Annotated in this window: 49 protein-coding genes (2 of these 49 only partly in view); 25 read left to right on the forward strand and 24 right to left on the reverse strand. The window is 71.2% G+C overall.

Annotated elements, in window-relative coordinates:
- Together H4W80_RS26310 and H4W80_RS26315 are read left to right on the forward strand one after the other, a co-directional pair.
- Window positions 1-335 carry the 3' portion of a phage holin family protein gene (locus H4W80_RS26310; RefSeq protein WP_192787531.1) on the forward strand. The gene continues 46 nt to the left of window position 1, outside the view, so only the last 335 of its 381 coding nucleotides appear in the window; its start codon lies beyond the left edge, outside the window; it ends in the stop codon at window positions 333-335.
- Between the two features lie 7 nt (window positions 336-342).
- Complete coding sequence (locus H4W80_RS26315; RefSeq protein WP_192787532.1) at window positions 343-1716, forward strand: aromatic amino acid lyase; 1374 nt, start codon at window positions 343-345, stop codon at window positions 1714-1716.
- Window positions 1717-1865: 149 nt separating this feature from the next.
- On the opposite strand, the gene H4W80_RS26320 is transcribed toward H4W80_RS26315, so the two are convergent.
- Complete coding sequence (locus tag H4W80_RS26320) at window positions 1866-2825, reverse strand: LacI family DNA-binding transcriptional regulator (RefSeq protein ID WP_318787067.1); 960 nt, start codon at window positions 2823-2825, stop codon at window positions 1866-1868.
- A 274-nt stretch (window positions 2826-3099) separates the two neighbouring features.
- Here H4W80_RS26320 and H4W80_RS26325 point away from each other — a divergent pair, with 274 nt between their 5' ends.
- Together H4W80_RS26325 and H4W80_RS26330 are read left to right on the forward strand one after the other, a co-directional pair.
- Entirely contained in the window at window positions 3100-3960 is an 861-nt protein-coding gene (locus H4W80_RS26325; protein ID WP_192787534.1) for an amidohydrolase family protein, read from the forward strand.
- Window positions 3957-4490 carry a cysteine dioxygenase gene (locus H4W80_RS26330; protein WP_192787535.1) on the forward strand — a complete coding sequence of 178 codons (534 nt, stop codon included), beginning with the start codon at window positions 3957-3959 and terminating at the stop codon, window positions 4488-4490. Before H4W80_RS26325 ends, H4W80_RS26330 begins: the two co-directional genes overlap by 4 nt.
- Here H4W80_RS26330 and H4W80_RS26335 read toward each other — a convergent pair.
- Window positions 4459-5127 (reverse strand): (2Fe-2S)-binding protein, encoded by a 669-nt coding sequence (locus H4W80_RS26335; RefSeq protein WP_192787536.1) that lies wholly within the window; start codon window positions 5125-5127, stop codon window positions 4459-4461. The genes H4W80_RS26330 and H4W80_RS26335 overlap by 32 nt on opposite strands.
- Before the next feature lie 10 nt (window positions 5128-5137).
- Entirely contained in the window at window positions 5138-6310 is a 1173-nt protein-coding gene (locus H4W80_RS26340; RefSeq protein ID WP_192787537.1) for a CynX/NimT family MFS transporter, read from the reverse strand.
- Window positions 6311-6377: 67 nt separating this feature from the next.
- Between H4W80_RS26340 and H4W80_RS26345 the strand changes: the two genes are divergently transcribed.
- Complete coding sequence (locus H4W80_RS26345) at window positions 6378-7364, forward strand: LacI family DNA-binding transcriptional regulator (RefSeq protein ID WP_378525613.1); 987 nt, start codon at window positions 6378-6380, stop codon at window positions 7362-7364.
- Between the two features lie 37 nt (window positions 7365-7401).
- Here H4W80_RS26345 and H4W80_RS26350 read toward each other — a convergent pair whose 3' ends face one another.
- Window positions 7402-7722 (reverse strand): hypothetical protein, encoded by a 321-nt coding sequence (locus H4W80_RS26350; RefSeq protein WP_192787538.1) that lies wholly within the window; start codon window positions 7720-7722, stop codon window positions 7402-7404.
- A gap of 185 nt (window positions 7723-7907) precedes the next feature.
- Between H4W80_RS26350 and H4W80_RS26355 the strand changes: the two genes are divergently transcribed.
- From H4W80_RS26355 to H4W80_RS26390, 8 genes are all read left to right on the forward strand, one after another.
- On the forward strand, window positions 7908-8873 hold the full coding sequence (locus tag H4W80_RS26355; protein ID WP_192787539.1) for a sugar-binding transcriptional regulator: 966 nt from the start codon (window positions 7908-7910) through the stop codon (window positions 8871-8873).
- 135 nt (window positions 8874-9008) lie between these two features.
- Entirely contained in the window at window positions 9009-10103 is a 1095-nt protein-coding gene (locus H4W80_RS26360) for an ABC transporter substrate-binding protein (RefSeq protein ID WP_318787068.1), read from the forward strand.
- A complete protein-coding gene (locus H4W80_RS26365; protein ID WP_192787540.1) occupies window positions 10103-10864 on the forward strand; it encodes an ATP-binding cassette domain-containing protein in 762 nt (253 codons plus the stop codon). The genes H4W80_RS26360 and H4W80_RS26365 overlap by 1 nt, the downstream gene beginning before the upstream one ends.
- Window positions 10861-12093, forward strand: a complete 1233-nt coding sequence (locus H4W80_RS26370; RefSeq protein ID WP_192787541.1) for a sugar ABC transporter permease — start codon at window positions 10861-10863, stop codon at window positions 12091-12093. Before H4W80_RS26365 ends, H4W80_RS26370 begins: the two co-directional genes overlap by 4 nt.
- Window positions 12093-13568, forward strand: coding sequence for an FGGY-family carbohydrate kinase (locus H4W80_RS26375; protein WP_192787542.1), 1476 nt, complete (start codon window positions 12093-12095; stop codon window positions 13566-13568). The genes H4W80_RS26370 and H4W80_RS26375 overlap by 1 nt, the downstream gene beginning before the upstream one ends.
- A complete protein-coding gene (locus H4W80_RS26380; protein ID WP_192787543.1) occupies window positions 13565-14989 on the forward strand; it encodes an FGGY-family carbohydrate kinase in 1425 nt (474 codons plus the stop codon). The genes H4W80_RS26375 and H4W80_RS26380 overlap by 4 nt, the downstream gene beginning before the upstream one ends.
- Complete coding sequence (locus H4W80_RS26385; RefSeq protein WP_192787544.1) at window positions 14986-15603, forward strand: histidine phosphatase family protein; 618 nt, start codon at window positions 14986-14988, stop codon at window positions 15601-15603. Before H4W80_RS26380 ends, H4W80_RS26385 begins: the two co-directional genes overlap by 4 nt.
- On the forward strand, window positions 15600-16604 hold the full coding sequence (locus tag H4W80_RS26390) for a 2-hydroxyacid dehydrogenase (RefSeq protein WP_192787545.1): 1005 nt from the start codon (window positions 15600-15602) through the stop codon (window positions 16602-16604). Before H4W80_RS26385 ends, H4W80_RS26390 begins: the two co-directional genes overlap by 4 nt.
- On the opposite strand, the gene H4W80_RS26395 is transcribed toward H4W80_RS26390, so the two are convergent.
- From H4W80_RS26395 to H4W80_RS26425, 7 genes are all read right to left on the reverse strand, one after another.
- Window positions 16594-17451 carry a carbohydrate ABC transporter permease gene (locus H4W80_RS26395; protein ID WP_192787546.1) on the reverse strand — a complete coding sequence of 286 codons (858 nt, stop codon included), beginning with the start codon at window positions 17449-17451 and terminating at the stop codon, window positions 16594-16596. The genes H4W80_RS26390 and H4W80_RS26395 overlap by 11 nt on opposite strands.
- On the reverse strand, window positions 17448-18335 hold the full coding sequence (locus H4W80_RS26400) for a carbohydrate ABC transporter permease (protein ID WP_192787547.1): 888 nt from the start codon (window positions 18333-18335) through the stop codon (window positions 17448-17450). The genes H4W80_RS26395 and H4W80_RS26400 overlap by 4 nt, the downstream gene beginning before the upstream one ends.
- A gap of 43 nt (window positions 18336-18378) precedes the next feature.
- Window positions 18379-19680 carry an ABC transporter substrate-binding protein gene (locus H4W80_RS26405; protein WP_192787548.1) on the reverse strand — a complete coding sequence of 434 codons (1302 nt, stop codon included), beginning with the start codon at window positions 19678-19680 and terminating at the stop codon, window positions 18379-18381.
- Window positions 19681-19800: 120 nt separating this feature from the next.
- Entirely contained in the window at window positions 19801-20574 is a 774-nt protein-coding gene (locus H4W80_RS26410) for an AMP-binding protein (RefSeq protein ID WP_192787549.1), read from the reverse strand.
- Between the two features lie 329 nt (window positions 20575-20903).
- Window positions 20904-23342 (reverse strand): ATP-binding protein, encoded by a 2439-nt coding sequence (locus tag H4W80_RS26415; protein ID WP_192787550.1) that lies wholly within the window; start codon window positions 23340-23342, stop codon window positions 20904-20906.
- A gap of 135 nt (window positions 23343-23477) precedes the next feature.
- Window positions 23478-24923, reverse strand: coding sequence for a penicillin-binding transpeptidase domain-containing protein (locus tag H4W80_RS26420; protein WP_192787551.1), 1446 nt, complete (start codon window positions 24921-24923; stop codon window positions 23478-23480).
- A gap of 36 nt (window positions 24924-24959) precedes the next feature.
- Window positions 24960-25319, reverse strand: a complete 360-nt coding sequence (locus tag H4W80_RS26425) for a MerR family transcriptional regulator (RefSeq protein ID WP_192787552.1) — start codon at window positions 25317-25319, stop codon at window positions 24960-24962.
- A gap of 152 nt (window positions 25320-25471) precedes the next feature.
- On the opposite strand from H4W80_RS26425, the gene H4W80_RS26430 reads away from it, so the two are divergent.
- Complete coding sequence (locus tag H4W80_RS26430) at window positions 25472-26395, forward strand: aldo/keto reductase (RefSeq protein ID WP_192787553.1); 924 nt, start codon at window positions 25472-25474, stop codon at window positions 26393-26395.
- Window positions 26396-26791: 396 nt separating this feature from the next.
- Here H4W80_RS26430 and H4W80_RS26435 read toward each other — a convergent pair whose 3' ends face one another.
- Window positions 26792-27430, reverse strand: coding sequence for a TetR/AcrR family transcriptional regulator (locus H4W80_RS26435; RefSeq protein WP_192787554.1), 639 nt, complete (start codon window positions 27428-27430; stop codon window positions 26792-26794).
- Between the two features lie 57 nt (window positions 27431-27487).
- Between H4W80_RS26435 and H4W80_RS26440 the strand changes: the two genes are divergently transcribed.
- A complete protein-coding gene (locus H4W80_RS26440; RefSeq protein WP_192787555.1) occupies window positions 27488-28783 on the forward strand; it encodes a GH1 family beta-glucosidase in 1296 nt (431 codons plus the stop codon).
- Here H4W80_RS26440 and H4W80_RS26445 read toward each other — a convergent pair.
- A complete protein-coding gene (locus H4W80_RS26445) occupies window positions 28765-29661 on the reverse strand; it encodes a VldE C-terminal domain-containing protein (protein WP_192787556.1) in 897 nt (298 codons plus the stop codon). The genes H4W80_RS26440 and H4W80_RS26445 overlap by 19 nt on opposite strands.
- A gap of 202 nt (window positions 29662-29863) precedes the next feature.
- Here H4W80_RS26445 and H4W80_RS26450 point away from each other — a divergent pair, with 202 nt between their 5' ends.
- Together H4W80_RS26450 and H4W80_RS26455 are read left to right on the forward strand one after the other, a co-directional pair.
- Window positions 29864-32881: a M14 family metallopeptidase gene (locus H4W80_RS26450; protein ID WP_318787069.1), complete on the forward strand. Its 3018-nt coding sequence runs from the start codon at window positions 29864-29866 to the stop codon at window positions 32879-32881.
- A 123-nt stretch (window positions 32882-33004) separates the two neighbouring features.
- Complete coding sequence (locus tag H4W80_RS26455; RefSeq protein ID WP_192787558.1) at window positions 33005-34438, forward strand: aldehyde dehydrogenase; 1434 nt, start codon at window positions 33005-33007, stop codon at window positions 34436-34438.
- 198 nt (window positions 34439-34636) lie between these two features.
- On the opposite strand, the gene H4W80_RS26460 is transcribed toward H4W80_RS26455, so the two are convergent.
- The 5 genes from H4W80_RS26460 to H4W80_RS26480 form a co-directional block, all read right to left on the reverse strand.
- Window positions 34637-35407 (reverse strand): alpha/beta hydrolase, encoded by a 771-nt coding sequence (locus H4W80_RS26460; protein WP_192793747.1) that lies wholly within the window; start codon window positions 35405-35407, stop codon window positions 34637-34639.
- Window positions 35408-35444: 37 nt separating this feature from the next.
- Entirely contained in the window at window positions 35445-37871 is a 2427-nt protein-coding gene (locus tag H4W80_RS26465; RefSeq protein ID WP_192787559.1) for an ATP-binding protein, read from the reverse strand.
- A 54-nt stretch (window positions 37872-37925) separates the two neighbouring features.
- A complete protein-coding gene (locus H4W80_RS26470; RefSeq protein WP_192787560.1) occupies window positions 37926-38339 on the reverse strand; it encodes an AMP-binding protein in 414 nt (137 codons plus the stop codon).
- Window positions 38340-38416: 77 nt separating this feature from the next.
- Window positions 38417-40846 (reverse strand): LuxR C-terminal-related transcriptional regulator, encoded by a 2430-nt coding sequence (locus H4W80_RS62860; RefSeq protein WP_192787561.1) that lies wholly within the window; start codon window positions 40844-40846, stop codon window positions 38417-38419.
- 52 nt (window positions 40847-40898) lie between these two features.
- Window positions 40899-41642 carry an AMP-binding protein gene (locus H4W80_RS26480; RefSeq protein ID WP_192787562.1) on the reverse strand — a complete coding sequence of 248 codons (744 nt, stop codon included), beginning with the start codon at window positions 41640-41642 and terminating at the stop codon, window positions 40899-40901.
- 188 nt (window positions 41643-41830) lie between these two features.
- On the opposite strand from H4W80_RS26480, the gene typA reads away from it, so the two are divergent.
- Window positions 41831-43681 (forward strand): translational GTPase TypA, encoded by a 1851-nt coding sequence (gene typA / locus H4W80_RS26485; protein WP_192787563.1) that lies wholly within the window; start codon window positions 41831-41833, stop codon window positions 43679-43681.
- A 184-nt stretch (window positions 43682-43865) separates the two neighbouring features.
- Window positions 43866-46379 (forward strand): hypothetical protein, encoded by a 2514-nt coding sequence (locus H4W80_RS26490; protein WP_192787564.1) that lies wholly within the window; start codon window positions 43866-43868, stop codon window positions 46377-46379.
- 51 nt (window positions 46380-46430) lie between these two features.
- Here the strand turns inward: H4W80_RS26490 and H4W80_RS26495 are convergent, their stop codons facing one another.
- The 3 genes from H4W80_RS26495 to H4W80_RS26505 form a co-directional block, all read right to left on the reverse strand.
- Entirely contained in the window at window positions 46431-47081 is a 651-nt protein-coding gene (locus H4W80_RS26495) for a DUF2461 domain-containing protein (protein ID WP_192787565.1), read from the reverse strand.
- A 36-nt stretch (window positions 47082-47117) separates the two neighbouring features.
- Window positions 47118-47915 (reverse strand): polysaccharide deacetylase family protein, encoded by a 798-nt coding sequence (locus H4W80_RS26500; RefSeq protein WP_192787566.1) that lies wholly within the window; start codon window positions 47913-47915, stop codon window positions 47118-47120.
- Between the two features lie 592 nt (window positions 47916-48507).
- Window positions 48508-49083: a helix-turn-helix domain-containing protein gene (locus H4W80_RS26505; protein ID WP_192787567.1), complete on the reverse strand. Its 576-nt coding sequence runs from the start codon at window positions 49081-49083 to the stop codon at window positions 48508-48510.
- Window positions 49084-49174: 91 nt separating this feature from the next.
- On the opposite strand from H4W80_RS26505, the gene H4W80_RS26510 reads away from it, so the two are divergent.
- Together H4W80_RS26510 and H4W80_RS26515 are read left to right on the forward strand one after the other, a co-directional pair.
- The gene (locus H4W80_RS26510) at window positions 49175-50014 is read left to right on the forward strand and encodes an EamA family transporter (RefSeq protein ID WP_192787568.1); all 840 of its coding nucleotides are present in this window, start codon (window positions 49175-49177) and stop codon (window positions 50012-50014) included.
- Between the two features lie 19 nt (window positions 50015-50033).
- Window positions 50034-50978: an anti-sigma factor RsbA family regulatory protein gene (locus H4W80_RS26515; RefSeq protein WP_192787569.1), complete on the forward strand. Its 945-nt coding sequence runs from the start codon at window positions 50034-50036 to the stop codon at window positions 50976-50978.
- 6 nt (window positions 50979-50984) lie between these two features.
- Here the strand turns inward: H4W80_RS26515 and H4W80_RS26520 are convergent, their stop codons facing one another.
- Window positions 50985-51569, reverse strand: coding sequence for a sigma-70 family RNA polymerase sigma factor (locus tag H4W80_RS26520; protein WP_185068057.1), 585 nt, complete (start codon window positions 51567-51569; stop codon window positions 50985-50987).
- Between the two features lie 247 nt (window positions 51570-51816).
- Here H4W80_RS26520 and H4W80_RS26525 point away from each other — a divergent pair, with 247 nt between their 5' ends.
- Complete coding sequence (locus H4W80_RS26525; RefSeq protein ID WP_192787570.1) at window positions 51817-52890, forward strand: PLP-dependent cysteine synthase family protein; 1074 nt, start codon at window positions 51817-51819, stop codon at window positions 52888-52890.
- Between the two features lie 6 nt (window positions 52891-52896).
- Here H4W80_RS26525 and H4W80_RS26530 read toward each other — a convergent pair whose 3' ends face one another.
- Entirely contained in the window at window positions 52897-53739 is an 843-nt protein-coding gene (locus H4W80_RS26530) for an ABC transporter substrate-binding protein (protein ID WP_225963675.1), read from the reverse strand.
- 225 nt (window positions 53740-53964) lie between these two features.
- Between H4W80_RS26530 and H4W80_RS26535 the strand changes: the two genes are divergently transcribed.
- From H4W80_RS26535 to H4W80_RS26545, 3 genes are read left to right on the forward strand one after another with little or no spacing between them, the layout of a single operon-like run.
- Window positions 53965-54999: a FecCD family ABC transporter permease gene (locus H4W80_RS26535; RefSeq protein WP_318787070.1), complete on the forward strand. Its 1035-nt coding sequence runs from the start codon at window positions 53965-53967 to the stop codon at window positions 54997-54999.
- On the forward strand, window positions 54999-56042 hold the full coding sequence (locus tag H4W80_RS26540; protein ID WP_192787573.1) for a FecCD family ABC transporter permease: 1044 nt from the start codon (window positions 54999-55001) through the stop codon (window positions 56040-56042). Before H4W80_RS26535 ends, H4W80_RS26540 begins: the two co-directional genes overlap by 1 nt.
- Window positions 56039-56842, forward strand: a complete 804-nt coding sequence (locus H4W80_RS26545; RefSeq protein WP_192787574.1) for an ABC transporter ATP-binding protein — start codon at window positions 56039-56041, stop codon at window positions 56840-56842. Before H4W80_RS26540 ends, H4W80_RS26545 begins: the two co-directional genes overlap by 4 nt.
- Window positions 56843-56858: 16 nt before the next feature.
- Here H4W80_RS26545 and H4W80_RS63795 read toward each other — a convergent pair whose 3' ends face one another.
- Window positions 56859-57437, reverse strand: partial view of a tetratricopeptide repeat protein gene (locus H4W80_RS63795; RefSeq protein WP_192787575.1) — the 3' end only. It continues 1098 nt past the right edge of the window; only the last 579 of its 1677 coding nucleotides appear in the window; its start codon lies off the right edge, out of view — the gene reads right to left on this strand; its stop codon occupies window positions 56859-56861.

The raw sequence follows: 57437 nt of genomic DNA on the forward strand, positions 1-57437 counted from the left end.
TGGCCATCCAACTGGTCCCCGGCATCGAGGTCAGCACCTCCACCAACTCCGCCAAATACTGGGGCGTGCTGCTGATCGTGGCGTTGATCTTCGGCATCGTGAACGCGATCGTCAAGCCCATCGTCAAGGCCCTCGGATGCGCCATCATCGTTCTGACGCTGGGCCTGTTCCTCCTCGTGATCAACGCGGCCATGCTGCTGCTGACGAGCTGGATCTCGACTCAGCTCGACATCCCCTTCCACGTCGACAACTTCTACCCGGCCGCCTTCTGGGGCGCGATCATCATCAGCGTGGTGAGCTGGCTGCTGGGCCTGTTCATTCCCGACGGCGACTGACCCGCCGGTGGAGCTCGACGGCGCCGGCCTGACCTGCGCGCAGGTCCACGAGGCCGCGTACGGCGGTGCCCGGGTCACGATCGCCTCCCTGGATCGGGCCCGGGCCGCGTGGGCCACCGCTCAGGAGCTCACGGGCCCCGTGTACGGCCGGAGCACCGGCGTGGGCGCCAACAGAGGCGTCATCCTCGACAAGCCCGGCCTCGACCTGCTCCGCAGCCACGTGTGCGGCGCCGGCCCACCGATCCCGCCGGCCCGCGCGCGGGCCATGCTCGTGGTCCGGCTCAACCAGCTCCTCGCCGGCGGCTCCGGCATCGACCCGGCCGTCCTGCCGGCGCTGGCCGAGGCGATCAACGGCGGCTTCACCCCGCCGATCCAGACGTACGGCGCCATCGGCACCGGCGACCTCGCCGCCCTCGCCACCACGGCCCTGTGCCTGCTCGGCGAGCTCCCCTGGCACCACGAACCCCCACCCCCGCTCCCTTCGGGGACACCGCCGATCGACGCCACCGCCACCGCTACCGCCGACCCCCGCTTCCCCTTCGCCCCTGAGGACGCGCTGCCGTTCATCAGCTCGGGAGCCGCCACGCTGGCCGACGCGGCCATCGCCTGCCACCGCCTCCGTCTCCTCCTGGACGCCGTCATCGACGTGGCGGCGATGTCGTTCACCGCCGTGGGCGCCTCGGCCGAGCCGCTGGCGGCCGCCGTGCAGGAGGCCCGTCCCCACGCCGGCCAGGCCGCCGTGGCCGCCCGCCTGCGCGGCCTGCTCACCCAGGAGCTGGCGACCCGCGTCCAGGACCCGTACGGCTACCGGGCCTTCGCCCAGGTGCACGGGGCCGCCGTGGACGCCCTCGACCGGGCCACGGCCGCCGTCGAGATCGACCTCAACGCCGCCGCCGAGAACCCCCTCATCTCCGGCTCCCTGGCCTGGCACAACGGCAACTTCCACTCGGCCCCGCTGGCGCTGGCGCTCGACGCGTTGCGCGCCGCGCTCGTACAGACGGCCCAGCTCAGCGCCGCCCGCCTGGCCACCCTCATGGACCCCGCCTACACCGGCCACCACCCGTTCCTCGCCGACCGCCCGGGGTCGTCGGGGGCGCTGATCCTGGAGTACGTCGCTCAGGACGCCCTGGCCGAGCTCCGCCTCCTCGCGACGCCGGTGACGACGGGCACGGTGGTGATCTCCCTGGGCACGGAGGACCACGCCGGCTTCGCCACCCAGGCGGCCCGCAACGCCCTGCGCTGCCTGGAGCCCCTGGAGATCGTCCTGGCCTGCGAACGCACCGCCGCCCTCCGCGCCCTCAACACCCCGACCCCGGACCGCCCCCTCACCGACGACCTCACCACCTCCCGCCACGCCCTGTCCCTTCACCCACCACCCTGACCCCGCTCCTCGGCATGCCGATCGGAAGCTGCACCGCCTTCGGGGGGCATCCCATCTTGGGAGGGCACCCGGCGACCGGGACATCCGGTGTCGAGGGGTGTCACGCACCGCCCATAAGCCCACGCGCGCGCACCGGGACCGGGGAGGCGTCAGCGCAGGCGGGCGACCGACCCGCGCTCGCGAAGGGTGGGTGCCTGGACGACGCGCCGCCGCCGGGTCCCCCCGTCCGCCGCCGCCGAGATGAGCCGGACCGCCGCCTTGACGATCCCGTCGATGTCCCAATCGACGGTCGTGAGACCAGGCGTGAGCAGCCCCGACATCGGGTGATCGTCATACCCCATGACCGACACGTCCTCGGGCACGGCCAGCCCCAGCTCCTGGGCGGCCGCGTAGACCCCGTAAGCGATCGAGTCCGCGAAGCAGAACACCGCGCTCGGCCCCTGCCCCGCCAGCAGCTCCCGCGCCGCCGCGGTGGCCCCCGCCAGGCCGTGCGGGGCGGTGGCGACCACGATGTCCAGCCCCAGGCGGTCGGCCTCGGCGGTGACGTGCACGTCGGCGGGCCGGTCGGGGGTGCTGGCCCGGGTCGGGGTGAGGACGGCGATGCGGCGGTGGCCCAGCGCGCGCAGGTGCTCCAGCGCCAGCGTCACGCCGCGCCGGTTGTCGAAGACGACCTCCCCGGCCGTGCCCGCGATCGAGTCGCCGATCGCGACCACCGGCAGCGACTCGCACAGCTCGGGCCAGAACGCCGCCGCCGGATCGATCGGCTGGACGATGAGCCCGTCGACGCGCTGGTCGCGCAGCCGCTGGGCGAAGGCCCGCTCGCGGGCGGGATCGCCCACCGCATCAAGGATCAGGGCATAGCGGTCTTTCTCCCGCAGCCCTCTGCTGATGCCGACCGCCAGGGACTGCTGCCACAGGTCCTCCAGCGAGCCGCACAGCAGGCCGATCATGCCGGTGCGCCCGCTGGCCAGGGCCCTGGCGATGGGGTCGGCCTCGTAGCCCAGCTCGGCCGCCGCCGCGCGGACGCGCTCCATGGTCTCCTCGGAGACCTGCAGGCCGCGCAGCGCATACGAGACGGCCGCTGGTGACAGGCCTGTGGCCTGAGCCACCTCCCGGATCGTGGCTCTCTTGCGAGGCATTAAGCCAGCCTATTCGCTAGCGCCGACAGAACGGATTCGCCTCAGCCGATTCGCGCTCCTCACCGAGCGAGCACCACCCCGGAACGCCGGGCCCGGCGGCGTTTCCGGCTGCCTCGGCGCCCGTTGACAACGGCCTTGTGAAGCGGTTCACTGAACCGTATCACTGAAACGCTTCACAGCTCAGTGTCGCAAGGTGGCGCGGGTTACCTGTAATGTTAGTAGGGAATAGGGGAAGGAGGAAGCCGTGAGCATCGACGTCCATCAGCATGTCTGGACGCGCCCGCTCGTCGACGCCCTGCGCGCCCGTTCCTCCCCTCCCCACGTCGACGGCTGGACGCTGTACCTCGACGACGAGCCCCCGTACGAGATCGACCCCCAGGACCTCGAGCACCGCGACACCACCGGCCTGGAGCTGGCGCTGGTGTCGCCGTCGAGCCCGCTCGGCGTCGAGTTCCTGCCGCCGGAGGAGTCCTGGCCGGTGATCGACGCCTACCACGACGGCGCGCTCGCGCTGGGCGAGCCGTTCGGGGCCTGGGCGTCCACGTGCCTCAGCCGGCCCGACCCCGAGCGCCTGGCCCGCGACCTCGGCCGCGGCCTCGCGGGGCTGCAGCTCCCCGCGACGGCCGTGCCCGACGACCGCCTGCTCGAGGTGCTGACGGACCTGGACCTTCCGCTGTTCGTCCACCCCGGCCCGGCCGCGAAGACCGCGGGCACGCCGCCCTGGTGGCCCGCCGTGGTGCCGTACGTCCAGCAGATGCACGCCGCGTGGCACTACTTCCACGCCGTCGTCCGCCCCAGGCACCCGCGGCTGCGCGTCTGCTTCGCCCTCCTCGCGGGGCTGGCGCCGCTGCACTCCGAGCGCCTGATCGCCAGGGGCGGCGGCAGCCGCGGCCTGGTCGATCCCAACTTCTTCGTGGAGACCTCCTCCTACGGCCCGCGGGCGATCGACGCGATCGTCCGCGAGCTGGGCATCGACGTCGTCGTCAACGGCTCCGACGCCCCCTACGCCACCGCACCCGAGCCCGGACTCGGCGCGGCCGCCGGCCACGCCATCCGGGTCGTCAACCCCCGTCGTCTGTTGACCAGAAAGGAGACTCGTACGTGAGCACGAAGCAGATCCAGGACGGGGGCACCTGTGCCCGGTTGCCCGAGCGCACGCTCGACCGGCGCGAACTGCGCGACCTGGTGAACGATCTGGCGGCCCACCCCGAGGAGTGGCGGGACCAGGTGCAGTTCCCCGCGGACGGCGGCAGGCACTACGCCTCGCTCTACCGCGACGCGTACGTGGACGTCTGGCTGCTCTGCTGGCGCCCCGAGGACGACACCGGCTGGCACGACCACGACATCTCCTCCGGCGCCGTCCACGTGGTGCAGGGCGCGCTCCTGGAGTGCAACCCGCGCATCGGCGGCGAGCACCTGGAGACCGTGGTCTCGGAGGGGCAGTCGTTCTCGTTCGGGCCCGACCACATCCACCGGCTCAACGGCGCGGTGGACGAGAGCGTCTCCATCCACGCCTACTCGCCGCCGCTGTGGCGGCTCGGCCAGTACTCCATCGACGGCACCGGCGTCATGCGCCGCGTCTCGGTGAGCTACGCCGACGAGCTCAGGCCGCTGGACGACGTGGTCGTGGCCTGAGCACGCAGCAGCTTCCGCAGGGCTCGACGTCGGGCAGTGTGACCCACAGGCAGCAGGTCCTGCGGAAGTAGCCGTCGCCGGCGGGCTCGATCAGCCCGTCGACCGGCGGGCCGATCCCCTTCAGCAGCCGCATGTAGTCGCCCGGCACGATCGACGTCAGCGGATGGGCGAGCGCCTCCGCCGTGGATCCCCACAGCGTCCGCTCGCCCACCTTCGCCACCGCCCCGACGGCCCGCACCAGCGGCGCCTGCGACTCGGCGAGCGCCTCGCGGATCGCGGCGGCCCCTTCGGACCAGCTCACCCGCGTGGCCGCGATCGTCACCCCGGCGTCCGACACCTTGAAGTACGTGTCCGCCGGCCGCATGATCGGCACCCGCCCGTCCAGCGCCCAGCCGAGCGCCATGGGCATCGTGTGCCAGTAGCCGTACGTCTTCCAGAACAGCGCCGCGCCGACGTGGCGCGGCGCGTTCCAGCGCGCGGCCGTCTCGTCGATCAGCCCGAGCAGCGCCGCGTACGGCTCCCGCAACAGCTCGGTGACCGGCGTCCAGCTGCCGTCGGGCTCGATGACCAGGCCGGGCTCGACGCCCAGCACCCCGCCACGCTCGTCGGCGACCCGCTGGAGCGTCTCGATCAGCACCTGAATCCCCCTATAGGTTAGCCTTACCTAAGGTAGCAGGCCGGCCCGCGAACCACCCAGCCACGATCTGCACCATGAGCACCCCGAGCCCCGCCAGCAGCGGCACCGTCCAGCCGCCGGAGACCTCCCTGAGGAACCCGAACAGCAACGGCCCCAGCGCCGCGATCGCGTACCCCACGGACTGCGCCACGGCCGACAGCGCGGTCACGGTCGCCGGATCGGCCGGCCGCAGCGCGATGATCAGCAGCGCCAGCGCGAACGAGGCGCCCTGGCCGATCCCCAGCACGATCATCCACAACCAGGGCGCGGCCGTGGGGGCCAGCAGCATGCCGAGGTAGCCGAGCACGGTCAGCACCCCGGCGCCGACCACGTACGGCACCTGCGAGGCCCGCCGGCCCGCCAGCACGGGGATGGCCAGCGAGGTGACGACCTGGACCAGGTTCGTCAGGCTGAGCAGGTAGCCGGCCTGGTCGGCGGGGAGTCCGGCCTCCAGGAAGATCGTCGGCAGCCAGGCCAGCATGACGTAGAAGGTGAGCGACTGCAGGCCCATGAGGGCGGTCACCCACCAGGTCACAGGGCTCCTGAGCACCGCTCCGAACGGCCTGGGCCCGTTCTGCGCCCCGCTCTGCTTGCGCAACGCCTGGGGCAGCCAGAGCAGCGCGGCCAGCAGGGCGGGCACGGCGAGCAGCGCGGAGACGCCGCGCCAGCCGTACCCGGTGGCGTGCTCGATGGGGATGACCAGCCCGGAGGCGAGGGTGGCGCCGGCCACCACCGAGGCGACGTAGACGCCGGTCAGCAGGTTGACCCGGGTGGGGAAGTGCTCCTTGACGACGGCGGGCATGGAGACGTTCATCACGGCGATCGCCGTGGCGGCGAGGGCGGAGCCGAGGTAGAGCACCGGCGCGCCGTCGAGGCCGCGCAGCGCCACGCCCGCCGCGATGACCAGCAGTCCGGCCAGCAGCGTGCGGTCGAGCCCGAAGCGCCGCGCGAGCAGCGGCGTGACCGGCCCGAACACCCCGAGACAGACCACCATGACCGTCGTGACGGCGCCGCCGCCGGCGGGCGACAGGCCCACGTCCGTCATGATCTCGTCGAGGAGCGGGGAGACACCCGCGATGGCGGGGCGCAGGTTGAGCGCGGCCAGTACGAACCCGGCGACCAGCACGGCAGATCTCAACGACATAGGGAACCACTCTCGCATAAGCCCTGACAGCGTTGTCTGCCTGGTCCGGGTGCGGAATGATCCTGGCGTGAGACCGACGATGAAGGACGTCGCCTCGGCGGCGGGCGTGGCGCTCAAGACCGTCTCGCGCGTCGTGAACGGCGAGCCCGGCGTCCACCCCGCCACGGCCGAGCGGGTGCGCGCGGCCATCGAGCGGCTGGGCTACAGCCGCAACGAGAGCGCGGCGGTGCTGCGCAGGGGCAGGACCGCCACGGTCGGGCTGGTCATCGAGGACGTGGCGGACCCGTTCTACTCGGGCCTGAGCCGGGCCGTCGAGGACGTCGTCATCGAGCACGGCTGCCTGCTGCTCAGCGGCTCGTCGAGCGAGGAGCCGCTCAGGGAGCGCGAGCTGGTCGAGACGTTCTGCGCGCGCCGGGTGGACGGGCTGATCGTGGTGCCCGCCGGCGAGGACCACTCCTACCTGCGGCCCGAGCTGGAGGCCGGCACGCCGGTGGTGTTCGCCGACCGGCCGCCGGGCGCGGGGATCGAGCTGGACACGGTGCTCGCCGACAACCTGGGCGGCGCCGGGCAGGCGATCCGCCACCTCATGGGCCACGGCCACAGCAGGATCGCCTTCCTCGGCGACGACCCGGGGATCTTCACCGCGGCCGAGCGGCTCAACGGCTACCGGCAGGCGCTCGGCGGGCTGTTCGACCAGCGGCTGGTGTCGATGCGGACGCCCTCGCTGGAGGGCGTCCGCGCGGACCTGGCCCGCATGTTCGCCCTGGACGATCCGCCGTCCGCGCTGTTCACCGGCAACGGCCGCTACACCGTGACGGCGCTGCGCGCGCTGGCCGGGCGCCGGGTGGCGCTGGTGGGGTTCGACGACTTCGAGCTGGCCGACCTGCTGACCCCCGGGGTGAGCGTGGTGGCGCAGGACCCGGCGTGGATGGGGCGGGTGGCGGCCGAGCTGCTCTTCCGCCGCCTGCGCGGCGACGCCGGCCCGCCGGAGCACATCGAGCTGCCGGTACGGCTCATCGCCCGCGGCTCCGGCGAGCTCCCCCCGCCGGGCTGACCGGCCAGCCTGGCGAACTCCCCGCCGGACTGACCGGTCAGACGATCCGCTCGTCCACGCCCACGGCGCCCACGCCGCTGGTGAAGATGCCGCCGCAGTAGCCCCGCGACTCCCCCGACGCGCCGGGCCCGAGCGTCACCCACTCGCCCACGACGTCCGGCGCCCGGCCGCAGACCACCACGGCCCGGAACCTCCAGGTCTGGCCCGTGGGGTTGGTGCAGGACGCGATGCCGAGATCCCTGTCCTGCGCGTGCACGTAGGTGTCGCAGCGCAGGACCGTGGCCGCCGCCACGGCGGGCGGCGCCATGTTCCCGGCCACCAGGCCGACGGCGACCGCGACCAACATCCCTTTGGACATTGCCTCTCTCCTGTCCCCCGTATTACTTTGCGCAGTCGATCGTAAGCGCAGCGTAGTGGCTCTGTCTGGAGAACGTCATGGCAGCTAGCCTTTCCAGCGGAGAGCTCGGTAGTGGCCCCCGGGCACATCACCGCCTATAGTCGTTTGCGCATCGGTTCAGCAAAAATGTTCACAGGAGCGCGCGCATGAATGCCGCCGACGTCGCACCCGAGACGCAGGCCAGGTTCCCGCTTGAGCTGATGTACGCGGCGGCCCAGCAGTACTACATCGAGGAGGCCACCCAGGGCGACATCGCCCAGCGGCTCGGTGTCTCCAGGGCCACCGTGAGCCGGCTGCTCACCGAGGCCCGCAAGCAGGGCATCGTCGAGATCAAGGTGCACCGGCCGGCCGCGCTGGAGGACGGCCCGCTGGCCGCCGAGGTGGCGCAGGCGCTCGACCTGCAGCGCGTCTACCTGGTCCCCAAGGTCAGCGGCCCCACCCTGGGCCCGTGGCTGGCCCCCGCCGTGACCCGGGCGCTCGCCGCGGTCGGGCTGGAGTCCGGCGACGTCGTGCTCGTCTCGTCCGGCACCACGGTCTACGAGTGCGCCCGCGAGGGGCTCGGCCAGTATCCGGGCGTCACGATCGCGCCCGCCGTGGGCGGCCAGGAGGAGCCGCAGCCCTGGTTCCAGACCAACGAGACCACCCGCATCCTGGCCGAACGCGCCGGCGGCGTGCCCGCCTACCTCTACGCTCCCGCGCTGCCCGGCCCCGAGCTGTTCTACTCGCTGCAGCACGAGCCGTCCGTACGCCGGGTCATGGACCTGTGGGCGCACGCCAAGTGCGCCATCGTCGGCGTCGGCTCGGCCCCGCTGATGCGGCAGATGACGCCCGCCCTCATGCCGCGCGACGCCGACAGCCTGCGCCAGGCCGTGGGCGACGTGTGCATGCGCGTCTACGACCGCGACGGCGAGCCGGTCACGTACCCGGGCAGCGAGCGCCTGGTCGCCACGAAGCCGGAGGAGTTGCGCCGCATCCCCGCCACGATCGCGGTCGCGGTGGGCGCCGAGAAGGTGCTGTCCATCGTCGCGGGCGCCAAGGGCGGCTACTTCAACCAGCTCGTCACCGATGTCCCGACCGCAGAGGGCCTGGTGGCCGCCGCCCGCCAGCTCTGAACATCTTTGCTGGACAAAGTTTCAGCACCCGCGCTACCGTGAGCCGCACCACAGGATGTGCCTGGTTGTGAGGGCATTGTCCTGTTTCGGGGGCAGTGCATCATGAATCCCGGTAGCAAGTGAGGAACGAAACCCGTGAACAGAGCTCAGATGCGGACCTCCGCGTTCGCCGCAGTGGCAGTGCTCGCAGGCTCGGTGCTGGCCGCGTGCGGCTCCGGCTCCGGCTCGACCGGCGGGGGCACGACCGGCGGCGGCAGCGGCGCCGTCCAGAACGCCAAGGTCGCCTTCCTCATGCCCGACCTCGCCTCCACCCGGTACGAGCTGGCCGACAAGCCGCTGTTCGAGGCCAAGATGAAGCAGCTCTGCCCGACCTGCCAGGTCATCTACCAGAACGCCGACTCCGACGCCGCCAAGCAGCAGCAACAGGCCAACTCCGCGCTCGCCCAGGGCGTCAAGGCCATCGTGCTCGACCCGGTCGACTCCGCCGCCGCGGCCACCATCGTCAAGACGGCCCAGTCGCAGCAGGTGGCGGTCATCGCCTACGACCGGCCGATCCCGGCCACGCCCGCCGACTACTACATCTCGTTCGACAACGAGAAGATCGGCTCCATGATCGCCCAGTCCCTGGTCGACCACCTGAAGAAGGAGAACGCCAAGGGCGGGATCCTCCAGGTCAACGGCTCGCCCACGGACGCGGCGGCCGGCCTGATCAAGAAGGGCATCCACAGCGCGGTCGCCCCGAGCGGGTTCAAGCTGCTGGCCGAGTACGACACCCCCGACTGGCAGCCGGAGAAGGCCCAGACCTGGGTCAGCGGCCAGATCACGCAGTTCAAGGACCAGATCGTCGGCGTGGTCGCGGCCAACGACGGCACCGGCGGCGGCTCGATCGCCGCGTTCAAGGCCGCGGGCGTGAAGGTGCCGCCGGTCACCGGCAACGACGCCGAGCTGGCCGCCGCCCAGCGCATCATCGCGGGCGACCAGTACAACACGATCTCCAAGCCGATCAAGATCGTGGCCGAGGCCTCCGCGAACGTGGCGTGGGAGTTCATGCAGGGCAAGAAGCCCGCGGGCAAGGCCACGCTCTACAACACCCCGTCGGAGCTGTTCGTGCCCACGGTGGTGACCAAGGAGAACATCAAGGAAGTGCTGTTCGACAGCGGCATCATGAAGGCCGCCGAGGCCTGCGCCGGCGAGTACGCCAAGGGCTGCGCCGAGCTCGGAATCAAGTGATGAGCGTCCTGTCTCTGCGCGGGATCAGCAAGACCTTCGGCGCGGTGGCGGCGCTGACCGACATCGAGCTCGACGTCGCCGCCGGCCAGGTCGTCGCGGTCGTGGGGGACAACGGCGCGGGCAAGTCGACCCTGGTCAAGATCCTCTCGGGCGTGCACCCGCCGGACGGCGGCACGATCACGTTCGAGGGGAACGAGGTCGACATCCCGACCCCGGCCGCCGCGCACAAGCTCGGCATCGCCACGGTCTTCCAGGACCTGGCGCTCTGCGAGAACCTCAACGTGATCCAGAACCTGTTCCTCGGCCAGGAGATCCGCCCGCTGCGCCTCAACGACGTGGCCATGGAGACCCGCTCGTGGGAGCTGCTCCGCCAGCTGTCCGCCAAGATCCCGAGCGTGCGGGTGCCGGTCGCGGCGCTGTCGGGCGGCCAGCGGCAGACGGTGGCCATCGCCCGGTCGCTGCTCGGCGACCCGAAGGTCATCATCCTCGACGAGCCCACCGCCGCGCTGGGCGTGGCGCAGACGGCCGAGGTGCTCAACCTGGTCGAGCGGCTGCGCGAGAACGGCCTGGGCGTCGTCATGATCAGCCACAACATGGCCGACGTGAAGGCCGTCGCCGACACCGTCGCCGTGCTGCGGCTCGGCCGCAATAACGGCGTGTTCGACGTGGACCAGGTCTCCACCGAGGACATCATCGCCGCCATCACCGGCGCCACCGACAACGTGGTCTCCAGGCGGGCGCAGAGGGGGAGTAGCTCATGAGCACAGTGACGACCGACCGCCAGGACGAGCGGCTGCGGGATCGCGACGGCCTGCGCGGCGCACTCGCCGACGTGGTCGAGCGGGCCCGCGGCGGCGACCTGGGCGTCATCCCCGTCGTGGTCGGGCTCGTGGTCATCTGGACGGTGCTGCAGATCCTGAACCCGATCTTCCTGTCCAGCGCGAACCTGGTGAACCTCACCCTGGAGTCCGCCGCCGTCGGCATCATCTCGCTCGGCATCGTCTGCGTGCTGCTGGTGGGCCAGATCGACCTGTCCGTCGGCTCGGTCAGCGGGCTGTCGGGCGCGGTGCTCGCGGTGCTGTTCGTGGGCCAGGGGCTGCCGGTCTGGCTGGCCATCGCCGCGGCCGTGATCATGGGCGCGGTCGTCGGCTGGGTGTACGGGCAGCTGTTCAACCGGTTCGGGGTGCCGAGCTTCGTGATCACGCTGGCCGGCCTGCTCGCCTTCCTCGGGCTCCAGCTGTACGTGCTGGGCACCAAGGGGTCGATCAACCTGCCCTTCGACTCGGGCCTGGTGAACTTCGCGCAGCTCGACTTCGTGCCGGCCTGGCTGTCGTACACGTTCGCGGTCGTCGCCGCCGTCTGGCTGTTCGTCACCGGATACCTGCACGCGCAGGAGCGGCGCAAGGCCGGGCTGTCGGCCAGGAGCGTGTCCACGCTGGCCGTCAGGAGCGCGGCGCTGCTGGTCGTGCTGGCCTTCGTGGTCTGGTACCTGGGCCAGACGCGCGGCGTGGGCTGGATGTTCGTCTTCTTCGTGGCGCTCGTGCTGATCATGCACTACCTGCTGTCGCGGACGAAGTGGGGCCGGGCCGTCTACGCCGTCGGCGGCAACGTGGAGGCCGCCCGCCGGGCCGGCATCAACGTCAGGGCCGTCTACACCTCGGTGTTCGTGCTCTGCTCGACGTTCGCCGCGGTCGGCGGCATCCTGGCCGCGGCCCGGCTCGCGGCGGCCAACCAGTCCAGCGGCGGCGGCGACGTCAACCTCAACGCCATCGCGGCGGCCGTGATCGGCGGGACGAGCCTGTTCGGCGGGCGCGGCACCGCGTTCGGCGCGCTGCTCGGGATCATCGTCATCCAGTCCATCTCCAGCGGTCTGACCCTGCTCAACCTCGACTCGTCGATCAGGTTCGTGGTCACCGGCGCAGTGCTGCTGCTCGCCGTGATCGTCGACTCCGTGTCGCGCCGGTCGAGGACCTCCCACGGCAGGGCCTGATGGCGATCATCTGCGTGGACGCGGGCACCACGGTCATCAAGGCGGTCGGATACGACGCCGAGGGCGCGGAGGCGTTCGTCGCCCGGCGGGAGACCGTGGTCTCCAGGCCCCTGCCCGGCCACGCCGAGCAGGACATGAACGCCGTCTGGGACGCGGTCGCCGCCACCGTGCGCGAGGTCGCCGCCCAGCTGGACGGGGTCGACTTCGTGGCCGTGACCGCCCAGGGCGACGGCTGCTGGCTGGTCGGCCCGGACGGCGAGCCGACCGGCCCCGCGATCCTCTGGAACGACGCCAGGGCGGCCTCGGCCGTGGACGGCTGGACCCGCTCCGGGATCGCGGCCGAGGCGTTCCGGCTCAACGGCTCGTCGGCCGCCTCCGGGCTGCCGCACGCGATCCTGACCTGGCTGCGCGCGAACGACCCCGGGCGGCTGGAGCGGTCGAGCGCCATGCTCACCTGCGGCGGCTGGATCTTCGCGCGGATGACCGGGGAGCTGGTCGCCGACGAGTCCGACGCCTCCGCGCCGTTCATGGACCTGCGGGCGCGGGCGTACTCCCCCTCGCTGCTGAGCCTGTTCGGGACGGAGTGGGCCGAGCGGCTGCTGCCCCCGATCCGCTCCGGCCACGTCGCCGAGCTGTCCAGGGACGCGGCCTCCGCGCTGGGGCTGCCCGCCGGGACGCCGGTCGTGATGGCCCCGTACGACATCGCCGCCACGGCGCTGGGCGCGGGCGCGGTGCGGGCCGGGCAGGCGTGCGGCATCCTCGGCACCACGCTCTGCACCGAGGTCATCGTCGACTCCGCCGACCTGGAGGGCGAGCCGATCGGGATCACGATCGCGCTGGCCGACGGCTACCTGCGGGCCTTCCCCACGTTCGCGGGCACCGAGGTGGTGCAGTGGACGTGCCGCATGATGGGGCTGAGCGGCCCGGCCGAGCTGGGCGACCTGGCCCTGCTGAGCGAGCCGGGCGCGCGCGGGCTGACGTTCCTGCCCTACATGTCGCCCGCCGGTGAGCGGGCGCCGTTCTCCGACCCGCTGGCCAAGGGGTCGCTGCTGGGCATGTCGTTCGAGCACGGCCGCGAGGACATGGCGCGGGCGGTGCTCGAAGGGCTGACGATGGTCATCCGCGACTGCCTGGCCGCCACCCGCGCGGCGCCGACAGAGCTGCGCGTGTGCGGCGGCGGCTCGAACAGCACCGTCTGGCTCCAGCTGATCGCCGACATCACGGGGCTGCCCGTGCGCCGCCCGGCGGACGCCGAGGTGGGCGCTCGGGGCGCGTACTTGGTGGGACTGGCCGCCACCGGCGCCGCTCCGTCCATCGCCACGGCGGCCTCGAAGCATGTACGGATGCGCGACGCGCTCGAACCCAAGCCCGCCAACCAGGCGCTGTACGACCGGCTGTTCGACGACTTCCTGACCCTGCGCCAGGCGAACGCGGTCTCCTGGCCGCTGCTGGCCGAGATGAGGGGCCGTACATGAGCGTATTTGTGGGCATCGATCTCGGGACCCAGAGCGTGCGGGCGATGGCCGTCGCCGGGGACGGGCAGGTGCTCGGCACCGCCGCCCGGCCGCTGACCAGCCACCGCGACGGGCCCCGCCACGAGCAGGACCCCGAGCAGTGGTGGCGCGAGCTGGCCGCCGCCACCCGCGAGGCGCTGCGCGACGTGCCGTCCGAGCAGGTGGCGGGCGTGGCCGTGGCCGCCACGTCTGGAACGATCCTGCTCACCGGCCCTGACGGCCGGGCGCTGACGCCCGCGCTCATGTACGACGACCGGCGCGCCGACGCCGGTCGCGCCAACGAGGTCGGCGCCCGCGTGTGGGAGCGGCTGGGCTACCGGCGCATGCAGCCCAACTGGGCGCTGCCCAAGCTGCTGTGGCTGCTCCAGGACGCCCCCGCCGGGGCGCGCCTCGCGCACCAGAACGACTTCGTCAACCGGCGTCTCGTCGGCCACGAGGTGGCCACCGACCTCAGCAACGCGCTCAAGACCGGCGTGGACCTCATCGAGGAGCGCTGGCCATCCGAGGTGCTGGACGCCCTGGACGTGCCCGCGGAGCTGCTCCCCGAGGTCGTACGGCCCGGCACCCGCCTGGGCGTGGTCTGCGCGGCCGCCGCCGAGGAGACCGGCATCCCCGCGGGCACGCCCGTGATCGCCGGGACCACGGACGGGTGCGCGGCCCAGCTCGGCGCGGGCGCCACCCGGGTCGGGAGCTGGAACTCGGTGCTGGGCACGACGCTGGTGCTCAAGGGCGTGACGAAGGAGCTGATCCACGACCCGCTCGGCGTCGTCTACTCGCACCGCGCGCCGGACGGCTCGTGGCTGCCGGGCGGCGCGTCGAGCACCGGCGCCGGCGTGCTCTCCCGCGACCTGCCCGGCCGCGACCTCGACGCGCTGAGCGCCCGGGCCGCCGCCCGCCCGGGCCCGCCCGCGAGCGTCACGTACCCGCTGGTCTCGCGGGGCGAGCGCTTCCCGTTCGACGCCCCCGGCGCCGAGGGGTTCACGCTCGGCAGCCCGGCCGACGATGTCGAGCGCTACGCGGCGATCCTGCTCGGCGCGGCCTTCGTCGAGCGCCTCTGCTTCGACTACCTCGACCTCCTCGGCGCCCCCGTGGACGGCGAGATCATCCTGACCGGCGGCGCCACCCGCAGCGCGTACTGGACCCGGCTCAGGGCGGACGTCCTGGGACGTCCCGTGACGCTGCGGGAGAACGCCGAGCCCGCCCTGGGCATGGCCGTCCTGGCGGGCGGCGACCCCGGCCGGATGATCAGGACCCGCGCGGTCGTCGACCCGTCGGGAGCCGACCTCACGGAGCCCTACCTGCGCTTCGTCACCGAGCTGGAAGGGCGCGGCTGGCTCGACCCGGCCGCCGCCCGGCACGCACGCGAGAGGACCGCCCGATGACCGACCTCGTCCTGGTCCGCCACGGCGAGACCGTCTGGCACGCCGAGAACCGCTATGCGGGCGTCAGCGACATCGAGCTGACCCCGCGCGGCCACGCCCAGGCCGCCCAGCTGGCCGAGTGGGCCGGTCAGGCGGGCCTGGCGGCCGTGTGGGCCTCCACCCTCAGCCGGGCCCGGATCACCGCCGCGGCCGGCGCCGACCAGGCGGGGGTGGAGCTCCGGACCGACCCGAGGCTGCGGGAGCTGGACTTCGGTGAGGGCGAGGGCCTGACCTCGGCCGAGATGGCGGCCCGCTTCCCCGAGGCCCGCGCCGCGTTCGAGTCCGACCCCGCCGCGCACCCGCTGCCCGGCGGCGAGGACCCGAGCCTGGCCGCCGACCGGTTCGTGGCCGCCCTCGGCGACATCGCCGCCGCCCACCCCGACGGGCGCGTGCTGGTGGTCGCGCACACGACCGCCATCAGGCTCGCCCTGTGCCGCCTGATCGGGGTGCCGCTCGGCGAGTACCGGCGGCTGTTCCCGCGGCTGGACAACTGTGCCCTGACCGAGCTGCGCCTGCGTACCGGGCGGCGAGCCGCGATGCTGCAGTACAACTCCCCGATTGGAGCCGTTCGTTGACCATCCGAGTGCTTGCCGCGGGCGACCACTTCGTCCAGAACCGCCTGCTCATCGACGCGCTCAGACGCGAGGTCCCCGGCGAGCTGGACATCAGCGAGCTCACGCTGCCGTGGCCGGTCGAGCCGTTCGGCCGGGTGGGCGAGGTGGACGAGGCCTCGGACGTGGAGGACGAGCTGATCGAGGCGCTACGCGGCGTCGAGGTCTGCGTGACCCAGATGGCCCCTTTGACCAAGCGGGTCCTGGACGCCTCTCCCGACCTGCGGCTGTTCTCCGTGAGCCGGGGCGGTCCCGTCAACGCCAACCTGGAGGCGGCCAAGGCGGCGGGCGTGGCGGTGACGTTCGCGCCGGGCCGCAACGCGGTGGCCACCGCCGAGCACACCCTGGCCATGCTGCTGGCCGCCACCCGCAGGATCCCCCAGACGCACGACGACCTGGCGGGGGGCGTGTGGCGGGGCGACTACTACATGTACGACAACGTCGGCCCCGAGCTGGACGGCAACACGGTCGGCCTGGTCGGCTACGGCGCCATCGGCCGCCGCGTGGCCCGCATGCTCGAAGGCTTCGGCGCGCAGGTCCTGGTCCACGACCCGTACGTGGACGTGCCCGGCCGGGTGGAGCTGGACGAGCTGCTCCGGCGCTCCCACTTCGTCTCCCTGCACGCCCGCGCCACCCCCGAGACCAACGGCATGATCGGCGCGGCCGAGATCGCCGCCATGCCGCGCGGCTCGGTCCTGGTCAACTGCGCCAGGGGCGCGCTGGTCGACTACGACGCCGTGTGCGACGCCCTGGAGTCGGGCCACCTGTTCGGGGCCGCCATGGACGTCTTCCCGGAGGAGCCCATCCCGGCCGGCTCGCGCCTGCTCACGACCCCGAACCTGATCATGACCCCGCACCTGGCCGGGGCCAGCAAGCAGACGGCCATGAACGCGGCCTCGATCGTGGCCGCCGACGTGGCCCGCTACGTACGCGGCGAGCCCCTGGCTCACCTGGCTACCCCTTGAGCGCTCCCGCCATCAGCCCCCGCATGAAGAACCTCCCCAGCACGACGTAGATCAGCATCGTCGGGATCGACGACAGGATGGCCGCCGCCATCTGCTGGCTGTACGGGGTGGCCTGCGCACCGGCGATGTTGTTCAGCATCACGGTCGTGGGCCAGCTCGTCGGCCCGGTCAGGAAGACGGCGAACAGGAAGTCGTTCCAGAGCGAGGTGAACTGCCAGATGACGACCACCGCGATCGCGGGCCCCGACACCGGCAGCACCACCGACCAGTACGCCCGCAGCATGCCCGCCCCGTCCACCCGGGAGGCCTCGATCAGCTCGTCGGGGATCGTGACGTAGTAGTTGCGGAAGATCAGCGTGCAGATCGGGATGCCGTACACGACGTGGGCCAGCACCAGCCCGGGGATGCCGCCGTAGAAGACGCCCTGCAGCCCGGTCAGCTCGTTCAGCCCCACGAGCAGCTGCACCAGCGGGATCATGACCCCCTGGTACGGGATGAACATGCCGAACAGGAACAGCGTGAACAGCACGTCCGCCCCGGGGAAGCGCCACTTGGACAGCACGTAGCCGTTCATGGAGCCGAGCGCGCACGACAGCAGCGAGCCCGGCACGGCCAGCAGCACGCTGTTCCACAGGCCGGGGGCCAGCTTCTCCCACGCCACCTGCCACGCCTCGGTCGTCCACGTGCGCGGCAGGTTCCACGCCTGGCCGGGGTCGGCCTCCGTGAGCGGTTTGAAGCTGGTGACCAGCAGCACGTAGATGGGGATCAGGAAGACCACCACGAAGAGGATCAGCAGCCCGAAGCGCAGCCAGGGGAAGGCCGTCCGGCGCGTGGCCACCGCCGTCATGAGCGCCTCTCCTTACGCACGGACCAGATCAGGTACGGGATCACGAAGATCGCCACGCTCAGCACGATGTACGACGCGATCGTGGCGCCCTTGGCGGGGTCGTGCGAGTCGAACACCGCCACCCACATGAACACCGCGGGCACGTCCGTGATGATCTGCTTGCCCGACACCGCCACGATCAGGTCGAACACCTTGAGCGAGATGTGCCCCAGGATGATCAGCGCGGACAGCGTGACCGGCCGCAGCAGGGGCAGCACCACGTGCCGGTAGACGCCCCACTCGGTGCAGCCGTCCACCCGCGCGGCCTCCCGCAGCTCCTCGGGCACGCCGCGGAAGCCCGCCAAAAACAACGCCATGACATATCCGGACATCTGCCAGATGGCGGGGATCGCCATCGCGGCCATCCCCCAGTCCGGATCCCTGAACCACTGCCACTGCGGCAGCCCGATCCAGTCGAACAGCCGGTTCAGCCCGACCGCCCGCTCCCCCGTCCCCGAGTTCATCAGCCACCGCCACACGATGCCGGTCGCGACGAACGAGATGGCCATCGGGAACAGATAGATCGCCCGGAACGTCCCCTCGCCCCTGATCCCCTTCTCCATGAGGAAGGCCAGCAGCCACCCGAGCAGGAGCGCGCCCACCACGAACGCGACCGTGAAGACGATCGCGTGGTTCACCGAGAGGTGCCACCGCGGCTGGTCCCAGATGTCGATGAAGTTCCGCAGCCCCACGAACTTCCCCTCGGACACCTCATCGTGCTTGTCCGTCATGGCCAGCCGGAAGTTCCAGCCGAGCATGCCGTACACGAAGACGCCGATCAGCACGATCGACGGCGTGACGAGGAGGAGTCCGGGCAGCCACGTGCGTGCCCGCCTCACAAGCATTCCCTCCCACGGGCGCGGCGGGTGCCCGCCGCGCCCCGACGAGTTACTGAGCGTTGGCCTTGGCCGCGTCGGCGAGCCCCTGCTGCAGGGCCTTGACGTCCTTGCTGCCGATGAACAGGCCGACCGCCTCGGTGATCGCCGCCAGCCACGGCTGGTTGACCGAGACGCCGTGCTGGATCGACCCGGCGAGCTTATTGCTCGACCAGTCCTTCAGCGCGTCGGCCAGGTAGTCGGTGTAGAGGGACTGGTCGGCGTCCTTGCGGGCGGGGATGGAGCCCTTCTTGGGGTTGAAGGCGTCCTGGCCCTCCTTGCTGGCCGCCACCTTCAGCCAGGCGATGGCGCCGTCACGGTTCTTCGCGCCCTTGGGGAGGGTGAAGCTGTCGGACAGCCACATGTACGTGCCCTCGGTCCCGGGAGCCGGCGCCCAGTCGAAGTCCGTCTTCGACTTCTTGCCCAGGCCGCCCTCGGGCGGGTTGTGGAAGTAGCCGTACGCCCAGTCGCCCATGATGTTGAACGCGGCCTCGCCGTCGGCGACCTGCTTGGCGGCCGGCTGCCAGTCGTCCTGCGGGTCGCCCGCGTACGACATGATCTTGGCGAAGCTTTCGAGCGCCTTGGTCACCTGCGGGCTGTTCCAGTCGGCGCCCGGCTTGAACAGCGCGTTGTAGGCGTCGGTGCCCATCGAGCCGAGCAGGACGTTCTCCAGCAGGTGGGTGACGGTCCACTCGGAGCCGATCGACAGCGGGATCTTGCCCTTGGCCTTGACCTTCTCCAGGTCGGCGATGAACTCGTCGATCGTCTTGGGCGCGGCGGCCACGCCGGCGTCCTTGAGCACCGCCGGGTTGAACCACAGCACGTTGGAGCGGTGGATGTTCACCGGGACCGAGTAGATCTTGCCGTCAACGCTGATCTGCTCGACGAGCTGCGCGGGGAAGACGTCCTTCAGCTTCAGCTCGTCGTACAGGAAGGTCAGGTCCTCCAGGTTGCCGGCCTTGATGTAGCCCTGCAGCTCGGCGCCCGCGTGTCCCTGGAAGGTGTCGGGCGGGGTGTTGGCCTGGAGCTTCGACTGGAGCAGGGCCTTGGCCTTGTCACCGGAGCCGCCCGCCACGGCGGCGTCGAAGAATGTGTAGTTCGGATTCTGCTGCTCGAAGATCTTCTTCATCGCCTGGAGGCCGTCGGCCTCGCCGGGGCCCGTCCACCAGGAGAAGACCTCAACCTGTTTCTTCTCTCCGCCGCCGCCACTGGCCGCCGGAGACTGGGACGCCTGCCCGCCTCCGCCGCCGCCGCAGGCCACCAGGCTCAACGCGCTCACGATCGAGATCGAGACGGTCGCTAACCACCGTCGCATCGCACACCATCCCTTCGAAGCCCCCGAAGTTGGTGATTTGACAACGTTGTCAACCAACGGCCATCTACCCACTTCCCGCCGCGCGGCGTCAAGGGATGGGCGGATAACAGCTCCGCATACTCAGCGGACGCGCTCCAGCCCGCCCTCGGGGTTGGTCACCACCGTGACGCTGAAGTCGTAGCTCGTGCCGGGCGGATCGCCGCCGCCCGCGGCCACCACCAGCGCGCCCTTGGACACCCCCAGGCCCACCAGGGCGACCAGGTCGCACCGGCTGTCGGGCGACCACGTGGTCAGCACGACGTCGGACTCGGCCAGGCCAACGGGCAGGTCGAGCTCCGCCATCCTGGACAGCAGGTCGGCGTGGGACATCCGGCCGCCGTCGGCCGTCAGCAGCGCGTCCTGGCGCTTGGCGTCGAGCGCGGGCAGCGGGGTGGGCTCCAGCGTGAGCAGGCAGCGGAAGTCGATCGTGTCGAGCGCCGCGCCCAGCGAGACGACCTGGCGCACCCGGGACTCGTCGGCCGCCCGCACCGCCGTCTCCGCCAGGTCGGGAGTGGTGATCAGGGTGCGCGCGTCGCACGCGCGCAGCCACGCGGCCATCTCACCGGCGCCGAGCGCGGGATCGATCGGCGCCGCCACGCCGCCCGCCGCCAGCACGGTGTGCACGGCCAGCGTCTGCGCGCCGGCGGTCGAGACGTGCACGCCCACCACCTGGTCGCGCCGCGCGCCCCTGCGTACGAGCCCCGAGGCCGCCCTGGTCACCTCGGTCACCAGCCTGCGGTAGCCGTAGACGTGGCCGCCGCGCAGATCGACGAGCGCCGGCCGCTCCCCGCGCTCGTACGCCCGGCGGAACACCTCGTGGATCACGGTCCCGGTGGTCGAGGCGGCAGGCTTCATGCCCGCCAACGTACGACCGCCGGGCATGCACAGCATCCACCGATGTATGTAGGCAGATGTGCATTCCCTCGGGCGGGCCCGAGCCCTGCGCGACTCGAGCCCGCTGCCACGCGCCCGGAACCGGACCTCCACCCCTCCGAGGAGGCCCAGCTCCGCGCGGACGCGTGACGTCCCCGATGGACCGGCCACACCGCCGAGGGATAGGAGCGACGGTGCGGCCGATCACACGTAGCAACGGTAGGTGTGCATACGGGTGCCGCACATGCGCTGACATGGCCATTCGACGATGTAAACCGGCCGGCTCCGCGATGTGTAGAGAGGTGCGCCGATCAGCGGCGCTCGATCACCCATGCGGCGATCTGTGTACGTGTGGAGAAGCCCAGCTTGGACAGGATGTTGGCCACGTGGCGGGCGGCGGTCGCCGGGCTGATGACCAGTTCGTCGGCGATGGCCCGGTTGCTCAGCCCTCTGGCGATCAGCTCGGCGATCTCGCGCTCCCTGGCCGTGAGCCTGCTGTCCTGGCTGACCGGCATGACCGGCTCCATGGGGCGTTCGGGCAGCGCGCCGTCCAGGGCGCACGCCACGGCCTGCTCGGCGGTCATCCCCGCGCCCTCCGACCACAACATGCCGACCACGGCCTCGCCCAGCCCGCTCCGCGCCGGTCGCAGGACGTCCTCCGTACGCGCGTCCGGCTGGCGGCTGCGCAGCGCCACCGAGGCGGCGGCCAGCAGGACCGCGCGCCGGTGGTCGCCCTCGGCGGAGACCAGGACCGCCCACTCCTCCAGCCGCCTGGCGATGCCCGCGCGCAGCCCCGCGTCGCGGCTGAGCACCAGCGCCTCGGTGAACCTGGCCCTGGCCTCCGCCAGGTCACCCTGGTCGAGCGCCACCTTGCCGAGCCCGGCCAGGCAGCTCACGATCTGCTGCCTGGCGTCCACGTGCCGCAGCAGGCCCAGCCCCGACTCGTAGTGCCGCTTGGCCGTCGCGAGGTCGCCCGAGCGCCTGGCGACCTGGGCGAGCCCGATGTGGGCGTAGGACCGGCCCACGTGGTTGTCGAGCCCCTCGTTGATCGCCAGCACCTCCTCGAACCCGCGCTGCGCCTCCCGCAGGCGGCCGTGGTGCAGCCCGAACTGCGCCCGGGTGCCCTGGGCCAGCGACTCCAGGATGAGGTCGCCGGAGCGCCTGGCCAGCTCCAGCGCGCGGGCCAGGGTGTCGGGCTTGCCGGTGAGCTGGGCCAGCACGATCGTGCCGACGGCCTCGCCGTACGCGTCGTCGGCGGACCTGCACAGATCGAGCCCGGCGCGGGTGCACCACGTGGCCAGCTCGAGATCGCCCGCCGCCAGCGCCAGCTCGCCGCGCAGGATCGTGGCCTGCCCGCGCAGCGCCGGCTGCACCTGCGGGGCCTCGAGGGCCAGCAGCCGGTCGAGCCGCTCGGCCATGTCGAGCTTCCTGCCGCTGCCGACCAGCAGGTAACGCAGGTCGGTCAGCAGGCCCAGCGCGGTCTCCGGCAGGCCGATGGCGATCGACCAGTCGCAGGCCGAGCCGACCTCGACCTTGAGCGCGTCGAACAGGTTCACGTACCGCTCGATCACCGGCCACGACGTGCGCGCGCCCGGCGCGATCGCCTCCTTGAACCCGCTCGCCATCGCGGCCAGCGCCGTCAGGTGCCTGCGCCGCAGCTCCGTCTCCTCACCCGACTCGGCGAGCTGCTCCAGCGCGTAGTCCCGTACGGTCTCCAGCAGCCGGTAGCGCGCCTGACCGGCGATCTCGCCGTCGAGCGCGACCAGCGACTTGTCCACCAGGTCGCACAGCCTGAGCAGCACGTCCTCCTCGGGCAGCCCCGGCCCCGAGCAGACCGCCTCGGCCAGGTCGAGCGTCCACGAGGAGCGGAAGGCGGCCGTGCGGCGCAGCAGCAGCCGCTCCTGCGGGGAGAGCAGCCGGTAGCTCCAGTCCACCGCGGCCCTGAGCGTGCGGTGCCGGGCCGGAGCCGTACGCGCGCCGCCCGCCAGCAGCCTGAACCGGTCGTCCAGCCGCTCGACGAGCTGGCGTACGGACAGGACCCGCACCATGGCGGCGGCCAGCTCGATCGCCAGCGGCAGGCCGTCGAGCGCCTGGCACAGCTCCGTGACCAGCGGCCGGCTCTCGTCGGTCAGCTCGAAGCCGGGCCGGGCGGCGGTGGCCCTGGCCACGAACAGCCGCACGGCCTCGCTCTCCTCCCCGCCCCCCGAACCGCTCGCCGCCCCTGTCGCCGAGCCGCCCACCGAGCCGCCCGCCGAGCCACCCCCGGAGCCGCCCGCCGGCCGGTCCACCGACAGGGGCGGCACCCGCCACACGGTCTCGCCGGGTACGCGCAGCGGCTCCCTGCTGGTGGCCAGCACGGTGAGCCCCGGGCAGGCGCCGAGCAGGTCACGGCACAGCTCCGCGCACTCCCCGATCACCGGCTCGCAGTTGTCGAGCACCAGGAGCGCGCGCCGGCCCCCGATCGACTCGGCCAGGTCGCCCGCGATGCCGAGCGCGGCTGCGACGTACCCTCTCAGCTCGCCCTTCTCCAGGTCGGCCAGTTCGATCACCCACACGCCGCCAGGATGGTCAGGACCCACCCTGGCCGCGAGCCGCATCGCCAGCCGGGTCTTCCCGATGCCGCCCGCGCCGCAGAGGGTCACGGCCCGGGAGACGCGCATCAGATGGACGAGCTCATCGAGATCGGACTCCCGGCCCACGAACGCGTTCGGCTCGGCCGGCAGGTCGCTGAAGTCGGCGAATCGCAGCATCACTGTGAGTGTGTCACCAACTACGCCATGCGCCCAGACATAATCTATGGAGATCTGTCAGTGCCCGCGGACACACTCGCGTCAGGTCCCTCGACGACCTCTGCACCCTCCGGGCCGCCGCCTACCGCTGACCCTTCATTGCAGGGCGGCCGCGATGACCGTGCGGGCGATCGAGGTCACCGCGTCGGCCCGCGCCCCGGGGTGCTCCAGCACGACCCCCACCGCCACCTCGGGCGCGTCCGCGGGCGCGAAGGCGGTGACGAGCGCGTGGTCGTCCGTCCCCGGGATGACCTCCGACAGGACGGCCTCGGCGCCCCTCCTGGGGGCGGCGGCCGCCGACTTGCCGGTGCGCGGCGCCATCGTCATCATCGCCGCCAGGCTCTTGGCCAGCGCCGGCGACACCGCCTTGCGATAGACGGAGGGGCCGGCGCGGTCGATGATCGAGCCGTCCGCCAGCCGTACCTCCTCCACCAGGTACGGCCGCATCAAGGTCCCGTTGTTGGCCACGGCGGCCGACAGCATGGCGACCATCAGCGGCGTCACCCGGATGGCGTGGTGCCCGATGGCCGACAGTGCGGTCTGCGCCCGATCCATGGCCGGCGGAAAGCGGCTGGCGGTGGCGACGAGCGGGATCGTCAGGTTGGGCGCGTTGAACCCGAACGCCTCCGCCTGGTCCCTGAGCAGGTCCTGCCCGAGCTGCAGCCCGATGCCGGCGAACGCGGTGTTGCAGGACACGTGGAACGCGTCCGTGAGCGTCGGCCGCTCCTTCCCGCAGCCGCCGCCGCCCGCGTTCTGCAGGATCGTCGGCGTCCCGGGAAGCCGCAGCCGCGCGGGCGCGTTCACCGGCGTGGTCGGCGTGTACTCCCCGGACGCCAGCGCCGCGGCCGCCGTGACCAGCTTGAACGTGGACCCGGGCGGATAGAGCCGGTTCAGCGCCCGGTTCAGCAGGGGCCGCGCCGGATCCTGCCGGAGCAGCCGCGAGGTCGCGAGGAGCCGCCCGGCGTCGAACGTGGTGAGGGTGTTCGGGTCGTAGGTCGGATAGGTGGTCAGCGCCAGGATCGCCCCCGTCGCCGGGTTGATGGCCACCACCGCTCCAGGGAGCCCCATCCTCCTGAGCTCCTGGTACGCGGCCCGCTGCACCCGCTCGCTGATCGTCAGCCGGACGTCGGCCCCCTCCACGACGCCCGCCCCGACCAGCGAGCGCACCTTGACCTTCGGGTCATCCCCGGACAGCACCTCGTCCCGCGCCTGCTCGATCCCGGTGGAGCGGTAGAGCGACATGTGACCGGTGACGGCCGCGTACAGCTCCCCGTCCTGGTAGACCCGCCGGTAGAGGTACGGGCCGCCGCCGGTGGGGCGGCTCACGGCGATCGGGGTGCCCTCATAGGTCAGGATGTCGCCGCGCGGATGGTCGAACCTGGCGATCAGCGGCCGCACGTTCCTGTGGTCGGCGTTGAGCTCCCGCGAGCCGAACGCCTGGACGAGCGTCACATGCGCCAGCAACACGAACAGCATCGCCGCGCACAACCTGGCGACACGGCGCAGCGGCTCGTCGATCCGCTCCGCCCTCGATCCGGCCATGGATCTTGGTTTAACAGCCGGACCGCAAAGACAGGGCTAGAGCTGGCTGCGGTAGTAGCCAATCTTGTTGTGGATGTACTTCTGCCGCTCCGCCAGCTTGTCGATCTGCTCCCTGACCTGCCGGTCGTGCTCCTCCAGCAGCTTGATCCGGTCGGGGATCGTGCCGTCTCCGGCGCGTACGAGCTCGGCGAAGCGGAGCATCTTGGCGATGGGCATGCCCGTGTCACGCAGGCAGCGCAGCGTGCCGAGCCAGCCGATGTCCTCCTGGCTGAACCTGCGCTGCCCGGCCGCGTTGCGCCCGACGCGCTCCAGCAGGCCGATCTTCTCGTAGTAGCGCAGGGTGTCGATGCTGAAGCCGGTCTCCTCGACAACTTCCGCCGGCGTGTAGACACTCATGCGCCCTCCTTCGTCGGTCGCATGAGCGTGCCACTGCTGTGTTCGATGGTTCGCTCGCTCTGCTCGCTCACGTTCACCAGGATCCCACCTGGAGCGCACTCCAGGTCAATGGGCTTGACATGGAGTGCGCTCCAGCTCCCAAAGTCGGGCCCATGAACATCGCACTCGGCACGATTCCGTTCGGCACGACCGTCGACCTGCGGGACACTTTCGCCATCCTGGACCGCTTCCACGAGGCCGGCGGCACGATGCTCGACACGGCCAACAACTACCCGTTCTGGGTGGAGGGCCGGTCGGGCGACGAGAGCGAGCTGGCCATCGGCGCGTGGCTGGCCGCTCGCGGCAACCGCGATGAGGTCTTCATCAGCACGAAGGGCGGCGCCCGCCCCACGGTCCCCGGCGACACCACCCTGGCCTCCGCCGAGGGCCTGTCCGCCCCCGCCATCGCCAAGGCTGCCGAGGGCAGCCTGCGGCGCCTCGGCACGGACCACATCGACCTGTACTGGTCGCACATCGAAGACCGGTCCGTCCCGCTGGAGGAGACCCTGGGGGCGCTGAACGAGCTCGCCCAGGCAGGCAAGATCCGCAGCGCGGGGGCGAGCAACATCGCGACCTGGCGCCTCGAACGGGCCAGGAACCTCTCGGCCGCCCACGGCTGGATCCCCTACACCTACCTCCAGCTCCGCCACACCTACCTGCGACCGCGCCCGCTCACCAAGCTGGCGGAGTCCGGGCACAGGCTGGCCACGGACGAAACCCTCGACTACCTGGCCGCCGAGCCTGACGTGACGCTGTGGGCGTACAACACGCTGATGTTCGGCAGCTACACGCGCCCTGACCGGCCCATCCCCGAGATCTACGACCACCCGGGGACCGCGCGGCGGCTCGCGGTGCTGCGGGAGGTCGCGGACGAGCTGGGCGCCACGGCCAACCAGGTGGTGCTGGCATGGCTGCTGGCCGACGGCGTGGTCCCGATCGTGGGCGTCTCTACGCAGGCCCAGCTGGAGGAGGCCATCGCCGCCGCCGACCTCAAGCTCGACCCCGACCTCCGCACCCGACTCGACACCACCACCTGACCCGGTCCCCCTTCCGCCGCCCCACCGCACCGAGCTGAGCGCCGCGCGCATTGCGCCGACCACCACCGCACCGGTGAAGCGCCGTCCACATTGCGCCCGACCACCACTGCACCAGTGAAGCGCCGTGCACATTGCGCCGCCCTCCACCGCACCACACCCCGCCGACCCGGCGCCAGAAGGGCGGGGCTCGCGCCTTGCGGCCTGGCAGCAGGCGGCACGCTCGCGGGCGGCCCAATGGCGGGGCGGCGTCGCAGCGGGCCGCGTGGTGGCGGGCGGTGTGGTGGCCTTCGTCGCAGCCGGAGGGGCGGGGGTGCCTTGGGGGCGGGGGTGCCTTGGGGGTGGGGGTGCCTTGGGGGTGGGGGGCGTCAGGGAGAGGGGTGGGTGAGCGGGAGTCGGTCAGGCGAGGTGGTCGGACAGGTAGCGGCGGACGAGGTGTTTGCATTCGGCGATCAGCAGCGCATCGCCGCACCGATCCAGGCGGAACGCCAGCTTGAGCACCGCGTCCGTCGCCTCCACCGCCACCAGCAGCGCGCGATCCAGCCCCGGCCCCACGGGTGCGTCCAGGAGTTCGAGGGTGAGGGCGCGCAGCCGGTCGGCCACCACCATGTTGTTCTCCTGGGTGCCGTCCAGCGCCATCTTGCTCCCGCCGACCGCCGGGCCGCCGGGGGCGAGGAGGACCTCGCCGAAGTCCAGCACCCCGAACCCCGGCGTGGTGCGCTTCATGGCGACGAACTCGTCGATGGCCAGGTCGACCAGGTCCGTCCAGTGTCCGAGGTCGGCCTGGGGGATGCGGTCGATGACCCGGGAGAGGAACGCCTCGAGGTTGCGCCGTGCCAGCGCCCGCACCAACCCCTGCTTGTCGTGGAAGAACTGGTAGAAGGTGCCGATCGGGACTTCGGCGCGGCGGGCGACCTCTTTGGTGGTCATCGCCTCGTAGCCGACCTCATCGAGAAGGAGCGCGCACTCGTCGAGCATCCGCTCCACCCGCTCCACGCTCCGGCGCTGGGCGGGACGGCGGCGCAAGGTACTCGTCATGACCCCATCCTGACCTATTACTGACATTAAAGTTCCCATAGACGAAAGGAGCCCGGGATGTTCCTGTGGGGGACGGCCACTGCGGCGTACCAGATCGAGGGCGCGGTCAAGGAGGACGGCAGGGGCGTCTCCATCTGGGACACCTTCGCCCACGAGCCGGGCCGCACCAGGGACGGGCATACCGGGGACGTGGCATGCGACCACTTTCACCGGTGGCGTGAGGACGTCGAGCTCATGTCCGGGCTCGGGGTGAACGCCTACCGCTTCTCCATAGCCTGGCCGCGCGTGCAGCCGCAGGGGGACGGCGAGGTCAACGTGGCAGGGCTCGACTTCTACGAGCGGCTGGTGGACGCGCTGCTGGAGAAGGGCATCCAGCCGGTGCCGACGCTGTTCCACTGGGATCTGCCGCAGGCGCTACAAGATCGCGGCGGCTGGATTAATCGCGATATTGCGGGAAATTTCGCCGAGTACGCCGCCACCGTCGCCGCCCGCCTGGCCGATCGCGTCCCCCTCTGGATCACCCTGAACGAGCCGTTCGTCCACATGGCCTACGGCTACGCCATGGGCATCCACGCGCCGGGCCAGGCCCTCCTCACCGACGCGCTCCCCGCCGCCCACCACCAGCTCCTGGCCCACGGCCTGGCCACGCAGGCCCTACGGGCGGCCGGAGCCCGCCAGGTGGCCATCACGAACAACTGCACCCCGGTCTGGCCCGCGTCCCAGGAGGAAGCCGACCTGAAGGCGGCGGAGGCCTACGACATCCTCCACAACCGCCTCTTCAACGACCCCATACTTCTCGGCAAATATCCGGACCTGTCGGCGTACACCAAGACTGTCGACTTCGTCCGGGACGGCGACCTCGACGTCATCGCCACCCCGCTGGACGGCCTGGGCATCAACTACTACAACCCCACCCGCATCGCCGCCCCCACCGACGACGGCCTCCCCTTCGCGGACGCGGGCGTCACCGGCTATCCCACCACCGCGTTCGGCTGGCCGGTCGTCCCCGACGGCCTGCGCGAGCTCCTGACCGGCCTCAAGTCCAGGTACGGCAGCGCGCTCCCGCCCATCCACATCACCGAGAACGGCTGCTCGACCGACGACACGCTGGAGGACCACTCCCGCATCGAGTTCCTGGAGGGCCACATCGCGGCGATGCGCCGGGCCATGGACGAGGGCGTGGACGTCCGGGGTTACTTCGTCTGGTCCCTGCTGGACAACTTCGAGTGGGCCGAGGGCTACCACCAGCGCTTCGGGCTCGTACACGTGGACTTCGAGACGCAGCGCCGCACCCCGAAGGCCTCCTACCGCTGGCTGCGGGAGCACCTGCGGGCTCAGAACACCGACACGTGAACGTGGTCGTAGTGGTTGGCCGTGACCCCGCCGCGGTCCGACATCGGGTCCCAGCCGCCGCCTGACCGGATGTCGTAGTAGCGCTGCTTCCAGATGATGTACATGACGCCGATCCGGGCGCCGTTCTTGATCAGGTAGTCGGCCAGGGCGTCGCCGCGGGCCTCGTCGGACCCGCTGGCCATGGTGCCGCCACGCGACATCATGAAGTCGCAGGCCCGGCCCTTGCCGTGCTCGCCGGGGTCGCCGGGGCGCAGGCAGCCCACGCCGTACTTCATAGGGAAGTTCCGCATGATGTCGGCCCGCACGTCGATCATGCGCTGGGTCAGGCCCTCGGCGCCGCCGGGCTGCTGGAAGCCGTACTTGGCGAGCAGCTTGTCGATCTCGCGCTGCTTGCTCTGGAGGTTCTTGATCTCCTTGCGCAGCTTCTCGATCCTGTCGTTGGCGGCGATCTTCGCCTGTTTGGACTTGTCGATCAGCTTCTGGACGCTCTGGACGCGCCTGGTGCGCTCGTCGGCCATGTAGGTCATGTTGGCCGCCTGGCCCAGCATCATGGTCGGGTCGACGTTGGGGGTGAGGAGCTGGAAGGTGTCGAGGGGGCCCACCATGTACGCGGTCTGCGCGATGCCCGCCACGTCCGCCTGCGCCTGCCTCAGCTGGGCCAGAAGGGTGCTGGAAGTGGTGGTCGCCCGTTTCACCTGGAGCTTGATCTCCTCCAGGCTCTGGATCTGGCCGCGGTAGCGCTTTTCGAGCAGCTCGGCCTGTTTGGTGAGTTTCCGCAGGTCACCAGGGCTGGGGTCGGCCACGGCAGGGGATGACACGGGAAGGCCGAGCAGCCCGGCGAGGACGGCGACAAGAACGGCGATCCGCCCGGTTCTCACACCCGCCCCCTCCCCTCATAGACGGTCCGAAACTATAGAAGATGATCTTGATTCCTGTCACCCGAACGGCCGAACTGCCGCACCATTGGTGACATTTATGGTGATTTGTCCGAATTAAGAAGGATCTAAAGATTGGGCCTTGTATAGATCGCTCCAACGGTCTGAGATGGCGATCGAACTCGTCTCTGCGAAGGGGCAGATCGTGTCTCGAACCTTGACCATCGCCACCGCCGTCATCCTCGGCTTAGGCACCTCCATCGTGGCCACGACCGCGCAGGCGTCCGTGGACCCGCTACCACCCCGCGACCGCATCGAGCTCTACCAGCTCGACAGCGCCCCGGGCACCGCGCAGACACTCAGGGAAAAAGGCTTCGACGTCGTCCAGCAGCAGAACAAGGGCGACCAGGAACACATCGAACTCACCGCCGCGCAGACCGATCTCGACGCGCTGCGCAAGCTCGGCCACAAACCCGAGCCCGTACGCAACCCCCAGGGCCAGACCCAGCTCGAGGCCGCCAAGGCACAGGCGGCCTCCGGCTACACCGTGTGGAAGTCCTATTCGGAGACGGGCGGCATCGCCGACCAGCTCAAGGCCATCGCCGGCGCCAACAAGGACATCGTCAAGCTCCAGTCCATCGGCAAGTCGCTGAAGGGCCAGGACATCCTGGCCGTCAAGGTCACCACGGGCGCCCGGCTGCTGCCCGACGGCCTCAAGCCCTCGACGCTCTACTCCGCCACCCAGCACGCCCGCGAGTGGATCGCCACCGAGGTGGACATGCGGCTGCTGAAGTACGTGATCGCGAACAAGGCCGCGCTGAAGGACCTGCTCAACAAGACCGAGCTGTGGTTCGTGCCGGTGGCCAACCCCGACGGGTACGACTTCACCTTCACCGAGGGCAACCGCCTGTGGCGCAAGAACCTGCGTGACGTCGACGGCGACGGCAAGATCACGATCGGCGACGGCGTCGACCCGAACCGGAACTTCCCGACGAACTTCCACTACGACGAGGAAGGCTCGTCGAGTATCCCGAGCAGCGACACCTACCGCGGCGCGGGCCCGGCCAGCGAGCCGGAGACCAGGGCCATGGACGGCCTGCTCAGGCGCATCGGGTTCGAGATGCAGCTCAACTACCACTCCTACGGCCCGCTGCTGCTCTACCCGAGCGGCTTCCAGATCGCCACGGAGACGGCCGACAACCCGATCTACGAGGCCATCACCGGCAACGACGCCAAACCGGCCGTCCCCGGCTTCGACCCCGACCTCGGGGCCGAGCTGTACACCACGAACGGCGACACCAACGACCATGCCCACCGCCAGTACGGCACGCTGTCGTGGACGCCGGAGCTGGACGAGGGGTGCGACGGCTGCGGGTTCGTCTTCCCCGACGACGAGGCGCTGGTGCAGGGCGAGTTCGAGAAGAACCTGCCGTTCGCGCTCGACGTGGCCAAGTCGGCGGTCAACCCCGTCGAGCCGGTCAACCACCTGGGCAACACGACCCCGGACTTCGAGATCGACCCGTTCGAGGTCAGCTACGGCAAGGACCAGGTCGTCCAGGTCAACGCCAAGCGCAAGCTCGGCCCGGTCTTCCTGAACTACCAGGTCAACGGCGGCCGTACCAAGACCGTCCTGACGGGCGAGTGGAAGGGCGGCGAGCGGTACGGCAGCGGCTACAACCGCTACTACCACCGCCTGCGCGGCAAGATCACCGGCACCAGGCCCGGCGACAAGGTGAAGGTCTGGTTCGCCTCGATCGGCAGGAAGAGCGCCGACTTCACCTACACCGTGGCGACCGACATCGGCGGCAAGGTGCTGATCCTGGCCACCGAGGACGTCACGGGCCTCAGCCCGGCGCAGGGCGTGAGCGAGGCCAAGTACGCCGACGAGTACGCCGCGGCGCTCACGGCGGCCGGCTACACCTCGGACGTGTACGACATGGACAAGATGGGCCGCAAGGCCCCGCACCCGCTGGGCGTGCTCAGCCACTACAAGGCCGTGGTGTGGGAGACCGGTGACGACATCATCCCGAGGTCGCCCGGCCAGGTGGGCGGCACCACCTCCAAGGGCGGCGTGGACACCGAGCTCGCGGTCCGCGACTACCTGAACGAGGGCGGCAAGCTGCTGCACGCCGGCAAGTACCCGTCGTTCGCGGCCAACAACAACGGCGCCTACTACTACCAGCCCGACCAGCCGGCGCAGCCGGAGTGCACGGTCCCGGACGACCCGCCGTGCATCCCGGTGTTCAACGACTTCCAGCAGTACTGGCTGGGCGCGTACGTCTTCTTCGACGACGCCGGCACCAACCACGACACGGGCCAGCCGTTCGGGCTGGCGGGCAACGGCGGCGCGTTCGACGGCTTCGGCGCGACGATCGAGCCGAGCCACACCAACTCGTTCGTGGCCACCTCGGCCATCCTGCCCGCGCAGCAGTTCCCGCTGTTCGCGAGCTCGGCGCAGGTCAAGTGGGTACGCCCGGGCGGCCCGTTCGACCCGCACTCCGGGGCGTGGGACGTCTACAGCGGCATCGCCGACGTCTCGTGGAAGCGGCTGACCAAGACGGTCGACCTGACCGGCAAGACCAGTGGCGAGCTGACGTTCTGGACGTCGTACGACACCGAGAGCACCTGGGACTACCTCGCGGTCGAGGCGCACACGGCCGGCGGCGACGACTGGACCATGCTCCCGGACGCCAACGGCCACACCACCCAGGAGACCGGCAGCAGCTGCGACCCGCCCAGCGGCGGCGACGGCTGGCGGACGATCCACCCGTTCACCCAGCGCTACCAGGGCCCCAACTGCGAGCCCACCGGCACCTCCGGCGCCTGGCACGCCGCCACCGGCAACTCGGCCGGCTGGCAGCAGTGGAAGATCGACCTGACCCCGTACGCGGGCAAGCGGGTCGAGCTGTCGATCTCCTACATCAGCGACTGGAGCACCCAGGGCGCGGGCGTCTTCCTGGACGATTTCGCGGTCACCCTGGACGGCGTGACGGCCGAGCAGACCTCGTTCGAGTCGGACCTGGGCGGCTGGGCCGTCGGGGCGCCTCCCGAGGGCACCTCGCCGTCGATCAACAACTGGTTCAGGACGGACCAGGTCTTCGAGGAGGGTGCCGGAATCGTCACCAAGGACACCGTCTACCTGGGCTTCGGCGCTGAGAGCGTGACCGACCCGGCCACGCGCGCCGACCTCGTCAAGAGATCCATGAAGCACCTGCTCGGTTAGAGCCGGAGAGGGGTGCGGCAGAGCGTGCCGCACCCCTCTTGCGTGTCCGGACAGAACATGGTTCGGTCACCTTGAGGAAGTCCGGAAGCAAGCAAGCATTCGGTCAAGCAGGAGGGTCACGACATGCGCCGGCACGACACGCTGTTCATCGGGGGCGAATGGGTGGCCCCCGCGGGCACCGCGACGATAGACGTCGTCTCCCCGCACACCGAGGAGGTGGTCGGCCAGGTGCCCGACGGCACCACCGCGGACATGGACCGCGCGGTCGCGGCCGCCAGGGAGGCGTTCGACCACGGGCCGTGGCCGCGGATGACGTTCGCCGAGCGGGCCGAGGTCATCGGCAGGCTGGCCGCGATCTACAACGAGCGGCAGGGCGAGATGGCCCAGCTCATCACGGAGGAGATGGGCTCGCCGATCACGTTCTCGAACCTCGCCCAGGCGCCCCAGCCGCTGGGCATGCTGCAGTACTACGCCGAGCTCGGCAAGACGTTCGAGCAGGAGGAGCAGCGGCCGGGCCTGTTCGGCCCGATCACCGTGCGCAGGGAGCCCGTGGGCGTGGTGGCGGCCGTGGTGCCGTGGAACGTGCCCCAGTTCGTCACGATGACCAAGGTCGCGCCCGCGCTGCTGGCCGGCTGCGCCATCGTGCTCAAGCCGGCCCCCGAGACGCCGCTGGACGCGTACCTGCTGGCCGAGTGGGCGATCGAGGCGGGCATCCCGGCGGGCGTGCTCAACATCGTGGCCGCGGGCCGCGAGGTCGGCGAGCACCTGATCTCCCACCCCGGCGTGGACAAGGTGGCCTTCACCGGCTCGACGGCGGCCGGCCGGCGGATCGCCGCCATCTGCGGCGAGCAGCTCAAGCGGGTCAGCCTGGAGCTGGGCGGCAAGTCGGCCGCGATCGTCCTGGACGACGCCGACCTGGCCGCCAGCATGGGTTTCCTGTCCATCGCCTCGCTCATGAACAACGGCCAGGCCTGCGTGGCGCAGACCCGCATCCTGGCCTCGCGCAACCGCTACGACGAGGTCGTCGACGCCGTCGCGAACATGGTCAACTCCCAGCCCGTCGGCGACCCCGCCGACCCAGCCACGGGCATCGGCCCGCTGGTGGCCAAGCGGCAGCAGGACCGGGTGGAGGGCTACATCAGGATCGGCATGGACGAGGGCGCCAAGGTCGTCGTCGGCGGTCTCGACCGGCCCTACGACCGCGGCTGGTACGTCTCCCCCACCGTCTTCGCGGGCGTCACCAACGAGATGCGCATCGCCCGCGAGGAGATCTTCGGCCCGGTCCTGGCCGTGATCCCGTACGAGGACGAGGCGGACGCCGTACGCATCGCCAACGACAGCGACTACGGCCTGGCCGGCTCGGTGTGGACGGCCGACGCCGAGCACGGCATGGACGTGGCCCGCCAGGTCCGCACCGGCACGTACGGCGTCAACTGCTTCATGCTGGAGACCAACGCGCCCTTCGGCGGCTACAAGGCCAGCGGCATCGGCCGCGAGCTGGGCCCCGAGGGCCTGAACGGCTACCTGGAGTACAAGACGATCGCGCGGCTCGGCTAGCGCGGCGAGAAGGGCCTCGCGGCATGCCGCGAGGCCCTTCTTCGTGCCGCGGAACGTGCACCCAGCGCGCCCCCGCAACGCTAGGTACAGATCCCGCTACCGGAAGTATGTCCCACGGTCACCGCTGCGACGGTTTCCTTCCCCAGAGACTTTCTCCCGGCGGTTTCTTTCTTTCCGTCCTAGATAGACGCCTTTAACTCACGAAAGGTTCGAAGAGATCCACTTGCCGATTCTGCGAATGAGTTCGGGGGGCGCGGCGGTCTCCGCGTGGCCGTACCCGGGCTCGATCCAGAGCTCCTTGGGCTCGCGCGCGCCGGCGTAGAGTTGGTGCGCGTGGTCGAGCGGGAAGAACGTGTCCTGGTCGCCGTGCACGACCAGCAGCGGGGTCGGCGAGATGAGCGCGGCGGCCTCGTGCGGCGGCATCGGGATCGGGTCCCACTCGCCGCGGGCGATCCTCGTCCGCTTGACCACCCTCGCCGCCAGGCGCCCGAACGGCCGCTCGATGGCCCAGTGAACCTGCCGCATCGGCTTGGTGCCGCGGTAGTACCAGCGGGCCGGGGCGCTCACCGCCACCACGGCGTCCACGCCGCCGAGCAGGCCCGCGTGCCGTACGGCCACCGCCGCCCCCATGGAGAAGCCCACGACCGCGAGCTTGGAGTAGCCGGCCACGCGGGCGTGCCGGACGGCGGCGTCCAGGTCGAGGATCTCCAGGTCGCCCACCGTGGTCTCACCGCCGGAGCGCCCGTGGCCGCGGAAGTCGAAGGCGATCACCCCGCCGTACCCGCTGAGCACGTGCACGATGCGCCGCGCCGTACGGTCCCGCCACGACCCGGTGAACCCGTGCGCCATCACGATCCCTGTGTTCATGGCCTCCACTCCGTGGAGGCGGGCTCGGTCGCTGGGGAGCCGTCGCCGCGAGAAGGGGGTGTGGGCGGCGTTGAGGCGTATCCCGTCTTCGGTCCTGAGCATGACGGGGAAATGAGGCGCGTACGGCATGGAGACGAGCTTATGTTCGCTCCGCGTCCACCCCGTGTTCGGCCGCCCAGACCGCGATCCGCGCCCGCGAGTCGAAGCCCAGCTTCTCCATGATGATGGCGACGTGCCTGGCCACGGTGGCCGGGCTGATCACCAGCGCCTCGGCGACGCCGCGGTTGCTCAGGCCCCGGGCCAGCATGGCGGCGATCTCCCGCTCCCGCGCGGTCAGCCCGTCGTGCGCGAGCACCGGGGGCGGCGCGGCCGGCCCGGGATCGCCGTCGAGCACGAACCCGGCCACCACCTCCGGCGGCATCCTCCTCCCCCTGGCCCACAGCAGCTCCACCCGGTCCGCCCCGAGCCGCGCGCGGACGAGCGCCAGCAGCTCCTCGATCCGGCCGGACGCGCCGACCTGCCCGATGGACTCGCGCAGCGCGGTGGCGGCGGCGGCCGCGAGCACCGCGCCCTCCAGGTCGTCCCGCGCGTGCGCCAGCGCGGAGACGGCCATGAGCGCCCGGACGATCCCCCTGCGCTGGCCCGTCTGCCTGCTCAACGCCAGGCTGTCGGCGATGTGCCCCCGGGCCGCGGCGTAGTCGCGCAGCCCGGCCGCCACCCGGCCGATCTGGGCCTGGCAGCGGGCCAGCTCGATCCGGTTGTCCAGGTCCTCCAGCAGCGGCAGCGCGGCCGCGTGGTGCGACCTGGCGGTCTCCAGGTCGCCCGCGGCCTCGGCCACCGCGCCCAGGTGGGTCAGCGCCCTGGCCAGCGACCAGTGGTGCCCGGCCTGCCCGGCCAGCGCGAGCGCCTCCTCGCCGTAGCGCCGGGCCTCGTCCGTCCGGCCGTGGAAGAGCGCCAGGTTGAGCTGGGCGATCCTGGCCGTGACCAGGTTGAACAGGTCGTCGTGGGCGCCGGCCGCCGCCTCCAGCTCCGCGGCGTAGCGTCGCGCCCGCTCGCTCTGCCCGGTGCGGAAGAGCACGGTCAGCGCCACGCCGTACGTGATGCCCAGCCAGTGCGTGTACGGGTGCCGCTTCTGCTCCTCCAGCCCCCGCACGACCAGCTCTTCCGCCCGGCCCAGCTCGTCGGCGAGCTCCAGCCCGTACGCCAGCCCGCTCCTGGCCACCGCGACCAGGTCGGCGGGGGCCCCGGACAGGTCGAGCGCGAGCAGCCGCTCGTGCCAGCCGACGCTCTCGCCCAGGTCGCCGCGGACGGCCATGACGGCCATGGCGGCGCGGGCCAGGCGCAGCCCGAGCACGGGGGCCCGCGACTCCACCGCCCAGTCGACCGCGTTCCTGGAGTCGTCGAGGAGGGCGCGGCCCCTGGTCAGATGGGCGAACCGCTCCTGCCACGGCATCCTGCGGTCGAACGAGCCGGCCTCGTGGCAGTGCTCCATCTCCTCGCAGACCGCCTTCAGGTGCCTGTCGCGCAGGTGCGCGGCCTCGCCGGCCTCCTCCAGGCGCTCTGCGGCGTACTGCTTGATGGTCTCCAGCAGGCGGTAGCGGCCGGGGGCGTGGTGGCGCACCAGCGACTTGCCGGCCAGGCCGGTGAGCAGGCCGGGCAGCTCGGCCCTGCGCAGGATGCCGCCGTCGGCGCAGACCTGCTCGGCCAGGCCGAGGTCGAACGGCCCGGCGAACACCGAGAGCCGGCGCAGCAGCACCCGCTCCTTGGGCGGGAGGAGCTCGTGGCTCCACTCGACGATGGCCAGGAGCGTGCGCTGCCTGGCGGGAGCCGTACGATCGCCGGCGGCGAGCAGGCCGAGGCGCTCGCCGCCGCGACCGGCCAGGCGGTCGGCGATGTGGCCGGGGCTCAGCCGGCTCGTACGGGCCGCCGCCAGCTCCAGCGCGAGCGGCAGGCCGTCGAGCACGTGGCACAGGCGTACGACGTCGTCCATGACGCGCGCCACCCCGCTCGCGCCCGCAGCGAGCGCCCGCTCGACGAACAGCAGTACGGACTCGGCCTCGGGATGCCGCTCGTCGGGCAGCTCCAGCGGCGGCACCCGCCAGACCAGCTCGCCCGGGACGCGCAGCGGCTCCCGGCTGGTGAGCAGGAACCGGAGCTCGGGGCACTCGGAGCTCAGGCCGGCCACCAGCTCGGCGCAGCGCTCGACCAGGTGCTCGCAGTTGTCCAGCACGATCAGCGCCCTGGCCGTGCGCAGGCGGGTGCGCAGGCCGTCCAGCAGCCGCCCGGGCACCTCGTCGCGCACGCCGAGCACCTCGGCCAGCTCGTTGACGATCAGCTCGGGGTTGCCGATGCGGGCCAGCTCGACCAGCCACACACCGTCGGGGAAGCGGCTCAGCTGCTGCGCGGCGACGCGCAGGGCGAGCCGGGTCTTGCCGATGCCGCCCACGCCGCTGAGCGTGACCACGCGTTGTTCGTGGACGAGCGCCGCCAGCTCGGCCACGTCGCGGACACGCCCGACGAAGCGGTTGGGCTCGGCGGGGAGATTGTGCGGAACTTGCGTGATCATGTGGGGCCCAGGTGGTCGCGGGGGGATCACATCCGATGCCAAGTCTCCCCTGGTTCAGGGGCTGATGTGGTCACTTTCCGTGCAGAGTTCGCGACTGGTTGGATATGAATGCGGCACGCCGAGGTCGGCGACGCTCATCACGATCCGTACGCGTGACTCGTCCGCGGCGTCGAGCGCCCTCGGCACCTCGGAGATCATCACGCGGGCGCCGCTCGCGTGGATCTGGTCCCTGAAGGCGCCCGCGTCGAGGTCGCACGGCAACGGCCAGGCGACGCCGCCCGCGGCGATCACCGTGTCGGCAGCCACCAGCAGGTCGGCTCCCGCGGGCAGGCAGATGAGCACGGCGTCACCCGCGCGCACACCTCGGCGCCGCAGCTGGACGGCCGCGACTGCAGACCTCTCGTCCAGCTGCTCCTCGGTGAGCCTCAGGCCGGTGCCCGAGTCCACCACGACGATGCGCTCATCCATGGGGCCCACGGTAGGGAGGGCCCCTCATGCATACATGGGGCGGAATATGCAGATCCCTATGCAGAACCGCGCCACGCTCACCGGGCGACGGTGGGGTGCTCCGCGGCCCAGACCGCGATCTGGGCCCGCGACGTGTAGCCCAGCTTCTCCATGATGTTGGCGATGTGCCGGGCGACCGTGGCGGGGCTGATCACCAGCTCCGTCGCGATGGCCCGGTTGGACAGCCCCCGGGTGAGCAGGCCCGCGACCTCCTGCTCGCGGGCCGTCAGCAGCGAGTGTCTGACCGGCTTGGTCGCCACCGGCGCCTTCTGCGCGATGCGCTCGCCCTCCAGCACGTGCCGGGCGGCGTCCTCGGGGCTCATGGCCCGGCCCCGCGACCAGAGCGAGGTGGTGCGGCCGTCGCCCAGCTTGGTGCGGGCCCGGCCGAGCAGCTCCTCGATCCTGAGCGTGGGCGACTGCTGCCCGATCGACTCGCGCAGCCGGACCGCCGCGCCCGCGGCCAGCACGGCCCCCTCCAGGTCGCCCTCGCACTCCGCCAGCACCGACAGCCCGACCAGGCACAGGGCCACCCCGTGGCGTTGCCCGGTCTCCCGGCCCAGGGCGAGGCTGGCGGCCAGCCACTCCCGCGCGGCGGCGAACTCGTGCAGCATCGCCGTCACCCTGCCGACCCTGGCCAGGGCGCGCGACAGGTCGAGGTCGCTGCCCAGCTCGCGCAGCCACGGGACGACCATCTCGTAGTGGGCCCTGGCGGTCACCAGGTCGCCGCGGAACTCGGCCACCGCGCCGAGCTGGGTGGCGGTCCTGGCCATGATCCACCGGTGGCCGTGCTCGCGGGCCCGCGCGAGCGCCTCCTCGCCGTGCCGCTGCGCCTCGCGCAGCCGCCCGCGGCTCAGCGCCACGGCCGACAGCCCGGCCAGCCCCGCCGCCTGGTTCCACGCGTCTCCCGAGCGCAGGGCCAGGGCCAGGCCCTCCTCCGCGTGGTGCACCGCGTCCTCGGGCCTGCCCATGCGCAGCAGCACGACGACGATGAGGCTGTGGATGACGCAGCGCGCGAACGTGTCGCCGGTGGTGAGCCCGGCCAGGCTCTCCTCGGCCAGCGCCAGGGAGCGGCTCAGCTCGTCCCTGGCCTCCAGGCCGTAGGCGAGGTATCCCCTGGCCTGCGCGATCTGCTCGCCGGGCACCTGGGTCAGGTCGAGCGACAGCAACCGCTCGATCCAGGTGCCGATCTCCGTCAGGTTTCCGCACAGCGGCAGCAGCCCGCTGCTGGCGGCGCAGAGGCGCAGGCCCAGCGGCACGTTGCCGGACTCCACGGACCAGTCGAGCGCCATCCGCTGGTCGTCGACGAGGCTCTTGCTCATGGTCAGCGCCTCCAGGCGGCGGGCCCACGGCACGCCCGGCTCGACCATCTCGGTGGTGAAGTGGCGCTCCTGCAGCTCGCAGACCACGTGCAGGTGGCGCTCGCGCAGGACCTCGCGCTCGCCGGCCTTCTGCAGGCACCCCACCGCGTAGCGCTTGATGGTCTCCAGCAGCCAGTAGCGCCTGCGGCTCTCGTCGCACAGCACGAGTGACTTGTCGACCAGCCCGCCGAGCAGATCGACGATCTCCGCCTCCGAGATGGGCCGCTCGGCGCAGACCTGCTCGGCCAGGTCGAGGTCGAAGTCCCCGGCGAACACCGACAGCCTGCGCAGCAGCACCTGCTCCTTCGCCGAGAGCAGGTCGTAGCTCCACTCGACGGCCGCGAGCAGCGTGCGCTGCCTGATGGGGGCGGTGCGGCCGCCGGTGGTGAGCAGCGAGAACCGGTCGTCGATGCGGTCGGCGATCTGCCCGGGGCTGAGCAGGCTCGTGCGGGCCGCGGCCAGCTCCAGCGCCAGCGGCAGCCCGTCGAGCGCCCGGCACAGCCGCACCACGTCGGGCAGGCTGCCGGCGCCCAGCCTGGTGCCGGCGGCCGCCGCCCGGTCCAGGAAGAGCTGCACGGACTCCGCCTCGGGACCGCCCTCCCCGGGGGTGCTCTCGTCGGGGAGGTCGAGCGGCGGGACCCGCCAGATCAGCTCGCCGGCGATGCGCAGCGGCTCCCTGCTGGTGGCCAGGACGCTCAGGCGCGGGCAGGCCGCGATCAGCGCCGCGGCGACCTCGGCGCACCTGTCGATGAGATGCTCGCAGTTGTCGAGCAGCAGCAGGCACCGCAGGTCGCGCAGCCGGTCGAGGACGGTGCCGAACACCGGGCGGCCGCCCTCCTCCCGCACGCCGAGCACCCGGCCGATCTCCTGGTCGACCAGCTCGGGGTGGCGCAGCCTGGCCACCTCGACCAGCCAGACGCCGTCGGGGTAGGCGGGCACCAGCCCGGCCGCGACCCGCAGGGCCAGGCGGGTCTTGCCGATGCCGCCCACCCCGCACAACGTGACCACGCGCGTCTCGCGGAACAGCCCACGCAATTCGTCGAGATCGCGCTCGCGACCAACGAACCGGTTGGGCTCCGCCGGAAGATTGTGCCTGGGGGGCTCTGGCATGTGGTCACCCTGCGTCGCTGAAGGATCACACTCTCCCACAGTGTCGCACTTTTCACAGCCCAAGCGAGCTCACGATCGCCCTTTCGTCGACGACACGCAGGACGGGGTCGCCGAGCAGCCGTCTGGCCAGGTCATACGGCGCGACGACCATGGTGGCGCGGCGCTCCTGGGCCAGCACGCGGCAGCCCACCAGGCTCGGCTCGTGGGCGATGACGACGTGCGCCCCCACCGTCATCGCCAGATCGATCACCCGCAGACCCCGGAACGGCTCGCTCACCGCGCTGATCACCACGTCCTCCTTGCCGATCACCAGCCGGCCGGCCAGCCTGCGCAGGTCGGCCGCCAGCGTGTGGTGATCGAACACCCGCCCGCCGTCGACGGTGAGCGCGGGCCCGGCCAGCGGGCCGTACTCGAGGGCGCGGTCGCCGATGAGCGCGGTGAACGGCTTGGTCCCCGGCGCGGACTGGAAGGAGAAGACCCGGTCGACCTTCACCGCGGCGGGGTCGTAGCGGCCGTGGGTGATCATGAAGCGCGCCGTCCCCGAGGCCGCGAGCACCGCCACCCCGCCCGCCCAGGCCACGGAGTGGACCGCCACGGGCAACGACGTGCCGAGCGGGACGTCGACGATCACCTCGTCGCCGAAACGCAGGCCCTGGCGCTGCAGACCCGCCGCGGCGCGGGTGACCCGCCTGGCGAACGCGGCGTAGGACAGCACCTCGCCGGTCCTGACTTCGCTGACCGCGGGTTGGTCCCCCTGGGTCGGCGCCGCGGCCATAACCAGCTCTGTCCAGGTCATGCCGATAATCTAGGGACGGCGGCCCGGCTTGCCATGCGCACAATTGTGCAACCGGCTATGTACGTGGACCGCACGCCGCTCGCCGCTGAGGACCCCTCACCTCGCGCTGTCATCAGAGGGGATCAACTAGACTTATAAGGCCGCGACTTCGCGCGGCCGACCCCACGACCACAGAGCGAGACGTCATCATGCCTTTGAACAGCCGCGACGACCTGCGGAACATCGCGATCATCGCGCACGTCGACCATGGCAAGACCACGCTTGTCGATGCCATGCTCTGGCAGTCCGGGGCCTTCCGCGCCAACCAGGACGTCGACGACCGCGTCATGGACTCCAACGACCTCGAGCGCGAGAAGGGCATCACCATTCTCGCGAAGAACACCGCGGTCAAGCACGGCGGCATGACCATCAACATCATCGACACCCCCGGCCACGCCGACTTCGGCGGCGAGGTCGAGCGCGGCCTGTCGATGGTCGACGGTGTGGTGCTGCTGGTCGACGCCTCCGAGGGGCCCCTGCCGCAGACCCGCTTCGTGCTGCGCAAGGCGCTGGCCGCCAAGATGCCGGTCATCCTGTGCATCAACAAGGTCGACCGCCCCGACGCCCGCATCAAGGACGTCGTGGACGAGGTCTACGAGCTGTTCATGGACCTCGACGCCACGGAGGAGCAGATCGACTTCCCGATCGTCTACGCCTCCGCCAAGGCCGGCCGGGCCTCCATGGAACGCCCCGAGGACGGCGGCATGCCCGACTCGACGGACCTCGAGCCGTTGTTCGACATCATCAAGTCGACCATCCCCGCGCCGACGTACGACCCGAGCGCGCCGCTCCAGGCCCACGTCACCAACCTCGACGCCTCCTCCTACCTCGGCCGCATCGCGCTGTGCCGCATCCACCAGGGCATCATGCGCAAGGGCCAGCAGGTGGCCTGGTGCCGCACCGACGGCACGATCCAGCGCGTCAAGGTGACCGAGCTGCTCATGACCGAGGCCCTGGAGCGCAAGCCGGCCGAGGAGGCGGGCCCCGGCGACATCATCGCCATCGCCGGCATCCCCGACATCATGATCGGCGAGACGCTGGCCGACCCCGACGACCCGCGCCCGCTGCCGCTGATCACGGTGGACGAGCCGGCCATCTCGATGACCATCGGCACCAACACCTCGCCCCTGGTCGGCAAGGTCAAGGGCTCCAAGGTCACCGCCCGCATGGTCAAGGACCGCCTCGACAAGGAGCTGGTCGGCAACGTGTCGCTGCGCGTGCTGCCCACCGACCGGCCCGACGCCTGGGAGGTCCAGGGCCGCGGCGAGCTGGCGCTGGCCATCCTGGTGGAGCAGATGCGCCGCGAGGGCTACGAGCTGACCGTCGGCAAGCCGCAGGTCGTCACCAAGACCATCGACGGCAAGGTCCACGAGCCGGTCGAGCGCCTGACGGTCGACTGCCCCGAGGAATACCTCGGCGCGGTCACCCAGCTCCTGGCCGTGCGCAAGGGCCGCATGGAGCACATGACCAACCACGGCACCGGCTGGATCCGGATGGAGTTCGTGGTCCCGGCGCGCGGCCTGATCGGCTTCCGCACCGAGTTCCTCACCGAGACGCGCGGCACCGGCCTGGTGCACCACGTGTTCGACTCGTACGAGCCCTGGTTCGGCGAGCTGCGCACCCGCAACAACGGCTCCCTGGTGGCCGACAGGTCCGGCCCGGTGACCGCGTTCGCGATGCTCAACCTCCAGGAGCGCGGCACGCTGTTCGTCTCGCCGACGACCGAGGTCTACGAGGGCATGATCATCGGCGAGAACTCCCGGTCCGACGACATGGACGTGAACATCACCAAGGAGAAGAAGCTCACCAACATGCGCTCCTCCACCAGCGAGGAGACCGAAAAGGTGATCCCGCCGCGCGTCCTCTCGCTGGAGCAGGCGCTGGAGTTCATCCGCGAGGACGAGTGCGTGGAGATCACTCCGGAGCACGTACGCATTCGCAAGGTCGTGCTCGACGCCGCCACGCGCGGTCGCGCCGCGGCCCGCGCCAAGCGCGCCTGAGCTTTTTCGTCGCCTTTTTCGGTGTAAGCCCACTTGGTCAGGCTTTGGGCCTCGCCATGGGCGATGAATGAGCCCGCCGGTCAAGAAAAGGGGTCATGGTGAAAAGCTGTAATCACACCGTGACCCCTTGACATAGAACCTTCTGCCATTCCGGAGAATCATCCACTTTGTGGGAAAGCTCCGGATGGCAACCGCGTTCGGGCTGGCTCTGGTGTCGTTGGGGGCGATCGTTTGGTGCACCGTCGTAGCCAGACCGGTGGCGGGCCCCGCGCCGCTCAAGAGCACGGCGGCGCCCAACCCGTGGGTGGCGGCCGCCGCCCGCGCCGACCCCGTCGTGGGCTGGGCGCGCAAGGCGACCACCGAGGTGACGCTCGCCAGGGCGACTGAGCGCGACCTGGATCCGGTGCCCAAGGGGCGGATCGATCCCCGCCAGCGGCAGGTCAAGGTGACCGTCGTACACCGGCTCCGGCTGGCGCCCAAGGATCCGCTCACGGAGGCGCTGCGCCAGGGCAGCGGGTTCCCGGGCACGCTGCAGCAGGTCACCGACGCCGCGTTCGGCGCGATCAAGGTGGGCGGACCCGGGCTGGCGCCCACGACACGCCTGGCGCCGATCCTGACCTCCGATGCCGCCGGGACCACGGCCAGGTTCGCCGTGACGCTGCTGCGGCAGGTCAAGGCGGACGAACTGCTGACGCTCGACTTCACCGCGCCCGACGCGGTGCCGCTGATCGTCACCTCGCGCTCGATCGCGGTGCTGCCCGGTGAATGGACGGTGCTGCGGCTGGCGGGGATCACGCCGGAGCGGGAGCAGGAGGAGCGGCTGGAGTTCACCGTCGGGGCGTACCCGGTGAGCTTGACGCTGGCGCCGGACTCGTTCGGGTTCGCCGACACGGTCGTGGAGGACGACTTCTCGTGGGCCACCGCGCTCGGCGTGCTCACCGCGATCGCTCTCGTCGCCTTCCTGCTGCGCTCGCTCGGGAGCGGGTGGTGGGCGCGGCTGGCCAACAGGGAGCTGTTCGCCGGGCTCCTGCTGGCGGCGCCCACGCTGCTGATCCCGCTGTTCGCCGAGGACTGGTCGGCGGTGGCGTACGTGATCCTCTTCGTCGCGGTGCCCGCGCTCGCGCTGCGGCACGCGGGACGGGTGCTGCCCACCAGCCCGCCGTGGAACCCGCGCGACCTGCTGGTCACGACCGGGCTGGGCGTGGTGGTCGGGCTCGGCATGCTGGCCTGGTCGTGGCTGCACGGGCAGCTGCCGGGGCAGACGCTGCTGGCCGGAGGGGCGGTGGCGGCCGTGGCCGCGGCCGGGTCCGCGGTGGCGTTCAGTGTGGACCTGGGGGTCAGGCCGGTGATCGTACGGCTGGCGGTGCTGTCGGCGGAGGCCGCGGTCGGGCTGCTCGCGCTCGCGCTGTGGCTGCGGGCGCTGCTGAACGGGGTGTACCCGCCCGACAGCGTCCGCCTGATGCTGGCGCTGAGCTGGGCCGCGATCCCGGTCGCCGCCATCGCCGTGGCCACCAGGCAGTGGACGCGCGGCGCGGTGGCCGGCGCGGTGATCGTGAGCCTGCTGGTCCAGGGCTGGCCCACCGAATGGCTGGACTCGGGGTCGTGGAGCCTGGCGGTCTCGCAACCCGAGCCCAGGATCGGCAGCCTGGTGCTCACCCCGCTCGTGCGCGGGGTGCTCGGGCTGCTGCTGCTGGGCTTCCTGATGCTGGTGCTGCGGCTGCGGCGGCTCGGCGACGAGCTCTCCGCGATCGACAACCCCGTCGCCGAGTCGACCATGATCGCCGTACTGATGGTGCTGTACATCACGCCCGGCGGCAGCACGACCCTGGCGGACATCGACGTGCCGCTGCCGCTGCTGGCGATCACCTCGATCGTCGCCTGGGCGAGCGCGCGCTGGCTGCTCTCCGGGCCGCGCCCCGTGCTCACCGAGCCCGTCTCGCAGGAGGAGCACCGCCGGCTCATCAGGGCCGCCCTGCACAAGCGGCTGCTGCTGGTGGCCGAGCAGGAGCTGTACCGCGTCGGACGGGGCAGCATCGGCTCGGGCGAGATGTCGATGACCGACTTCGACGAGCGGCGGGACGCCCTGGAGGAGGCGCTGCGGCAGCACGGCCGACACCCGGAGACCGCCTTCGCCACGGCCGCCGGGTGCACGCCCTGGCACAACGGCGTACACGCCTTCGCGGTGAGCCTGCTGCTGAGCCTGCCGTTCGCGATCGTGTACGGGTGGCCGGACGGGACCGACCTCACCAGCTTCATCTTCGACGCGCGCTACCTGGTCACGCTGCCGGCCTTCGGCTTCCTGTTCGGCTACTTCTACCCGCGCCTGCGCGGCACCCAGCCGATGACCAAGGCCCTCCACCTGATCGCCGCGGCCCTGCTCACGGAGCTGTCCGGCTACCTGTCCACCCTGGTGGAGCCGGACATCGGGGCCTTCGACAAGGTGCAGGTGGTGGGGATCGTGGTGGGCCAGGTGACCATGGTCTGCGTCGGGCTGGGGCTGTACTGGGAGTGGCGCGTCATGCACCTGGCCGGGGAGCCGTGGGCCCGGGTCCGCAACCTGCGCAGCATCCGCAGCCTGGCGGCCCCGACCCTGGCCATCGTCGTGGCGGCCGGCACCACCGCCGCCACCTCGGCGGCCGGCCAAACCGTCGATCGCATCCTCAAGGGCGACCAGATCACGACCACCGCCCCCCGCTGACCGCTTGCCCCGCACCACACCCCGCCGACCCGGCGCCCGGCGAGCGGGGGGTCAGCGGCGGGGGAGTTCGCTGCCGCGGACGTGGGTGCAGAGCCAGTCGACCAGGGAGCCGTACGCGCGCCACGTCCGCGACACCCGCTCCCGCACCTCCGCCGTGTGCACCCACGGCTCCGGCTCCCAGCGCACCCCCGCGTAGAGCGACTTGTGCCGCAGCAGCCCGATCCGCGGATGGTCCTCCGAGAAGCCGCGCGGCTTGGTCTTGAGGCGCTCCCCGCCCAGCTCGTAACCGGCGGACACCAGCTCCCCCGTGATCGACTCCAGCGGCTTGCCGGTCAGGTCCTCGTCCACCGCGGCCCGGTAGCGGGCCACCTGGTCGGGCGCCTGGGTGTAGAAGCCCCCGGCCGTGTAGATCCCGGCCGCGCTCAGCTCCACGTAGAGCCCGATCCCCGGCTGGAGGTCCACGAATGCGCCCTGATGGGTCTTGTACGGCGATTTGTCCTTGGAGAAGCGCACATCACGATAGGGCCGGAAGAGCTGCGCCGCCCCGAACTCGGCGGCCAGCTCGTCCGTCAGCGCGAGCATCGGCTCCCGCACCGCCTCCTCGTAGAGGTGCTTGTGCCGCGTGAAGTAGGTCTTCGAGTTGTCCGCCTCGAGCCCTTCGTAGAACAGGAAAGCCTCATCAGGGAAGCCGCTGAAACCCATGCTCCCAAGGGTGCCACGCCGCACCGACAGCTCGGGTCACCGCTCGGTGTACGTCCGCCCAGGCGACGGCGTCCTGCCGTAGAGCTCCGACACCGTGACGAACGTGAAGCCCTTCCGGGCGAGGAGGTCGAGGATGGCGGGCACGGCCTCGACCGTCGTGCGGTGGATGTCGTGCATGAGGACGATCGATCCGGGCTTGGCCTCACCGGCCCGCCGCGTGACGGCCGCGGGGACCCGGTGCAGCCAGTCGAGGGTGTCGACGCTCCAGAGGATCTCCGCCAGCCCCTCCTGGCGCGCCTCCGCGGCGACCGCGGCGTTGGTCGACCCGTACGGCGGCCGCATGATGTGCATCCGCACCCCGGTCAGCTTGAACACGAGGTCGTTGGTGTGCTGGAGCTGCCGCTGCACGGCGTCGTGCGACAGCCCGGCGAGGGCGGGGTGACTCCAGGAGTGGTTGCCGAGCTCGTGGCCGTCCTCGACGATGCGCCGGACGAGGTGGCCGCCCTTGTCGGCCGCCACCATCTGCCCGATGACGAAGAACGTGGCCTTGACGTCACGCTTGCGCAGCAGGTCGAGCAGCCGCGCGGTGTACTCGCCGGGCCCGTCGTCGAAGGTCAGGGCCACGCACTTGAGCTTCGAGCAGTCGAACTTGCGGCTGCGCGGCCAGCCGGAGCCGTACTGCATCGACACCAGCCGCTTGGCGAGCACCGCCGGATCGACGACGGCCGCTTTGTACGGCGCGATCGGCGGCTCCTTCTGCTGGTGGCTCGCCACCGAGCAGGTGACGCAGACCGCCAGAGCGAGCAGGGCCAGCGGCACAGCCCATACGCGCATGGTTCCCCCCGAAGCGCCGCGCGCGGGGGCCTATGGATAGTCCTGGACCGGTTTCCCCCGCAATTCCCTGGCCAGGTCGTCCCACCAGAGTGGGATATCGGCCTGCAGTTCCTTGTAGCGGCGCGCCACGCGCATGGCACATCCGACCGGATCCGTACCCAGATGCCGACGTTTCACCGGTCCTTCCTGCCAACGGTAAAAACCATCTCTATACCGAACGACCAGGCCTATCCATACCGAGATAGTCGCTCCGTCCCCTACCTCGTACGCGCTGGTGACGCCCAGAGCGCGAAGCTCCGACTGGAGCTTCTCCGTCGCCGCAAGGGCCTCACTCACACGCCACCCCCTGCCCACATTCCGCCACACCAGGGATGTACCCACAACGAGCCATCAGCCGTCCAAAGCCACTGGTCTGCTCCGTCCGGCTGCGGGGAGGCCGGTCATCGGCCCGCGCAGGGGACCCGGCCGGCAGGGGGCCACGGCGACACGGTCATCAGGCGCGCGTCATAGGGCACCGCCATCGCACACCTCCTGTCACATCAGCCTCAGCGATCGCAAACTTTACTGGCTGTTACCGAGGTTTTCCAAACGGTCATTGGTCATGGGTGTCGCGCGGCTCCGCGACGACCATCACGAACCTGAGGTCCTCGGTGCCCCGGTTGGCATAGCGATGGGGCCGGTCGGCCGTGAAGAGCACCGCGTCGTCCTTGCCGATCACGTAGCTCTTGCCGTACACGGTGAGCGTCAGCTCCCCGTCCAGGACGGTCAGCATCTCGCGGGTGCCCGGCGGGTGGGCGTCGCCGTCGTGGTGCTCGCCGGGCGGCATCCGCCAGTCCCACAGCTCCAGGATCATCGGCACGTCGGCGCCGACCAGCAGCCGCGCCCGCACGTCCCCCTGGTCGAACGTGACCACGTCGGCCTTGCTCACGATCCGCACCGTCGGCACGTCGGCGACCTCGACGAGCCGGGCCACGGTGACGCCCAGGGCGGAGGCGATCCGGGTGAGGGTGGAGACGCTCGGGTTCGTCCTGCCCTGCTCGACCTGGACCAGCATGCCCCTGCTCACCCCCGACCTGGCGGCGAGGGCGTCGAGCGTCAGCCCCCGGTGTGCCCGCTGGGCCCGGACGTTGTTGGCGATGGCCTGGTTGATCAGGTCTGGATCTTCCACGCAGTGCAGTCTAGTGAAGTGGATTTGCAATGGAATGTACTCTATGTGTTGTACTGACAGTGCAACCTGTTGAACCAAGGGAGGCATACCGGTGACGGTGATCCTGGCGACCGCCTGCGCGGTGGTGTACGGCACGGCCGACTTCTTCGGCGGCCTGGCCACCCGCCGATCCCAGGTGCTGTCGGTCGTCGTGCTGTCGCAGGTCGCGGGCCTGGTGCTGATCCTGGCCCTGCTGCCGGTGCTGCCCGGCACGGCCGGCGCCGCCGCCCTGTCGTGGGGCCTGGCGGCGGGCCTGTCGGGCGCGGCCGGGCTGGTGCTGTTCTACCGGGCGCTGGCCACGGGCGTCATGTCGGTGGTCGCCCCGACGACCGCGGTCACCTCGGCGGCGCTGCCCGTGGTGTTCGGGCTGGCGACGGGCGAGCGGCCGGCGTTCTGGGCGCTGGTGGGCGTGGCGCTGGCGCTCTGCTCGGTGCTGCTGGTCAGCCAGGACAGGTCCACCGAACGCCGGGGCTCGCGCGCCTCGGTGCTGACCGCGCTGGCGGCCGGGGCCGGGTTCGGCGGGTTCTTCATCCTGCTGGCCATGGCGCCGGACGACGCCGGGCTGTGGCCGCTGGTCGGCGCCAGAGTGTCGTCGATCACGACGGTGGCGCTGCTGGCCCTGGTCACGCGGCGCGCGCTCAGGCCGGGGCCGGGCTCCCTGCACATCATCGTGGCGGCGGGCGTGCTCGACATGGCGGCCAACGTGCTCTACCTGCTGGCCCAGCGGGGCGGCCTGCTCAGCCTGGTCGCCGTGCTGGTGTCGCTGTACCCGGCGAGCACCCTGCTGCTGGCCAGACAGGTGCTCGGAGAGCGGCTGCGGGCCATCCAGGTGGCCGGTGTGGCCTGCGCGCTCGGGGCGGTGGCGCTGATAGCCGTTGCGCAGCACCTCTAGCGCTTGCTACGTTTCGCCCGTGCGCCCTGACCGGGCACCTTCGGACGGCGAGTCGCTCCGGCACATCGCGGTGCCGCACGACTCGGACGAGACCTTCGTGAGGCTCGCCACCCCGCGCGTGCGCTCCGCCCTCGACGAGGGCAGGCACGTGCTGGTGATCACGTGCGCCGACAAGCTCGCCCTGCTGCACGACGCCCTCGGCCGCGACGCCGGGCGCATCGACAGCCGGGTCTCGACCGGCTGGTACGGCCACCCGTACCGCACCCTGGCCGCCTATCACGAGTACACCCGCGACCGCCGCACCCTCGTCATCGGCGAGCCCGACTGGGAGGGCAGGACCGAGCGCGACATCAGGGAGCTGATCCGCTACGAGTCGTTGGTCAACGCCGCGCTCCGCCCGGCGGCGGCGATCATGTTGTGCCTGTACGACGTGCGCCGCGCCCCCAGGACCGCGCTCGACTTCGGCCCGGTCAGCCATCCGCTCCTGCTGGGCCCGGACGGCGAGGCGGCCAGCACCCGCTTCGTCGAGCCCCACGAGCTGGTCCTGAACGGCGACCGCGCCCCCCTGCCCGCGCCGGCCGACGGCGCCGAGACCATCCCCTTCACCGCCCGCGAGCTGAAGCGGCTGCGCCGGAGCGTGGGCGACTACGCCAGGGCGGCCGGCATGGACCGCAACCTGATCACCTCGCTCGTGATCAGCGTGTCCGAGATCGCCGCGAACAGCATCGAGCACGGCGCCGGGCACGGCATGGTCACGATGTGGGTGAGCGACGGGGAGCTGGTCTGCGAGATCGCCGACCCGGGCGGCGCCCTGGACGACCCGTTACCCGGCTACATACCACCTGAGCCCGAATCCCCTCGGGGATACGGGCTCTGGATCAGCCGGCAGCTCTGCGATCTCGTGCAGCTGCGCAATGAAGGCGGCGTGTTACGCGTCCGCCTTCATTTCATGATGGGGTCATAGGGGTCTTCACGCGGCGCGCTGGGCGGGGAGCCGTACGGCGCCTTCCTCGCGGGCGTACTCCTCGAGCATGCCCCGCAGCTGGCGGCGGCCCCGGTGGAGGCGGGACATGACCGTGCCGATCGGCGTGCCCATGCGGTCGGCGATCTCCTTGTAGGCGAATCCCTCCACGTCGGCCAGGTAGACGGCCACGCGGAAGTCCTCGGGCAGCGAACGCAGGGCGTTCATCACGACGCTGTCGGGCAGCCGGTCGAGCGCCTCGGTCTCGGCCGAGCGCAGGCCCGTCGAGCTGTGCGACTCGGCGGCGTGCAGCTGCCAGTCCTCGATGTCCTCGGCGGCCGACAGCTTGGGCGAACGCTGCTTCTTGCGGTAGTCGTTGATGAAGTTGTTGGTGAGGATCCGGTGCAGCCACGCCTTGAGGTTGGTGCCCTCCCGGAACTGGTGGTACGAGGTGTACGCCTTGGCCACCGTCTCCTGCACCAGGTCCTCCGCGTCAGCGGCGTTGCGGGTGAGGCGCATGGCGGAGGCGAACAGCTGCGACGTCACGGGCACGACATCGCGCTCGAACCAGTCCTGACGCTGCTCATCGGTCATAGTGATCAATTCATTCCCCCTTGCGCTATCCCCCGTTTCGGCACAAGCCGCCTGCGGGCGGTTTCCATCATGGCAAGTCCCAGGTAAGGGACGCGTTAGAGGCTCCGCCTTGGTCAGAGGGGGGTTTCGTCCATCTGCTCGCGGCGTGTGTGGTCACGTCCACGGCCGGACAAGTCTCAGTATCATAACACTACCCACCCAATTTCGCAGTAATAGTGGCAAGAGTCACATGGGATAGCGTATGGGCATGAGTTTTGTGGACCGTCACGACCTTGCTGCGCGCCACTGGGTGACAGACGCCATACGCAAGGTCGAGGCCGATGCCAACCGTAGCTGCGACACACATCTGCACGTCTTTCCGCTGCCCTCGCACTGGGGTGTAAACCTCTACTTGAAAGACGAATCGGTACACCCGACGGGTTCACTCAAACATCGACTTGCTCGTTCTCTGTTCCTGTACGGCCTGGCGAACGGCTGGATCGGGCCCACCACGACGATCGTGGAAGCGTCGAGCGGATCCACCGCCGTGAGCGAGGCGTACTTCGCCCGCCTGCTGGGACTGCCGTTCATCGCGGTCATGCCCGCGTCCACGTCGCCGGAGAAGTGTCACCTCATCGAGTTCTACGGCGGGAAGTGTCACCTCGTGACCGACCCCGGCGCGATCTATGAGGAATCTCACCGTCTGGCCGCCGAGACCGGCGGCCATTTCATGGACCAGTTCACCTACGCGGAGCGGGCGACGGACTGGCGCGGGAACAACAACATCGCCGAGTCCATCTATTCCCAGATGTCCATGGAGCCCCACCCGGAGCCCTCGTGGATCGTGGTGGGCGCCGGCACCGGCGGCACGTCGTCGACCATCGGCCGCTACATCCGCTACCGCCGCCACCCCACCCGCCTGGCCGTCGTCGACCCGGAGGGCTCGGCCTTCTACCCGAGCTGGGTCTCCGGCGACACCTCGGTCACCGCGCGGGGCTCCCGCGTGGAGGGCATCGGCCGCCCGCGCGTGGAGCCGTCGTTCCAGCCGTCCGTCATCGACCGCATGATCGCCGTCCCCGACGCCCGCTCGATCGCCGCCATGCACTGGACGCGCGAGGTCACGGGCCTGGACGTCGGCGGCTCCACGGGTACGAACATGGCGGCCTGCGTGGACCTCATCCAGGAGATGCGCTCGGCGGGCGAGCGGGGCAGCATCGTCACCCTGGTCTGCGACAGCGGCGACCGCTACCGGGGCACGTACGGCAACCCGCAGTGGCTCGCCGACCAGGGCCTGGACGTCGAACCCCATCTGGACGAGCTCCGCGCGTTCCTGCCGGACTGAAGGGGCTCAGGCCCTGGCCGGGTCCACCTCGAAGAGCTTGGCCACGTCGTCCAGGATCGCGTGCGCCCCCTGGATGCCCACCGCGGTCATCCAGGTCAGGTCAGCGACATCGTGTTTGTCGCCCTTGAGCTTGCCCCAGAGCGGGTTGTTCACGAACTTCTCCTTCGGCCCCTCCGCCGACGGATCCTGATATGTCGAGACGAAGATGTGGTCGGCGTCCAGGTCCGCGATCCGCTCCTGGCTGATGTCCACCGCGATGGCGTCCTGCTCGGTCGGCTGCCCCTCGGGCCGCGGGAACCCGACATCCTTCAGCACCAGCCCGGAATAGGACTTCTCAACATAAAGCCTGACTGTCGGCTCGCCGGCGAACCGCACGACCGAGATCGTCGGCAGCTCGCCGTCCTTCGCCTTGATGGCCGCGCCGATCTTGGCCGCTCGTCCCTCGTACTCCTTGATCCTGGTGTCGGCGAGCTGCTCCTTGCCCAGGGCCTGTCCCATGAGCCGGAGGTTCTCCTTCCAGATGGCCCCGGTGGTCTCGCTGAAGACGGTCGGCGCGATCTTGGACAGCTTGTCGTACAGGGCCTCGTGCCGGACCTTCGCCGAGACGATCAGGTCGGGCTTCAGCGCCATGATCTTCTCCAGGCTCGGCTGCTCCAGCGAGCCGACCGGGGTGGCCTCCTTGCCGTACTGCCCGGCGACGGTCCCCAGGTAGGCGGGCAGCTTGTCGTCGAGCGACCGGTACGTCGTGTACCCCACCACCGGCGTCTCCAGCGTGAGCACCGCGTCGACGAAGCTCTGGTCGAGCGCCACCACCCGCTTCGGCTGGGCCGGGATCACGGTCTCGCCCATCGCGTGCTTGACGGTCCTGAACGGGGCAGCGGAAGAGGGAGCCGCCGTGGTCCCCCCGGAACCGCAGGCCGAAAGCCCCGCCACGAGGAGAACCCCGGCCAGCATGCGCAACGGTCTCATAAGATCCCTTTCCCGAATCCCAAAGTAAGGCAAACCTAAATTAGGTTAGGTCTGCCTAAGCTGGCATACTTCACCGTGATCGAGCAAATGTTGAGGAGGACGTGGGTGAGTGCGACCGCCGTGGCCCCGCGCCTCCATGGCATCCGGCACAGGCGGCTCACCGTTCTCCTAGCCCTGCTGGCCGCCGTGCTGGTCGCCATCGTGCTGAGCATCACGGTCGGCTCCAAGTCCGTGCCGCTCGCCGACGCCTGGCACGCCCTCACGGCCCCCACCGGGACCGAGAACGACATCGTCATCCGCTCGCTGCGCCTGCCCAGGACCGCCCTGGGCGTCCTCGCCGGGATCGCGCTCGGCGTGGCGGGCGCGCTCATGCAGGGCCACACCCGCAACCCGCTCGCCGATCCGGGGCTGCTCGGCGTCACGCAGGGGGCGGCGTTCGCGATGGTGTCCTCGATCATCCTGCTCGGCACCTCCAGCCTGCTCGCCTACATCTGGTTCGGCCTGGCGGGCGCCCTGGTCGCCAGCGTCGGGGTGTTCGCGCTGGGCATGGTGGGCGGCAGGGGCGGCCCCACCCCCGTCACGCTGGCGCTGGCGGGCACCGCCGTGAGCGCCCTGCTGTACGCGCTGACCTCGGCCATCGTGCTGCTGGACGAGCAGGCGATGGACGTCTTCCGCTTCTGGCAGGCCGGCTCGATCGCGGCCAGGGGCTCGGACGTGGTCTGGCAGGTGCTGCCGTTCATCCTCGTGGGCCTGGTGCTCGCGATGGTCAACGCGCCGGGCCTGAACGCGCTCTCCCTCGGCGAGGACGTGGCCAGGAGCCTCGGCCAGAACATCTCCGCGACCCGCGCCGTCGGCGTCGTCGCGGTCACCCTGCTGTCGGGGGCGGCCGTCGCGGCCTGCGGCTCGCTGGCGTTCGTGGGCCTGATCGTGCCCCACCTCGCCCGCCCGCTGTCGGGCACCGACCACCGGTGGCTGCTGCCGTTCTCCGGGCTGATCGGCGCGGCGCTGCTGCTGCTCGCCGACGTGATCGGCCGCGTGGTGGCCCCGCCGGGAGAGCTGGAGGTGGGCGTGGTGCTCGCGCTGCTCGGCGCGCCGTTCTTCGTCGCGCTCGTCAGGCGCAGAAAGCCCGTGCGACTGTGATGACCACTCTTTCCCTGCGCGCCGGCGCCGTGTCCTGGCGGGTACGGCTGCGCGGCGTCGCCGTCTCCCTGATCGGCCTGGCCCTGATCGTCGTGCTCATGGCCTTGAACATGCGCATCGGCGAGATCCCGATGACGCTGCCGGAAGTGATCTCCGGCACTTTCGACGTCAACAGCGCCGCCCACTTCGTCATCATGGAGCTGCGCCTGCCGCGCGCCCTCACCGGCGCCCTCGTCGGCGCGGCGCTCGCGCTGTCCGGCGCGATCATCCAGTCCATCGCGCGCAACCCGCTGGCCAGCCCCGAGATCCTCGGCGTCACCACCGGCGCCTCGGTCACGGTCGTGGCCGGCGTGGTGGCCAGCGGCAGCGCGTACGGCGGCGCCAGCGGCCTGCTGGCCACCGTCGGCATCCCCGCCCTGGCCCTGCTCGGCGGCCTGGTCGGCGCGGCCGTCGTGTACGGGCTGGCGTGGCGCCGCGGCCTGGACGGCTACCGGCTGGTCCTGGTCGGCATCGGCGTGGCCGCCGTGTTCACGAACATCAAGTTCTGGCTCCTGACCGTCGGCGACGTCAACGACACCGGCCGCGCCATGGTCTGGATCAGCGGCTCGCTCAACGGCCGCGGCTGGGAGCACGTGCTGCCCACCGCGCTGGCCCTGGCGGTGCTGGTGCCGCTGACCCTGCTCGGCACCCGTTCCCTCGACGCCCTGCGCTTCGGCGACGACACGGTGACCGCGCTCGGCGTCCGCACCAACCTGGCCCGCGCGCTGATGATCCTGGCGGCCGTGCTGCTGGCCGCCGTGGCCACCGCCTCGGCCGGCCCGATCGCGTTCGTGGCCCTGGCCTCACCGCAGATCGCGCTCAGGCTCACCCGCTCCGCCCAGCCGCCGCTGCTGTGCTCGGCGGTCGTGGGCGCCGTGCTCACCACCGCCGCCGACCTGATCGCCAGGACCGCGTTCTCCCCGCTGGAGCTGCCGGTCGGCATCGTCACGGCCGTGCTGGGCGCCCCTTACCTGATCCACCTGATCTGGAGGTCACGCAAATGAGGCTGCAGGCCGCCGGCGTCAAGCTCGGGTACGGCGAACGCCTGGTGGTCGACGGGCTCGACCTCGGCATCGAGGCGGGCACGGTGACCACGATCATCGGTCCCAACGGCTGCGGCAAGTCCACGCTGCTGCGCGCGCTGGGCCGCCTGCTCAAGCCGCAGGGCGGCGAGGTGCTGCTGGACGGCAAGCGCATCGACAAGATCCCCACCCGCGAGGTGGCCAAGGTCCTCGGCGTGCTCCCCCAGGCGCCCAGCGCCCCGGAGGGGCTGACCGTGGCCGATCTGGTGGCCAGGGGCAGGCATCCGCACCAGACGTGGTACCGGCAGTGGTCCTCGGACGACGAGGGCGCCGTCGCGGCCGCCCTGGACATGACGGGCCTGGCCGACCTGGCGGAACGGCCGCTGGACGAGCTGTCGGGCGGCCAGCGGCAGCGGGCGTGGATCTCCATGGCCCTGGCCCAGGGCACCGACCTGCTGCTGCTCGACGAGCCGACCACGTTCCTGGACCTGGCGCACCAGGTGGAGGTGCTGGAGCTCGTACGGCACCTGCACCAGGAGGCGGGCCGCACGGTCGTCATGGTCCTGCACGACCTCAACCTGGCCGCCCGCTACGCCGACCGGCTGGTGGCCATGCGCGCCGGGCGGGTGGTCGCCGCGGGCACCCCGCACGAGGTGCTGACCGAGGACCTGCTGGGCGAGGTGTTCGAGCTGGACGCCAAGGTCATCGAGGATCCGGTGGCGGGGACGCCTCTCGTGGTGCCGATCCGGCCGCGTTCGCACCCCGCGCAGCCGCGGGCCTGACCCGCCGCGGCGGCGATCACGCCTGGGCCAGAGCGCGCCTGACCTCCTCGTCGTCAGGGGCCAGCTCCGTGGCTCTGAGCAGGTCGTCCCTGGCCTTGTCCGCCAGCCCCGCGGCCCGGTGGACCACGGACCTGTTGAACAGCAGCTCGGCCGTCTCCGCCAGCTTCAGCGCGTGGGTCAGGTCGGCCAGCGCCGCGTCGTGGTCGCCGCTCTCGAAGGCCAGCTCGGCCCGGCCCGCCCAGGCCGCCACCAGCTCGGGATCGGCCTCCAGCGCCCCGTCGAACGCGGCCCGCGCCTCCGGGCGCCTGCCCTCGGCCAGCTCCACCTGCCCGAGCACGCACAGCAGGTGGGCGTCGCGGGGCGTCAGCCCCAGCCCGCGCACCACGTCCTGCCTGGCCCCCGCGTAGTCGCCCATCACCACGCTGATCCCGCTGCGGTTCACGTACGCGGGCGCGAACTCGGGGTCCAGTTCCAGCGTGTGGTCCAGGTCGGCGCGGGCTCCGTCGAGATCGCCCGCGGCGAACCGGACCTCGGCCCGGTTGTAGTACGCCTCGGGGAAGGGCGGGCTGAGCCGCATGACCGCCTCGTAGTCGGC

Origin of the sequence: Nonomuraea angiospora (assembly GCF_014873145.1) — a bacterium.
Classification (GTDB): domain Bacteria; phylum Actinomycetota; class Actinomycetes; order Streptosporangiales; family Streptosporangiaceae; genus Nonomuraea; species Nonomuraea angiospora.

Coding starts and splice junctions, on each gene's coding strand:
- H4W80_RS26480 (WP_192787562.1), bottom strand. CDS start 41,642: ATGACCTGGACAGAGCTGGTTATGGCCGCGGCGCCGACCCAGGGGGAC.
- H4W80_RS26380 (WP_192787543.1), top strand. CDS start 13,565: ATGAGCGTATTTGTGGGCATCGATCTCGGGACCCAGAGCGTGCGGGCG.
- H4W80_RS26425 (WP_192787552.1), bottom strand. CDS start 25,319: ATGAGTGTCTACACGCCGGCGGAAGTTGTCGAGGAGACCGGCTTCAGC.
- H4W80_RS26430 (WP_192787553.1), top strand. CDS start 25,472: ATGAACATCGCACTCGGCACGATTCCGTTCGGCACGACCGTCGACCTG.
- H4W80_RS26370 (WP_192787541.1), top strand. CDS start 10,861: ATGAGCACAGTGACGACCGACCGCCAGGACGAGCGGCTGCGGGATCGC.
- H4W80_RS26530 (WP_225963675.1), bottom strand. CDS start 53,739: ATGGGCGAGACCGTGATCCCGGCCCAGCCGAAGCGGGTGGTGGCGCTC.
- H4W80_RS26400 (WP_192787547.1), bottom strand. CDS start 18,335: ATGCTTGTGAGGCGGGCACGCACGTGGCTGCCCGGACTCCTCCTCGTC.
- H4W80_RS26415 (WP_192787550.1), bottom strand. CDS start 23,342: ATGCTGCGATTCGCCGACTTCAGCGACCTGCCGGCCGAGCCGAACGCG.
- H4W80_RS26395 (WP_192787546.1), bottom strand. CDS start 17,451: ATGACGGCGGTGGCCACGCGCCGGACGGCCTTCCCCTGGCTGCGCTTC.
- H4W80_RS26410 (WP_192787549.1), bottom strand. CDS start 20,574: ATGAAGCCTGCCGCCTCGACCACCGGGACCGTGATCCACGAGGTGTTC.
- H4W80_RS26470 (WP_192787560.1), bottom strand. CDS start 38,339: ATGGATGAGCGCATCGTCGTGGTGGACTCGGGCACCGGCCTGAGGCTC.
- H4W80_RS26355 (WP_192787539.1), top strand. CDS start 7,908: ATGAATGCCGCCGACGTCGCACCCGAGACGCAGGCCAGGTTCCCGCTT.
- H4W80_RS26375 (WP_192787542.1), top strand. CDS start 12,093: ATGGCGATCATCTGCGTGGACGCGGGCACCACGGTCATCAAGGCGGTC.
- H4W80_RS26500 (WP_192787566.1), bottom strand. CDS start 47,915: ATGCGCGTATGGGCTGTGCCGCTGGCCCTGCTCGCTCTGGCGGTCTGC.
- H4W80_RS26440 (WP_192787555.1), top strand. CDS start 27,488: ATGTTCCTGTGGGGGACGGCCACTGCGGCGTACCAGATCGAGGGCGCG.
- H4W80_RS26455 (WP_192787558.1), top strand. CDS start 33,005: ATGCGCCGGCACGACACGCTGTTCATCGGGGGCGAATGGGTGGCCCCC.
- H4W80_RS26435 (WP_192787554.1), bottom strand. CDS start 27,430: ATGACGAGTACCTTGCGCCGCCGTCCCGCCCAGCGCCGGAGCGTGGAG.
- H4W80_RS26545 (WP_192787574.1), top strand. CDS start 56,039: ATGAGGCTGCAGGCCGCCGGCGTCAAGCTCGGGTACGGCGAACGCCTG.
- H4W80_RS26525 (WP_192787570.1), top strand. CDS start 51,817: ATGAGTTTTGTGGACCGTCACGACCTTGCTGCGCGCCACTGGGTGACA.
- H4W80_RS62860 (WP_192787561.1), bottom strand. CDS start 40,846: ATGCCAGAGCCCCCCAGGCACAATCTTCCGGCGGAGCCCAACCGGTTC.
- H4W80_RS26495 (WP_192787565.1), bottom strand. CDS start 47,081: ATGGGTTTCAGCGGCTTCCCTGATGAGGCTTTCCTGTTCTACGAAGGG.
- H4W80_RS26350 (WP_192787538.1), bottom strand. CDS start 7,722: ATGTCCAAAGGGATGTTGGTCGCGGTCGCCGTCGGCCTGGTGGCCGGG.
- H4W80_RS26520 (WP_185068057.1), bottom strand. CDS start 51,569: ATGACCGATGAGCAGCGTCAGGACTGGTTCGAGCGCGATGTCGTGCCC.
- H4W80_RS26365 (WP_192787540.1), top strand. CDS start 10,103: ATGAGCGTCCTGTCTCTGCGCGGGATCAGCAAGACCTTCGGCGCGGTG.
- H4W80_RS26405 (WP_192787548.1), bottom strand. CDS start 19,680: ATGCGACGGTGGTTAGCGACCGTCTCGATCTCGATCGTGAGCGCGTTG.
- H4W80_RS26385 (WP_192787544.1), top strand. CDS start 14,986: ATGACCGACCTCGTCCTGGTCCGCCACGGCGAGACCGTCTGGCACGCC.
- H4W80_RS26540 (WP_192787573.1), top strand. CDS start 54,999: ATGACCACTCTTTCCCTGCGCGCCGGCGCCGTGTCCTGGCGGGTACGG.
- H4W80_RS26490 (WP_192787564.1), top strand. CDS start 43,866: ATGGCAACCGCGTTCGGGCTGGCTCTGGTGTCGTTGGGGGCGATCGTT.
- H4W80_RS26465 (WP_192787559.1), bottom strand. CDS start 37,871: ATGATCACGCAAGTTCCGCACAATCTCCCCGCCGAGCCCAACCGCTTC.
- H4W80_RS26340 (WP_192787537.1), bottom strand. CDS start 6,310: ATGTCGTTGAGATCTGCCGTGCTGGTCGCCGGGTTCGTACTGGCCGCG.
- H4W80_RS26460 (WP_192793747.1), bottom strand. CDS start 35,407: ATGCTCAGGACCGAAGACGGGATACGCCTCAACGCCGCCCACACCCCC.
- typA (WP_192787563.1), top strand. CDS start 41,831: ATGCCTTTGAACAGCCGCGACGACCTGCGGAACATCGCGATCATCGCG.
- H4W80_RS26420 (WP_192787551.1), bottom strand. CDS start 24,923: ATGGCCGGATCGAGGGCGGAGCGGATCGACGAGCCGCTGCGCCGTGTC.